42 protein-coding genes and 3 pseudogenes (1 of these 45 running past the window's edge) are annotated in these 57,671 nt (G+C 72.9%); 20 read left to right on the forward strand and 25 right to left on the reverse strand.

Annotated features, from left to right (window positions below; all coding sequences use genetic code 11):
* Positions 1–92: 92 nt before the first annotated feature.
* Together ACIQM4_RS29870 and ACIQM4_RS29875 are read right to left on the reverse strand one after the other, a co-directional pair.
* Positions 93–1,829: a SpoIIE family protein phosphatase gene (locus ACIQM4_RS29870; protein ID WP_401598003.1), complete on the reverse strand. Its 1,737-nt coding sequence runs from the start codon at positions 1,827–1,829 to the stop codon at positions 93–95.
* 323 nt (positions 1,830–2,152) lie between these two features.
* Entirely contained in the window at positions 2,153–2,632 is a 480-nt protein-coding gene (locus tag ACIQM4_RS29875; RefSeq protein ID WP_401598270.1) for an ATP-binding protein, read from the reverse strand.
* Between the two features lie 440 nt (positions 2,633–3,072).
* Here ACIQM4_RS29875 and ACIQM4_RS29880 point away from each other — a divergent pair, with 440 nt between their 5' ends.
* Positions 3,073–4,323 carry a PP2C family protein-serine/threonine phosphatase gene (locus ACIQM4_RS29880; protein WP_401598272.1) on the forward strand — a complete coding sequence of 417 codons (1,251 nt, stop codon included), beginning with the start codon at positions 3,073–3,075 and terminating at the stop codon, positions 4,321–4,323.
* A gap of 357 nt (positions 4,324–4,680) precedes the next feature.
* On the forward strand, positions 4,681–4,986 hold the full coding sequence (locus ACIQM4_RS29885) for a hypothetical protein (protein ID WP_401598006.1): 306 nt from the start codon (positions 4,681–4,683) through the stop codon (positions 4,984–4,986).
* 137 nt (positions 4,987–5,123) lie between these two features.
* On the opposite strand, the gene ACIQM4_RS29890 is transcribed toward ACIQM4_RS29885, so the two are convergent.
* The gene (locus ACIQM4_RS29890) at positions 5,124–6,185 is read right to left on the reverse strand and encodes an NAD(P)-dependent alcohol dehydrogenase (RefSeq protein ID WP_401598009.1); all 1,062 of its coding nucleotides are present in this window, start codon (positions 6,183–6,185) and stop codon (positions 5,124–5,126) included.
* A gap of 118 nt (positions 6,186–6,303) precedes the next feature.
* Between ACIQM4_RS29890 and ACIQM4_RS29895 the strand changes: the two genes are divergently transcribed.
* On the forward strand, positions 6,304–7,212 hold the full coding sequence (locus ACIQM4_RS29895) for a helix-turn-helix domain-containing protein (protein ID WP_401598012.1): 909 nt from the start codon (positions 6,304–6,306) through the stop codon (positions 7,210–7,212).
* Between the two features lie 7 nt (positions 7,213–7,219).
* On the opposite strand, the gene ACIQM4_RS29900 is transcribed toward ACIQM4_RS29895, so the two are convergent.
* The gene (locus ACIQM4_RS29900) at positions 7,220–7,945 is read right to left on the reverse strand and encodes a class I SAM-dependent methyltransferase (RefSeq protein ID WP_401598015.1); all 726 of its coding nucleotides are present in this window, start codon (positions 7,943–7,945) and stop codon (positions 7,220–7,222) included.
* 626 nt (positions 7,946–8,571) lie between these two features.
* Here ACIQM4_RS29900 and rho point away from each other — a divergent pair.
* Positions 8,572–9,738, forward strand: a complete 1,167-nt coding sequence (gene rho / locus ACIQM4_RS29905; protein WP_401598273.1) for a transcription termination factor Rho — start codon at positions 8,572–8,574, stop codon at positions 9,736–9,738.
* Positions 9,739–9,754: 16 nt separating this feature from the next.
* Here rho and ACIQM4_RS29910 read toward each other — a convergent pair whose 3' ends face one another.
* Both ACIQM4_RS29910 and ACIQM4_RS29915 read right to left on the reverse strand, forming a co-directional pair.
* Positions 9,755–10,642, reverse strand: a complete 888-nt coding sequence (locus ACIQM4_RS29910) for an aldo/keto reductase (RefSeq protein ID WP_401598018.1) — start codon at positions 10,640–10,642, stop codon at positions 9,755–9,757.
* 14 nt (positions 10,643–10,656) lie between these two features.
* Positions 10,657–11,595, reverse strand: coding sequence for an NAD-dependent epimerase/dehydratase family protein (locus tag ACIQM4_RS29915; protein WP_401598021.1), 939 nt, complete (start codon positions 11,593–11,595; stop codon positions 10,657–10,659).
* Between the two features lie 79 nt (positions 11,596–11,674).
* On the opposite strand from ACIQM4_RS29915, the gene ACIQM4_RS29920 reads away from it, so the two are divergent.
* Positions 11,675–12,580, forward strand: a complete 906-nt coding sequence (locus ACIQM4_RS29920; RefSeq protein ID WP_401598274.1) for a LysR family transcriptional regulator — start codon at positions 11,675–11,677, stop codon at positions 12,578–12,580.
* A gap of 873 nt (positions 12,581–13,453) precedes the next feature.
* Positions 13,454–14,881, forward strand: coding sequence for a sugar porter family MFS transporter (locus ACIQM4_RS29925; protein WP_401598023.1), 1,428 nt, complete (start codon positions 13,454–13,456; stop codon positions 14,879–14,881).
* A 61-nt stretch (positions 14,882–14,942) separates the two neighbouring features.
* On the opposite strand, the gene ACIQM4_RS29930 is transcribed toward ACIQM4_RS29925, so the two are convergent.
* Complete coding sequence (locus tag ACIQM4_RS29930; RefSeq protein WP_401598026.1) at positions 14,943–15,899, reverse strand: NAD(P)-dependent alcohol dehydrogenase; 957 nt, start codon at positions 15,897–15,899, stop codon at positions 14,943–14,945.
* A 115-nt stretch (positions 15,900–16,014) separates the two neighbouring features.
* Between ACIQM4_RS29930 and ACIQM4_RS29935 the strand changes: the two genes are divergently transcribed.
* The gene (locus ACIQM4_RS29935; RefSeq protein WP_401598028.1) at positions 16,015–16,695 is read left to right on the forward strand and encodes a TetR/AcrR family transcriptional regulator; all 681 of its coding nucleotides are present in this window, start codon (positions 16,015–16,017) and stop codon (positions 16,693–16,695) included.
* Between the two features lie 131 nt (positions 16,696–16,826).
* Here the strand turns inward: ACIQM4_RS29935 and ACIQM4_RS29940 are convergent, their stop codons facing one another.
* Positions 16,827–17,954, reverse strand: a complete 1,128-nt coding sequence (locus ACIQM4_RS29940; RefSeq protein ID WP_401598031.1) for an NADH:flavin oxidoreductase — start codon at positions 17,952–17,954, stop codon at positions 16,827–16,829.
* A gap of 308 nt (positions 17,955–18,262) precedes the next feature.
* Here ACIQM4_RS29940 and ACIQM4_RS29945 point away from each other — a divergent pair, with 308 nt between their 5' ends.
* Positions 18,263–18,955 carry an esterase/lipase family protein gene (locus tag ACIQM4_RS29945; RefSeq protein WP_401598033.1) on the forward strand — a complete coding sequence of 231 codons (693 nt, stop codon included), beginning with the start codon at positions 18,263–18,265 and terminating at the stop codon, positions 18,953–18,955.
* A 75-nt stretch (positions 18,956–19,030) separates the two neighbouring features.
* Here ACIQM4_RS29945 and ACIQM4_RS29950 read toward each other — a convergent pair whose 3' ends face one another.
* The 3 genes and pseudogenes from ACIQM4_RS29950 to ACIQM4_RS29960 all read right to left on the reverse strand — a co-directional run.
* Positions 19,031–19,312 (reverse strand): DUF3253 domain-containing protein, encoded by a 282-nt coding sequence (locus ACIQM4_RS29950; RefSeq protein WP_401598036.1) that lies wholly within the window; start codon positions 19,310–19,312, stop codon positions 19,031–19,033.
* Between the two features lie 27 nt (positions 19,313–19,339).
* A complete protein-coding gene (locus tag ACIQM4_RS29955; protein ID WP_401598038.1) occupies positions 19,340–19,963 on the reverse strand; it encodes a class F sortase in 624 nt (207 codons plus the stop codon).
* A gap of 972 nt (positions 19,964–20,935) precedes the next feature.
* A pseudogene (locus tag ACIQM4_RS29960) lies at positions 20,936–21,616 on the reverse strand (adenosylcobinamide amidohydrolase); the annotation flags it as partial.
* A 110-nt stretch (positions 21,617–21,726) separates the two neighbouring features.
* On the opposite strand from ACIQM4_RS29960, the gene ACIQM4_RS29965 reads away from it, so the two are divergent.
* Positions 21,727–22,209, forward strand: coding sequence for an MSMEG_6728 family protein (locus ACIQM4_RS29965; RefSeq protein ID WP_401598040.1), 483 nt, complete (start codon positions 21,727–21,729; stop codon positions 22,207–22,209).
* A 31-nt stretch (positions 22,210–22,240) separates the two neighbouring features.
* On the opposite strand, the gene ACIQM4_RS29970 is transcribed toward ACIQM4_RS29965, so the two are convergent.
* A complete protein-coding gene (locus ACIQM4_RS29970; protein WP_401598043.1) occupies positions 22,241–23,509 on the reverse strand; it encodes a CynX/NimT family MFS transporter in 1,269 nt (422 codons plus the stop codon).
* The gene (locus tag ACIQM4_RS29975) at positions 23,502–24,374 is read right to left on the reverse strand and encodes a FadR/GntR family transcriptional regulator (protein ID WP_401598046.1); all 873 of its coding nucleotides are present in this window, start codon (positions 24,372–24,374) and stop codon (positions 23,502–23,504) included. The genes ACIQM4_RS29970 and ACIQM4_RS29975 overlap by 8 nt, the downstream gene beginning before the upstream one ends.
* Positions 24,375–24,596: 222 nt before the next feature.
* Here ACIQM4_RS29975 and ACIQM4_RS29980 point away from each other — a divergent pair, with 222 nt between their 5' ends.
* The 4 genes and pseudogenes from ACIQM4_RS29980 (at position 24,597) to ACIQM4_RS29995 (ending at position 29,287) form a co-directional block, all read left to right on the forward strand.
* Positions 24,597–25,994, forward strand: coding sequence for an NADP-dependent succinic semialdehyde dehydrogenase (locus ACIQM4_RS29980; RefSeq protein WP_401598048.1), 1,398 nt, complete (start codon positions 24,597–24,599; stop codon positions 25,992–25,994).
* A 42-nt stretch (positions 25,995–26,036) separates the two neighbouring features.
* A pseudogene (locus ACIQM4_RS29985) lies at positions 26,037–26,778 on the forward strand (phosphopentomutase); the annotation flags it as partial.
* 213 nt (positions 26,779–26,991) lie between these two features.
* A complete protein-coding gene (locus ACIQM4_RS29990) occupies positions 26,992–27,786 on the forward strand; it encodes a GntR family transcriptional regulator (protein ID WP_401598051.1) in 795 nt (264 codons plus the stop codon).
* A complete protein-coding gene (locus tag ACIQM4_RS29995) occupies positions 27,779–29,287 on the forward strand; it encodes an MFS transporter (RefSeq protein WP_401598053.1) in 1,509 nt (502 codons plus the stop codon). The genes ACIQM4_RS29990 and ACIQM4_RS29995 overlap by 8 nt, the downstream gene beginning before the upstream one ends.
* A gap of 292 nt (positions 29,288–29,579) precedes the next feature.
* Here ACIQM4_RS29995 and ACIQM4_RS30000 read toward each other — a convergent pair whose 3' ends face one another.
* The gene (locus ACIQM4_RS30000; protein WP_401598276.1) at positions 29,580–30,869 is read right to left on the reverse strand and encodes an amidohydrolase family protein; all 1,290 of its coding nucleotides are present in this window, start codon (positions 30,867–30,869) and stop codon (positions 29,580–29,582) included.
* 632 nt (positions 30,870–31,501) lie between these two features.
* On the opposite strand from ACIQM4_RS30000, the gene ACIQM4_RS30005 reads away from it, so the two are divergent.
* From ACIQM4_RS30005 to ACIQM4_RS30015, 3 genes are all read left to right on the forward strand, one after another.
* Positions 31,502–32,431: an alpha/beta hydrolase gene (locus ACIQM4_RS30005; protein ID WP_401598056.1), complete on the forward strand. Its 930-nt coding sequence runs from the start codon at positions 31,502–31,504 to the stop codon at positions 32,429–32,431.
* A gap of 182 nt (positions 32,432–32,613) precedes the next feature.
* On the forward strand, positions 32,614–35,364 hold the full coding sequence (locus ACIQM4_RS30010; RefSeq protein WP_401598059.1) for a LuxR C-terminal-related transcriptional regulator: 2,751 nt from the start codon (positions 32,614–32,616) through the stop codon (positions 35,362–35,364).
* Positions 35,365–35,510: 146 nt separating this feature from the next.
* Entirely contained in the window at positions 35,511–36,959 is a 1,449-nt protein-coding gene (locus ACIQM4_RS30015; protein WP_401598062.1) for a hypothetical protein, read from the forward strand.
* A 69-nt stretch (positions 36,960–37,028) separates the two neighbouring features.
* Here ACIQM4_RS30015 and ACIQM4_RS30020 read toward each other — a convergent pair.
* A pseudogene (locus ACIQM4_RS30020) lies at positions 37,029–37,721 on the reverse strand (TetR/AcrR family transcriptional regulator); the annotation flags it as partial.
* A 53-nt stretch (positions 37,722–37,774) separates the two neighbouring features.
* On the opposite strand from ACIQM4_RS30020, the gene ACIQM4_RS30025 reads away from it, so the two are divergent.
* The 3 genes from ACIQM4_RS30025 to ACIQM4_RS30035 all read left to right on the forward strand — a co-directional run bounded on the left by ACIQM4_RS30025 (position 37,775) and on the right by ACIQM4_RS30035 (position 41,860).
* A complete protein-coding gene (locus tag ACIQM4_RS30025; RefSeq protein WP_401598065.1) occupies positions 37,775–38,893 on the forward strand; it encodes an FAD-dependent oxidoreductase in 1,119 nt (372 codons plus the stop codon).
* A 134-nt stretch (positions 38,894–39,027) separates the two neighbouring features.
* Complete coding sequence (locus tag ACIQM4_RS30030) at positions 39,028–40,749, forward strand: PP2C family protein-serine/threonine phosphatase (RefSeq protein ID WP_401598068.1); 1,722 nt, start codon at positions 39,028–39,030, stop codon at positions 40,747–40,749.
* Between the two features lie 220 nt (positions 40,750–40,969).
* On the forward strand, positions 40,970–41,860 hold the full coding sequence (locus tag ACIQM4_RS30035) for a glycoside hydrolase family 19 protein (protein ID WP_401598071.1): 891 nt from the start codon (positions 40,970–40,972) through the stop codon (positions 41,858–41,860).
* A gap of 113 nt (positions 41,861–41,973) precedes the next feature.
* Here ACIQM4_RS30035 and ACIQM4_RS30040 read toward each other — a convergent pair whose 3' ends face one another.
* Positions 41,974–42,546, reverse strand: coding sequence for a dihydrofolate reductase family protein (locus ACIQM4_RS30040; protein WP_401598074.1), 573 nt, complete (start codon positions 42,544–42,546; stop codon positions 41,974–41,976).
* A gap of 246 nt (positions 42,547–42,792) precedes the next feature.
* Between ACIQM4_RS30040 and ACIQM4_RS30045 the strand changes: the two genes are divergently transcribed.
* Positions 42,793–44,394, forward strand: a complete 1,602-nt coding sequence (locus tag ACIQM4_RS30045) for a hypothetical protein (protein WP_401598077.1) — start codon at positions 42,793–42,795, stop codon at positions 44,392–44,394.
* Positions 44,395–44,537: 143 nt separating this feature from the next.
* Here the strand turns inward: ACIQM4_RS30045 and ACIQM4_RS30050 are convergent, their stop codons facing one another.
* The 9 genes from ACIQM4_RS30050 to ACIQM4_RS30090 form a co-directional block, all read right to left on the reverse strand.
* Entirely contained in the window at positions 44,538–45,197 is a 660-nt protein-coding gene (locus tag ACIQM4_RS30050; protein WP_401598080.1) for a lactate utilization protein C, read from the reverse strand.
* Complete coding sequence (locus tag ACIQM4_RS30055) at positions 45,194–46,669, reverse strand: LutB/LldF family L-lactate oxidation iron-sulfur protein (RefSeq protein ID WP_401598081.1); 1,476 nt, start codon at positions 46,667–46,669, stop codon at positions 45,194–45,196. The genes ACIQM4_RS30050 and ACIQM4_RS30055 overlap by 4 nt, the downstream gene beginning before the upstream one ends.
* Positions 46,666–47,511, reverse strand: coding sequence for a (Fe-S)-binding protein (locus ACIQM4_RS30060; RefSeq protein WP_401598083.1), 846 nt, complete (start codon positions 47,509–47,511; stop codon positions 46,666–46,668). The genes ACIQM4_RS30055 and ACIQM4_RS30060 overlap by 4 nt, the downstream gene beginning before the upstream one ends.
* A gap of 89 nt (positions 47,512–47,600) precedes the next feature.
* Positions 47,601–48,992 (reverse strand): rhamnulokinase family protein, encoded by a 1,392-nt coding sequence (locus tag ACIQM4_RS30065; RefSeq protein WP_401598277.1) that lies wholly within the window; start codon positions 48,990–48,992, stop codon positions 47,601–47,603.
* Positions 48,993–49,299: 307 nt separating this feature from the next.
* Complete coding sequence (locus ACIQM4_RS30070) at positions 49,300–51,342, reverse strand: bifunctional aldolase/short-chain dehydrogenase (protein ID WP_401598084.1); 2,043 nt, start codon at positions 51,340–51,342, stop codon at positions 49,300–49,302.
* A gap of 244 nt (positions 51,343–51,586) precedes the next feature.
* Positions 51,587–52,783, reverse strand: a complete 1,197-nt coding sequence (gene rhaI / locus ACIQM4_RS30075) for an L-rhamnose isomerase (protein WP_401598086.1) — start codon at positions 52,781–52,783, stop codon at positions 51,587–51,589.
* A 102-nt stretch (positions 52,784–52,885) separates the two neighbouring features.
* On the reverse strand, positions 52,886–54,223 hold the full coding sequence (locus ACIQM4_RS30080) for an MFS transporter (protein ID WP_401598088.1): 1,338 nt from the start codon (positions 54,221–54,223) through the stop codon (positions 52,886–52,888).
* Positions 54,224–54,306: 83 nt separating this feature from the next.
* Complete coding sequence (locus ACIQM4_RS30085) at positions 54,307–56,949, reverse strand: alpha-L-rhamnosidase C-terminal domain-containing protein (protein WP_401598090.1); 2,643 nt, start codon at positions 56,947–56,949, stop codon at positions 54,307–54,309.
* Positions 56,946–57,671 carry the final stretch of an alpha-L-rhamnosidase gene (locus ACIQM4_RS30090; protein WP_401598092.1) on the reverse strand. 2,505 nt of this gene lie beyond the right edge of the window, so only the last 726 of its 3,231 coding nucleotides appear in the window; its start codon lies beyond the right edge, outside the window; it ends in the stop codon at positions 56,946–56,948. The genes ACIQM4_RS30085 and ACIQM4_RS30090 overlap by 4 nt, the downstream gene beginning before the upstream one ends.

Here is a 57,671-nt window from a genome sequence, read left to right on the forward strand (position 1 = left end):
CCGGACGAACTCCCACTCGGCATCGGACAGTTCATGACGACGCATCATTCGACCATGATCCACTATCCAAGATCGTCATTTGACGACAGGCCCTAGGGCCCTTCGTTCTCTCCGCGACGTGCGGGCAGGCGGGCGGCGATGAGGGTGATGTCGTCCCGCGGGTCGCCCAGGTCGCCCGCCAGCCGGGCGCACAGCTGGTGCGGCGGCAGGTCCCGATGGGTGGCCGCGTGCCGGCGCAGCCGTGTCATGCCGGTGTCGACGTCCTGGGAGCGGGACTCGATGAGGCCGTCGGTGTAGAGCAGCAGGGTGGCGCCGGCGGGCAGCAGGGCGCGGGCGGTCGGGCGCGGGGTGGTCGGACTCGCGCCGAGCAGCAGGGCGTGACCGCCGGTCAGGTACGAGGCGGCGCCGTCGGCCGTGATCAGGAGCGGCGGCGGGTGCCCGGCCACCGACCAGGTCAGCTCCCGGGCTCCCGCGTCGTCCGGCCCCAGACGCGCGAAGATCGCGGTCGCGGACTCTCCCGGCGTGAGGTGGGCCTGCGCGACGTCCAGCCGGCGCAGGATCGGGCCGGGGGACTCCTCGGGGCGGTCCACGGCCAGGGCCCGCAGCATGTTGCGCAGCTCGCTCATCCGGGAGGCGGCCTGGATGTCGTGGCCGGTGACGTCGCCGACGACCAGGGCCGTGTCGCCGCCGCCGAGCCCGAAGGCGTCGTACCAGTCACCGCCGATCTCCGCGGTCTGCTGGGCCGCTTGGTAGTGCGCGGCCAGCTCCAGGCCCGGAACGTCCGGCAGTTCGGTGAGCAGGGCCCGCTGGAGGGTGGCCGCGATGTCGGCCTGGGCGGCGTGCAGGCGGGTGTTGTCCAGGCCCAGCGCGGCACGTCGGGCCACTTCCTCGGCCGTCGCCTGGTCGGCCTCGTTGAACGGCGGACTGGCCGCTGCCCGTACGAGCGTCAGCGCGCCGAACGTCACGGCGCGCAGCCGCAGCGGCACCACGAGGACGTCGACTGCGTCCACCACGCTCAGCAGGTCCGCGCCCGGTTCGGCGGGAGCGTCGACGATCTGGGGCCCGGCGCCCGCCATCACCCGCCGCAGCGCGTCGGCGTGGGCGGGGGTCTCCGGGAGGCCGGCGCCGTCTCCGGGGGCGTGCGGCAGGATCCCCGGGCTGTGGTGGGCCCAGGCGGTACGTTCCAGGGCGCTGCCCCTGGCGGTGTGGATGACGGCGGTGTCGGCGAGGCGCGGCACCAGCAGCCGCACCAGCCGGCGCAGGGCTTCGTCCGCGTCCAGGGTGCTGACCATGGCCAGGGTCAGCTCACCGAGCCAGGTGGTCTCCGAGAGGTCGTACTCGGCCTGCTCACGCATGGTCTCGCTGTGCGCGTACCGGTCGGCCCGCCGCCCGTCCCGCGCCCGCTGGGCCGAGGCGTCGTGGAAGACGACCACCGCTCCCTCGCCGTGGCCCGCGTGCTCGGGCAGGGGGGCCGCGGCCCACCAGACCTCCAGCGGCCGGCCGTCCGCACGCAGCAGGACCGCCCGGTCGCCGCTGGCCCGTTTGCCCAGTGCGACGTCTTCGAGGACGGACCTCTGTGCGGGCAGGCTTCCGGCATCGCCGATGGTGGGGTGCCCGGTGTGCGGGTGCAGGGCCTGGTGCGCGTCGACTCCCAGCAGGGTGCCCGGTTCGTAACCGAGCAGCCGTTCCGCCCACGGGTTGCAGGCGATCACAAGACCTCGGGCGTCCACGGCGTACACCCCGGCGCCCGCCGCCGCGAACAGCTCAGGCATCAGGGCCTCGCCCCGCAGCGGGGCGTCTGCGGAACCGGTGCTGGATGAGATCTCCATCCGCCCCGTTTCTCCAGCCGCACGCAAACGAAACAGCGCGAGGGGGGTGGGTGGCGGGGTGTCAGGTTTCCCGCGGAATCACCGCAGGGCGACGACGCGACGCCGGGTCACCCTGCGGGGTGCGTGAGGCACGCCCGGGTCGCATCATCACCGCGCGGGGCTGCGTGAGGCACGCCCGGGTCACCGTGCGAGGGTGCGCGAGTCACGCCCAGGTCGCCCAGTCGCCGTGCGAGGGTGCGTGGCCCCCAGGGACACGGCGCCGTGTCAGTCGCGAATTGTGCGTACGTGCGTAGGGGACGAGTGAGGTGAGCCGCAGTGTTCGATCACATCGCCCGGTGGCCCGCCGCGTCCCCGTCGGGGTCGTCGGCCAGGACCACGGCCGCCCTGATGCGCTTGCCCACCGGCTCCCGGTGCACCTCGAAGCTCCGGGACACCTTCACGACGATCTCTAGGCCGTGCTGACCGACCCGCGCGGGGTCCGGCGCCAGGACGGCAGGCACGGTGGTGCTGCTGTCCCACACGGTGACCGCGACCGTCCCGTCGCTGACCTCAAGCGTCAGCAGGCACGGCCCCGGGGCGTACTTGCTCGCGTTGGTCACCAGTTCGGTGACCACCAGCTGCACCATTCCCAGCGCGCGCTCGGACACCGGCAGCCCGTGCTGCGACTGCAACGACTCCATGAAGTCGCGAGCGGTCCCCCGGGCACCGGCGATACCGGCAGAGCTCTCCACCAACACGGAGAGTGCCGTCGAACGGCCGCCCGTGAGGGGTTGCCGCCCACCAATCGGTCCTGCCTGATCCATCTCGTCCTGCCCAGCCTGGTCCACTACGTCCGCCTCACTGCCGAAGCGCCGCCGTCGCATCCCCGCCTACCCCAGAAACGCACCTTCATCGCACGCGTGTCAGAGAAAGCTTCGCAGCGGTACACCTGCTACCCACCAGCTTTCCATGCCCCACGCACCGCAAGAAGGCCGGGAGAGGTCCGGGAAGGTTCTCAAGACCGATACTTGGCGCGTGCCAGGGCCCCGCACCGGCAGGGTCCGGCCGGATTCTCACCGCGATCCGCCGGGTAGACGGATGTACTGCACTTCCTCAGCCTCTCCGGGACGGAGCTCTGATCGACAGCGAACAGCTAGGAGTTCTCATGACCGCAAGCGGGTCCGACGCGAGCGGTGACCGCCCCACTCGCACACCGGTCACCGGGGGCGGCACCGACGCCGACGGCACTGACTGCGACAGGGCGATGACCTTGGCGGGGGCACTGTCCGCCGCCGAGAGCGCGGCGCCGGTGGAGTCACTCGACGTGGTCGCGCGCCTGCTCAAGGACCATCTCGGGGCAGCAGCGGTGTCGTTCCTGATCACCGACTTCACCGGTAGCTCGGTGGTACGACTGGGGGCTGCGGGCAGTGTCGAGACCGGCGAGCCGGCTCGGCGCATTCCGCTGGCGGGCACCGTGTACGACGACGTGATCCGCACCCAGCGACCGAACGTGGGCGGCAAGGAGGAGGACGGCCTGGTGCGGGTCGTCGCCCCGGTGACCAACCGCGGGGACGCCATCGGGCTCCTGGAGCTGTCCCTGCCCGAGGCCCCTTCCGAGAACGTGATGCGGGAGATCGGCGAGGCCGCGCACGCCCTCGCCTACATCGTCATCGCGAACCGGTCCTTCACCGACGTCTACCAGTGGGGGCGCAGGACCGTGCCACTGAGCCTGGCGGCGGAGATCCAGCACCGGCTGCTCCCGGCGTCACTGGCGTGCGAGGCGGCGCAGTTCGCCGTCGCCGGGTCGCTGGAGCCGGCCGACCACGTCGGGGGTGACACCTTCGACTACGTCATCGACCGGGACACCGTGCAGCTCTCCGTCACCGATGCCATGGGGCACGACGTCGACGCAGCGCTGCTGGCCACGCTTCTGGTCGGGGCGCTGCGCCGGGCCCGGCGGGCCGGTGCCGACCTCGCCGAACAGGCCCGCCAGGCCGACGAGGCCGTGCGCAAGCACGGCCGTCAGAGCTACGTGACCGGTCAGCTCCTGCGCATCAGCCTGATCGACGGCACGAGCGAGTTCATCAACGCCGGACACCCCTGGCCCCTGCTGATGCGCGACGGCGAGGTCCGGGAGCTCACCCCGCTGATCGACATGCCGTTCGGCTTCGACGTCCCGCACACGTACCGGGTCCAGGCGCTGGACCTGCGGCCGGGCGACCGGCTGATCATGTTGACCGACGGCATCCTGGAACACAACGCGAACAATCTCGACCTGTCGAAACTGATCGCCGACACGCGCGGGCTGCACCCCCGTGAGGCCGCCCGCGCCCTCGTGGCAACGGTCCTCGACGCCAACAGCAGCCAGTTGCAGGACGACGCGACCGTGATGTGCCTCGACTGGCACGGCGTCGATCGGTCCCGGCGGGACGCCGACACGGGCGCCGACCTCACCGACGCCTCGGCGGCCACGGCGGCCACGGCGACGCCACGTACCGCACCAGGGATTCACTGAGGAGTACCGCGCGGCACCGACGAGTACTCGGCTGCTCGGCCACCCGGCGCGCGGGTGCCGGGCGAGACCATTCGTCCCTGTCGGGTGCCGGTCGAGACCGTTCGTCCCTGTCGGGTGCCGGGTGAGACCGTTCGTCCATGTCCTGCGGCCGTCCGGCCGTGACCTCCGCGTGCGGATGTCGTTGAAGAGGTCGGTGCCCCCAGAGCACTACCTCCATCAGAAGGCCCCCGGTGTACGTACACCCCGGGGGCCTTTTGGCCGGGAGCACGGCCGCGGGCAGAAGGGCACGCGCGGCCCGGGTCGCGGCGGTCGCAAGGACGCGCCTCGCCCGAGGTACGGCCTTCGGAAGGACACCCCGTGACCCGTTCCCGGCTCGGGCGTTGGGAGGTCGTGATCAAGACCATGATGCGAACGTCGGTGGCCCTCGGCCTCGCCACCGCCGCGCTCCTCTCCGCCGCGCCCGCACACGCCGTCTCGGCGGACGCGCCCAACAGCCCGTCGCTGACCGACAGGGGCAGCGCCGACGAGACGCTGGACATGGCGGCCGACCTCGCGCTCGACACCCTCGTCGGCAAGCCCAACAACGACGAGGACGGTCTGACCGGTGCCGTGCTGCCCCGCAAGAAGGACGGTCTGACGCTGGGCGGACTGGGCGCGAAGTAGGAACCCCGACGTAGGAACTGGGCCCTACCGGCCCGCCCGTCCGACGGCGCGAGACCGCTCCGCCCGACGGACGGAGCACCGACATCGGTCCCGCGGCCCGCGCCTCTCCGTGGATGGCGCCGGCCGCGGGCCTCGCCTCAGATCGTCGAGGCGTCGATCACGAAGCGGTAGCGCACGTCGCTGGCCAGGACCCGCTCGTACGCCTCGTTGATCCCGTCGGCGTCGATCAGCTCGATCTCCGCACCCAGGCCGTGCTCGGCGCAGAAGTCCAGCATCTCCTGGGTCTCCTGGATGCCGCCGATCATCGAGCCGGCGAGGGTCTTGCCGCCGCCGATCACGGAGAAGAGGTTGAGGGAGACGGGCTCCTCGGGGGCTCCGACGTTCACGAAGGCGCCCTCCGAACGCAGCAGGCCCAGGTACTTGTCCAGGGGCAGCGGCGCGGAGACCGTCGAGAGGATCACGTCGAAGGAACCGGCCAGCTGCGCGAAGGTGGCGTCGTCGCTGGTCGCGTAGTAGTGCTCGGCGCCCAGGCGCAGGCCGTCGTCCTTCTTGCGCAGGCTCTGCGACAGCACGGTCACCTCGGCGCCCATCGCGTGCGCGATCTTGACGGCCATGTGACCGAGACCGCCGAGGCCCACGACGGCGACCTTCTTGCCGGGGCCGACCTGCCAGCGGTGCAGCGGGGAGTACGTGGTGATGCCCGCGCACAGCAGCGGCGCGGCGACGTCCAGGGCGAGCCCGTCGGGGATACGGAGGGTGAACGCCTCGTCCACGACGACGTGCGTGGAGTAACCACCATAGGTCGGCTCGCCGTCCTTGCCGACGGAGTTGTACGTACCGACGTTGCCCTTGACGCAGTACTGCTCAAGGCCGGCCTTGCAGTTCTCGCACTCGCGGCAGGAGTCGACCATGCAGCCGACCCCGACGCGGTCGCCGACCGCGAACTTGGTGACGGCCGGACCGACCTCGGTGACGACACCGGCGATCTCGTGGCCCGGGACCATCGGGAAGATGCCCTCGCCCCAGCCGTCGCGCGCCTGGTGGATGTCCGAGTGACAGATTCCGGCGTACTTGATGTCGATCAGTACGTCCGACGGGCCCACCGCGCGGCGCGGAACGGTGGTCCGCTCCAGGGGAGCCTTGGCGGACGGTGCTGCGTAGGCGGAAACGGTCGTGGGTGTGCTGGTCTGTGCGGTCATGTCCTCCAGCGTGCCATCCGCACGGACATCCACCCAGGTCACCGTTCTGCCTACGTCCAGTGGTCCTACTACTGGTGGGGACAGGTTCGGGTGCGTACGACCCTGGATACTGGAAACCATGGATGACCAGCCGACCCCGCACCACGCCCCCGAGCCACTCGACGGCCGCGCCGAGCTCAGCGAGTTCCTGCGCACCCGCCGGGCCCGGTTGCAGCCGGAGGACGTCGGCCTGCCGAACTTCGGACGCCACCGGCGGGTACCGGGGCTGCGCAGGGAGGAACTGGCTCAGCTCGCGGGCGTCTCCGTCGCGTACTACACGCGCCTTGAGCAGGGCAACGGCCGCAACGTCTCGGGCGAGGTCCTGGACGCCATCGCCCGCGCGCTGCGCCTCACGGACGCGGAGCACTCCCATCTGACGCACCTGGCCAAGCCGAAGCAGCACAAGAAGAAGCGCCCGGCCCGCCCGCAGCACATGCGGCCCGCGCTGCACCACCTCCTGGACGCGATGGACGGCATCCCCGCCTACGTGGTCGGCCGCCGCTCGGACATCCTCGGCTGGAACCGCATGGCGGCCGCGCTGTTCGGCGACTGGGCCGCGCTGCCGCCCGAGGAGCGGAACTGGGCGCGCATCTGCTTCCTGCACCCGGGGGCCCGCGAGCTGTTCGTGGACTGGGACCAGAAGGCGTCGGACATGGTGAGCTTCCTGCGGATGGAGGCCGGCTGCTTTCCGAACGATCCGCTGCTCTCCTCGCTGGTCGGCGAACTCTCCGTCAAGAGCGAGGAGTTCCGCGGCCTGTGGGCCACTCACGACGTCCGCGAGAAGGGGCACGGCGTCAAGCGCATGCGCCACGCCCTGGTCGGTGATCTGACCCTGTCGTACGAGACCCTGCGGCTGCCCGACGACCACGACCAGTCGCTGGTGACCTACTACGCGGAGCCCGACTCGGCGTCGGCCCAGGGGCTACGACTGCTCGCCAGCTGGGGAGTTGACGCGACGCGCGCGGGGGCGGCGGGCGCGGGGCACTAGCGGGGCACTAGTCGCGGTGCCGGGTCGCCACCAGCATCCGGCAGCGTGGTGAGCCGTCCGGCCGCCGACCGAGTTCCTCCAGCGCATACAGCTCGACCCCGAAGCCCGTGGCGGTGAGTTCGGCGGTGATGTCGCCCAGCCTGAAGCCCCGGTAGTACATGACGAATTGGGGCCGCCAGAGCGCGTTGCGCACCCGCATCACACTGTCGAAGCCGAGCATCGCGAGGTGCCCGCGTGAGCCCGGGACGGCCGGTGCGGGCAACGGGAAGGCGAACCGGCCACCGGGCCGCAGGACCTCGTGGACCTGCGCGAACAGCGCGGGCCTCGCGGCGGGCAGGAAGTGCCCGAACGCACCGAAGCTCACCACCAGGTCGAAGACCGGGCCGAAGGGCAGGGCGAGCGCGTCACCGCGTACCCAGTCGGCGGGCACGGAAGCGGGCGGCCGGCGGCGGGCCACGTCGAGCATTCCGGCACTGATGTCCACCCCGGTCACCCGCTCACGGCACACCTCCTGAAGCACCCCGGCCCCCGCCCCGGTGCCGCAGCACAGGTCGAGGCCCCGGTCGAAGGGGCCGAGCTCGCGCAGGACGCGTGTCACGGGCGCGAGAATCGCCTCGGTGGTGCGGAACGGGGTGTGGTCGAACTTGGGCGCGAGCAGGTCGTAACCGCGCTCGACGGAGGAGAGCGCCTGGACGGCGAGTTCTCGGAGGGTGGGGCCCTGGGGTGCGAACATCGTGCCCAGCATAGGCCGCGAAACGTTCCGGCACGCCTGGCCGCACCGCCCCGGCACGGGACCTCACCGTCCCGGCACGCCAGGCCTCACCGCCCCGGCACGGGACCTCACCGTCCCGGCACGCCTGGCCTCACCGTTCCGGCACGGGACCTCACCGTCCCGGCACGGGACCTCACCGTCCCGGCACGGGACCTCACCGCCCCGGCACGGGACCTCACCGCCCTCGACCTCACTCCCCCCACCCTTTCCTGTGCTACATTGCCATCAGCACTTGTGTACGCCCCTTCTGCGGCGTGTCTACGCCCTCACTACGGCGCCGGTGCTCATCTCTTCGTCTCGTCGCCGAGATCCTTCGTTTCCACGATCGACAACCCATCTCGGCGACCGCGTGGCTTCTCTTCGAAGCGTCGCTTCCCCGTTCTGCCGCCGAGGCTTTCACCTCCGCGTCTTTCCCACCCGTGCCGCCGCGCCGTCCTCGTCGGACCGCCGCGCCGGGTTCCTGCCGGCTGCGGGCTTCACCGCCCCCTCGCGAGGCCTTTCGTGCCGCGCCTTCCTCGCCGGGTTCCCTCCCTCCCCCCATGTCTTCGCACACACGTCCTCGAAAGGACCGATCCTTCATGACCACCATGACCAGCACACTCGAAACCTCCCGCGACATGCCTCGCACAACGGCCGCGCCGGCCACAGCGGCCCCTGCGGCCCACGCCGCAGGCGTCCTTGACCTCGCCGGAGGGGGCCACGGCTTCCTGCGTGCGACGAACCTGGAGCCCACACCGCACGACGTGCAGGTTCCCGCCACCCTCATCCGCCGACTCGGCCTGCGCAAGGGCGACTTGGTGAGCGGGCTCTGCGGCAGGCCGCGCACCCTCGCCCAGGTCGACCTCGTGAACGGCGACCCCGCCTTCGCGGGGCGCCGACGGCCCCACTTCCGCGATCTCACCCCGCTGCACCCGCGCGAGCGGCTGCACCTGGAGAGCGAGGCGGGTGGGCTCGGCCCGCGCGTCGTCGATCTGGTCGCCCCGGTCGGCAAGGGCCAGCGCGGCCTGATCGTCGCGCCGCCGAAGACAGGCAAGACCGTACTGCTCCAGCAGCTCGCCGCCTCGGTCGCCGCCAACCACCCCGAGGCCCACCTCATGGTCCTGCTCCTGGACGAACGGCCCGAGGAGGTCACCGACATGCGCCGCAGCGTGCGGGGCGAGGTGTACGCCTCGACGTTCGACCGGCCCGCGAAGGCGCACATCGCCCTCGCCGAACTGGTCGTGGAGCGCGCCAAGCGCCTGGTCGAGGAGGGTCGCGACGTGGTGATCCTGCTCGACTCGCTGACCCGGCTCTGCCGCGCGCACAACAACGCCGCCTCGTCCGGGGGCCGTACGCTCAGCGGCGGCGTGGACGCGTCCGCACTGCACGAGCCGAAGCGACTGTTCGGCGCGGCCCGGCTCACCGAGGAGGCGGGTTCACTGACCATCCTGGCCACCGCCCTGGTCGACACGGGCTCGCGCGCCGACGACTTCTACTTCGAGGAGCTGAAGGGCACCGGCAACATGGAGCTGCGGCTGGACCGTGCGCTCGCCGACCGTCGCGTCTTCCCCGCCGTCGACATCACCCCCTCCGGTACCCGCCGCGAGGAACTCCTCGTACCCGCGGCGGAGTTGGCAGCCGTACGGGGTCTGCGCCGGGCCCTTCAGCCGCGCGAGGGGAAGGCCACGCTGGAAGCCGTCCTGACCAAACTGCGGCACACCCCCGACAACGCGACCTTCCTGCGCCAGGTGCACGCGACGGTGCCCGCCTCCTGAACGCCTTCTCGACCTCTCAGAGCGACGGAGAGGCGTCCTCCAAATGTGCCAACTCCCCCTCGCTCAGCGTGAGTTCGGCAGCACCGGCCGAGTCGGTCACGGATGCGGGGCGGCTGGCCCCCGGGACCGGGACCACTGCCGGGGAGCGGGTGAGCAGCCAGGCGAGGGCGACCTGCTGCGGGCTGATACCGCGCCCCTGCGCGACGCGATGGACGGCGGTGCCCGCGGAAGTGGGGCCTGCCGGGCCGTCCAGGGAGCTTCGGGTGATGCCGCCGAGAGGGCTCCAGGGCAGGAAGGCAAGACCCAGCTCGGTGCACAGCCGCAGCTGCGGCTCGCTGTCGCGCACGGCGAACGAGTACTGGTTCTGCACGGAGACGAGTCCATCGCCGAGGATCTGGTGCGCCTGACGGATCTGGGCGGTGCTGACGTTGGAGATTCCCGCGGCACGGATCGTGCCCGCGTCCAGCAGCTCGCGCAACGCACCGACGGACTCCGCCCACGGCACCGCCGGGTCCGGCTTGTGGAGTTGGTAGAGGCCGATGGCGTCGACGCCCAGGCGGGTGGCGGACGCCTCGGCTGCCCGCTTGAGGTGCGCGGGGCTGGCGTCGACGGTCCAACTGCCGTCGCCGGGGCGGCCACGACCGCCCTTGGTCGCCACCAGGACACCGGAGGTGTCGCCGCCGTGACGTGCGAGGGCGCGGGCGATCAACACCTCGTTGTGGCCCCTCTCGTTCGCGTGCCAGTGATAGCTGTCGGCGGTGTCGATGAGCGTGACGCCCGCGTCGAGGGCCGCGTGGACGACTGCGAGGGCCCGCGCCTCGTCCGGGCGGCGCTCGATGGACAACGGCATGGCCCCGAGACCTATGGCACTGACGGCGGTGTGGCCGATGGTGCGGTACCGCATGGTGGCTCCGTTTCTCAGCGGGTGGACGCGGGCGCGGCGGCAAGCGCCTCGGCGACGGCGGCGGGCAGCCAGTCGGTGGTACGGGAGAAGGAGAAGCCCAGTTCCTTCGCGCGTGCGTTGCTCATCGCGTAGTGCCGGTCGAAGGAGAACGGGGAGGCCTCCTCGCCCGCAGCGACCACCCGGGGGACGGGCTCCCCGCCGCTCTGCGCGGCGACGGCCGAGGCGAGTTCGTGCACATCCAGCGGGCCGTCGGAGCAGGCGTTGACCGGGCCGGTGAAGTCGGCCTCGGCCGCCCACCGCAGCAGGTCCGCCAGTTCCTCGTGGTGGATGAAGACAGTGGGCAGCAGATTCGCGTGCACGGCAAACTCCTCGCCCGCGGCGATCCGGTCGGTGTAGTACGAGAGCCTGCCGGTGAACTCCTGCGCGCCGCCGCCCAGTACGTGGGCGCTGCGGACCGCGGCGAATTCGAAGCCGTCGGCGCGGGTGAGGACGGCCTCCGCCTGGCGCTTGCCCTCGGCGTAGTGCGCCTCCAGGTGGGCCTCGTCGTGCCAGGGCAGGTCCGTCACCACCGGCCAGGTGGCCGGGTCCACGTTCTCCTCGGGCACCGGCGTGCCCGGGGGCAGGGCGGGCAGCGCGGCGGTCGCCGGGTCGTACACCTCGATCGTGGAGGTCATGACGTAGCGGCGGGTGCGGCGGGCGAAGACACGTGCGGCGACGGCGGCCTGTACCGGGGTGTAACAGATCTGGTCGACCACCACGTCGAAGGTGTGCGAGCCGAGCGCGGCGGTGAGGGCCGCCTCGTCGTTCCGGTCGGCGACGAGGTGCTCGGCGCCGGCGGGCGGCGCGGCGGAGCCACGGTTGATCACGGTGACCCGGTGGCCTGCCGCCAACAGCCGCCGCACCAGGAGCTTTCCGAAGTACCGGCTTCCGCCGATGACGCAGATGTTTTTCATGCCCTCATCGTGGGGTGCCGCCGCCAACAGCAGAAGTACTGTTCCGCTGGCTACGTATTAAGGAGAACTGTTGATCGACATGCAGCGGTTGCGGGTCCTGCGGGCAGTGGCGGAGCACGGCAGTTTCAACCGCGCGGCCGCGGCTCTCCGCCTCACCCCCTCGGCCGTCTCCCAGCACGTGGCATCCCTGGAACGCGGCCTGGGCGCCCAGGTCGTCACGCGCAGCACCCGCGGGGTCACCCTCACCCAGGCCGGCCGGATCATGGTGGGCGCCGCCGAGTCCGTCGCCGCGGAACTCGCCCACGCGCAGCAGCGGGTGGACCAGCTCAGCACGGGGCGCGTGCAGCTGACCGTCGCCGCCTTCACCAGCGGGGGCAGGCTCCTGCTGCCCGGCGCGCTCGCCCGGCTCATGGCGGCCCACCCGCGCACCGTGGTCCACGTACGGGAGGGCGAGCCCGAGAGCACCCTGCCGCTCGTCCGCCAGGGCTCGGTCGACCTCGCTCTCGGCTACCACTTCGACGGCCCGCTGCCCGTCGGACCTGGCCTCGTGTCCGGCCTGGACTGGACCCCGCTCCTGGAGGACCCCCTGCGCGTCGTCCTGCCCGAGGGGCACCGGCTCGCCGGGAGCGAGGCGCTCGACCTCTCCGAGCTGACGGGCGAGCCGTGGGTGCTCGGCTGCCTGAAGACCGAGGCGTACCTGCGCCGGTACGCCGAGCGCGCCGGCTTCGTCCCCGAGGTGCGCGGCACCACCACGGACTACTTCTTCGCCCGCTCCCTCGTCGCCGCGGGCGTGGGAATCTCCCTGATCCCCTCGATCGCCCTCACCCCGCACATCCCCGGCCTACGCACCGTCCCGCTCAAACCGCCGGCGCCGGTACGCCACATCGGCGCGGCAACGACCGGCCACAGCGCCCGCCCCCACATCACCACCCTGCTCACGGCCTTGCGGGAGCAGGCGGATCGGCGGGGTCCTGATCGGGGGTAGGGAGGGGAACGGGGGCGTACGCGCAAGGGCGTACACGTTGGGGCGTACGGGTCCAAGCCGGGGGCGTACGGGCCGGGCCCCCATCGGGGCTTCCGCCGTACGCCCGTCAGGGCTCGCAAGCCGTGCCGGTCGACGTCCGCGACCGCGAGATCAGCAGCCCTCGACCCGCTGTCCCGCCGCCGGAAGGGTCTCGCGTCGGGCGGGAACGCCCGCGAGTCCCGCAGTGAACACCACAGCGGCGCTGACCACCACGCCGGCCGGGCCGACCGCACGCACCGCGTCGGTCCCAGCCACCGCACGTGCCACGTCGGACGAACCGACCGACCGCGCCACCTCGGCCCCCCCCGACCGCACGCCTCCCGTCGGACCGACCAACCCCCCGCACCCGCACCTCGTCGGACCGGCCGCACAAGCCGGCGCCCCCAACCTCGCTGGAGCCCCGGTCCGCCCGATCCCGGTCCGCCCGATCCCTCCCGGCCGCTTCCGTGGGGGCGAACAGGGCGAGGACGAGCAAGGCGCCAAGAGCCGGTGTGGTCCTGGTTCGAGTGAGCACGCGGAAGTCCTTCCGGGCGAGGCCGCCCAGAGCCTGGGCGGTGTACCTGACACGGCTCCCCACTCTCTCCGTCCCGGCGCAAGACGGGCGCATGATCAGCGACCGGGCCCGACATCCCCCTCCCGACCGCTCCCGCGCCCCCGCCTCGACCCCGTGGCGAGTCTCACACCTTGCCGACGATCATTGAATACCGCGTCGAACGCCCCCTAGCGTGGCGCGTGCTCCGTCGGACCGGCCTGCGCCGCATGCGCACCCGAACCGCGGCAGACGAACCGCAGTAGAGCGAAACAGGTGTGCACGCAGTGACCGGTACCACTCAAATGACAACGTTGTCTCCCGCTCAGGGAACACGCGGCAAAGCAATCGGCGTGGCCATCGCAGCAGCCGTCGGAGGGTTTCTCTTCGGCTTCGACTCCTCCGTGATCAACGGGGCCGTCGACTCCCTCACCGACCAGTTCACGCTGGGCTCCTTCATGTCCGGGTTCGTCGTCTCGATCGCGCTGCTCGGCTGCGCGGCCGGGGCGTGGTTCGCGGGCCGCCTCGCGGACCGTTTCGGCCGCCGGATGGTGATGGTGGTCGGCGCGGTCCTCTTCGTCCTCAGCTCCGTCGGCACGGCGACCGCGTTCAACGTGCCGTCGCTGCTGATCTGGCGCGTCGTCGGCGGCCTGGGCATCGGCGTCGCGTCGGTGATCGCCCCTGCCTACATCTCCGAGATCGCCCCCGCCAAGGGCCGTGGCGCGCTGGGCTCGCTGCAACAACTCGCGATCACCATCGGCCAGCTCACGGTCCTCAGCTCCAACGCCCTGCTCTCGCACTGGGCCGGCGGCCCCTCCCGCGAACTGTGGTGGGGCATCGAGGCGTGGCGGTGGATGTTCCTCGTGGGTGTCTTCCCGGCCCTCGTGTACGGCGTACTCGCGCTGATGATCCCCGAGTCGCCGCGTTACCTGGTCTCGCGCGGCCGGCTCGACAAGGCCGCCGAGGTACTGGGCCGCATCAGCGGTGAGAGCGACCCGCAGGCCAAGGTCGCCGAGATCCAGCGGACCATCTCCGCCGAGCACCGCCCCTCGTTCGCCGACATCCGGGGCCACCGGTTCGGCCTGCACCCGCTGGTGTGGGTGGGCATCATCATGGCCGCGCTGCAGCAGCTCATCGGCATCAACGCGATCTTCTACTACTCCACCACGCTCTGGCACTCGGTGGGCTTCAGCACCGGCGACTCGTTCGTCACCTCCGTGATCACCGCGGGGATCAACGTGGTGATGACGGTCGTGGCGATGCTCTTCGTCGACCGCGTGGGACGTCGCCGGCTGCTGTCGATCGGCTCGGTCGGCATGTTCGTGGGCCTGTTGATGGCCGCGATCGCCTTCTCCCAGCAGCAGGGCAGCGGCGACGACATCACGCTCCCCGGCGCCTGGGGCCCGGTGGCCCTGGTCGGCGCGAACGTCTTCGTCGTCTTCTTCGCCCTCTCCTGGGGCCCGATCCTGTGGATCATGCTGGCCGAGATGTACCCGAACCGGATGCGCGGTTACGCCCTCGCCATCGGCACCGCGGCGAACTGGATCTTCAACTTCGTCGTGACGTTCTCGTTCGAGCCGATGACCGAGCACGTCGGGCTGGCCTGGCTGTACGGGTCGTTCGCGTTCTTCGCCGTCATGGCGTTCATCTTCACCCGCACCAAGATTCCTGAGACCAAGGGCCAGGAACTGGAGGAGATGACCGGCGAGGTGCACCAGCGCGCCCGTGCGTGATGACGCGCGTGGCCACTGAGCGTCGCCGCCGCACGCCCGGTGCCGGTACGGGGATCGCGGTTCACATGAGCTGGATGATGTGCTTTCCCCGTACCCCGCCACCTTCGAGGGCCCGATGGGCGTCGGCGATGCCTTCGAGGGGATGGACGGTGTCGACGACGGGCACGATGTCGCCGTTCTCGGCGTAGCGGGTGATTTCGGCGAGCAGCTCGCTCTCCGGGGCTCCGCTGAAGAAGCGGGTGCGGGCCGAGCCGTGGACGGTCGACGCGAGGACCCCCGCGAAGCCCGCCAGGAGCCTGTCGGTGTCGACGGCGACGGCGACCATGCGTCCCCCCGGCGCCAGCAGTCGGCGGAAGGCGCTCTGGTCCGTCCCGACGGTGTCGACGATCGCGTCGAAGCGGCCCAGACCCGAAGGGCGGGCGGTCCGGTAGTCCAGTACCTCGTCGGCGCCCAGGCCGGCCACGAAATCGAGGTTCTTCCCGTTCGCGAGCGCAGTCACGTGGGCGCCGAACAGCTTGCCGATCTGTACGGTGAGGCTGCCCACGCCCCCGCTCGCCCCGCGTACCAGCAGCTTCGCCGCGGGCTTGAGGGCGGCGTGGTCACGGAGGGCGGTCACCGAGGTCGTACCGCCGGCCAGCAGGGAGATCGCCTGTACGGGGCTGAGGTTCCGCGGGGCGCGGGCGACCTTGCGGGCGCTGACGGCGACGTGGTCGGCCATGGTGCCCGTGCTGCGTCCCAGCGCGCCCCACACCTGGTCCCCCTGGCGGACCCGGGCGACGGACGCGCCGACCGCGACGACCTCTCCCGCGAAGTCCACGCCGGTTGTCTGCGGGAAGGTCCGGCCCGTGAGGAGACGCAGTTTCCCGCTGCGTGCGGCCAGTTCGCCGCCGTTGACACTGGCGGCGTGCACGCGTACCAGCACCTGGTCGGGCGCGATCGCCGGCACCGGAGCGCTCGCGACGTACAGCACCTCCGGCGGGCCGTACCGGTCGTAGTGGACTGCGCGCATCTCGGTCATCGTCTCGTCCTGTTCTCGCGTTGTCGGAGGCGGTCGAGGAGGGACCGGTTCCGCCGTAGAATCAACGTAACCCGACAAACGGACGACCCCCTCCGTTTCCGCTGAAGTGAGAGAAATGCCTGATCAGCCATCTCACAACCCGCAGCTCCCGACGCCCCCGCCCGCGGCTGACACGTCCGCGTCCGTCCTGCGCAGCGACGCGCAGCACAACCGTGCCCGCATTCTGGAGGCGGCTCGCGAGGCGTTCTCCCAGCACGGCATCGACGTCCCGATGAGCGCCGTCGCCCGCCGGGCGGGAGTCGGCGTGGCCACCCTCTACCGGCGCTTTCCCACCCGGGCCGCGCTCGTCGGCGCCGCCTTCACGGAACAGCTCGCCGTGTGTGCGGCAGCCCTCGACGACGCGTTGGAGGACCCGGACCCGTGGCACGGCCTGTGTCTGCTCCTGGAGAAGGTGTGCGCGATGCAGGCCACCGACCGGGGCTTCGCCGGCGCGTTCATCGCACAGTTCCCCGACGCCCTGGACTACGACCGCGAACGCTCCCGCGCGGAGGACGGCCTGGCCCTGCTCGTCCAACGGGCCAAGGACGCGGGGCAGTTGCGTGCGGACTTCGACCCGAGTGACATCACCCTGGTGCTCCTCGCCAACGGCAGCCTCGCCGGCCGGCCGCCCGAGGTCGCCGAAGCGGCGTCCCGCCGCCTGCTCGCCTACCTGCTCCAGGCCTTCCGCCCCGCCGACCGCGCCGACCCGCTGCCCGCGCCCGCTCCCCTGGGCCTGCGGAACATGCTCCAGCCTTGAGGGACTTGACCCGGGCGGGGCGCAACTTCAGTGCGCACGCCGCCTGTTCACCGCGTCCGGCACGCACGGGAGCGCAAGCTGTACGGGCGGGACGCAGGAACAGACGGCGTGCGGGGTAAGGCAGTTACCGACTAGCTGAGGGTCTTCAGCGCCGCCACGTCGTAGGGCGCGAGTTCGTCGTAGCGGCCCGCGAGGACCTTCTGGGCCCACAGCGGGTCCTGGAGCAGGGCGCGGCCGACGGCAACCATGTCGAACTCGTCGCGCTCCATGCGGTCCAGCAGGTCGTCGATGCCCTTGGTCTGCGAACCCTCGCCCGCGAAGGCGCGAATGAAGTCGCCGTCGAGACCGACCGAACCGACGGTGATCGTGGGCCTGCCGGTGAGCTTCTTGGTCCAGCCCGCCAGGTTCAGGTCCGAGCCGTCGAACTCCGGGGTCCAGTAGCGCCGGGTGGAGGCGTGGAAGGCGTCGACGCCCGCCGCGGCGAGCGGTTCGAGGATCGCTGCCAGCTCCTGCGGGGTCTCGGCGAGACGGGCCTGGTAGGCCTCCTGCTTCCACTGCGAGTAACGGAAGATCACCGGGAAGTCGGCGGAGACGTTCCCGCGGATCGCGGCGACGATCTCGGCGGCGAACTTCGTCCGGGCGACGGGGTCACCGCCGTACGCGTCGGTGCGGCGGTTCGTGCCCTCCCAGAGGAACTGGTCGAGCAGGTAGCCGTGGGCGCCGTGCACCTCGATGCCGTCGAAGCCGATCCGCTCGGCGTCCTTGGCGGCCTGGGCGTACGCACCGATGACGTCGTCCAGGTCGGCCTGCGTCATCGCCCGGCCGGCGTTCTCGGTGCCGTCGACCGCGATGCCGGAGGGGCCGACCGAGGGGGCGTCGGGGAAGGGCTGGCTGCCCGCCTTGCGCACCATGCCGATGTGCCACAGCTGGGGCACGATCGTGCCGCCGGCCGCGTGCACGTCCGCGGCGACCTGCGCCCAGCCGGCCAGCTGCTCCTCACCGTGGAAGCGCGGGATCCGGTCGCTGTCGCCCGCCGACTCGTGGCCGACGTACGTGCCCTCGGTGATGATCAGGCCCACGCCTGCGGCGGCCCGGCGGGAGTAGTACGACCGGACGTCCTCCCCGGGGACACCGCCGGGCGAGAACATGCGGGTCATCGGGGCCATCGCGATGCGGTTCGGAACGGTCAGGCCGTTCAGCGCGACGGGGCGGGAGAGGATGTCGGCTGCGCGGGATGCGGGCGACGCGGCGTCGGTCACGGAGGGTTCCTCCTCAAGTACCAAAAGGTACACACGGAATGCAATCGAATTCCCGTGTGCCAACCGTGCCGACGGCCATGTCATTCCACGCGCGGGGAGGGAGCGTCCTGTGATCCGGACCACGGCGGGTCGAGCCGGCGTGCCGAGCCGGATGTCGCGGGCTCGCTCCGGAACGGACGCCTTCGTGTGCGGCCGGTGCGTGGTGCTCCTGTGGAGGTCGCCCCGTCGGGGTTTGCGCGTAGCGCGCGGGGACCAGGATTCATCCGTCCCGTACGTCACGCGAATCACGGCTCCAGAAGGGTGCCCCCATGCGCCGCGGCCCTCTCGCAGCACTCACGGCCCTGTCCTCCCTGGCCCTGGCCCTCGCCGGAGGTCCGGCCTCCGCCGCTTCGCCGCCCGCCGCGGAGCCGTCGAACCCGGTGGTCTTCGTGCACGGGCGCAACGCCGGGCCCGGCGTGTGGGGCGCCATGACGGACTACTTCGCCGGTCACGGCTACGCCAGGGACCGGTTGTTCGCGTGGGAGTACGACTCCTCGCAGTCCACCAACGAGGTCCTGCACGGCCAACTGGCCGCCTACGTCGACGAGGTGCTGCGCAGCACCGGCGCGCAGCAGGTGGACCTGGTCGCGCACAGCCTCGGCAGTCTCCCCACCCGGTGGTACGCCAAGTTCGGCGAGGGCCGGCAGAAGGTGGGGAACTGGGTGTCCCTCGCGGGCCCGAACCACGGCACCTCCCTCGGCTGGTTCTGCGCGGCGTGGGACCAGGGCTGCAAGGACATGACCCCGGGGTCCTACGTCGTCTCGCACCTCAACGACGGGAGCGAGGCACCGGGGCCGGTGCGCTACACGACGTTCTGGTCGGCGTGCGACGAGCAGATCCTCCCGGCGAAGAGCACCCCGCTGTCCGGGGCGACGAACAACCAGACTTCCTGCCTACGCCACAACGACCTGCTCACCGACCCGACGGTCGCCGCGGGAGTGCACGCGGCCCTGGCGGGCTGAGCCGGGCGGGCGGGCGTGCGGTCGGCGGTTGCGGCGTAACCCCGCACTCAGCATTCAGCAGTCCGCAGTCATCATTCAGCGCACGCGTCGGATGCGGATCGGGCCGCGGATGCGATCCGGGTCCACCCGGCGGCCGGACTGGGTGATCTCCACCGCGCCCGCCGACACCAGTCGGCGGGCCGCGTCCCTGGCCGGTTCCATGAGCGCGCGCCAGCCGTCACCCTCGCCCTCGAAGGCCGCTCGTGCGGCGTCGGACGGGCAGATGGTCGACGAGGGGTCCCTGCTGTCCAGCAGTTCGATGATGACCCGCTCCAGGCGCTTGACCTGCGGTGTTCGCTCGGGCTTCCCGGCACTCATGCCGCCAGTCTCACACCGGCGCGTCCCTCACGCCTCTCCGGTGAGGTGGGCGAAGACGACGACGTTGCCCAGGTAGCGCCGGGCCTTCTCGTCGAAGCCGCCGCCGCAGGTGATCAGGCGCAGCTGCGGGGTCGCCGAGGGGCCGTAAACCTTGGTGTCCGGAAAGGCGTCCGCGGGGAAGACCTCGACGGCGTCGACGGTGAAGACCGCTGTCCTGCCGTCGGAGCGCTGGACCTGGACGGTGTTGCCCTTGGTCAGCGAGCCGAGGCCGTAGAAGACGGCTGGGCCGAGAGCGGTGTCGACGTGTCCCGCCAGCACGGAGGTGCCGGCGGCCCCGGGGGACGTGCCGTCCTGGTACCAGCCGGCCAGATTCTGGTCCGTGTCCGGGGGCGACTCGATTCTCCCGTCCTCGTCGAGGGTCAGACCGGTGACGGGGGCGTCGACGGCCAGCTGTGGGATCAGCACGCGCACGGGCGTGGCCGGCGGGAGCGGGGGCGGCGCGCCGCGCGGCTCACCGGGCCCGGCGCCGGTCCCGAAGGCCTGCGCGACGCCCGGTTGCGGCGGCGGGGGCGCCGCGTGGTCGTCACTGATCATGGTCAGGCCCCAGAAGAGCAGGACGCACGTCAACGCGGTGCGGGCCGTGCTGTTCACGCGCTCCCGGAATCCGGGCGGAGCTTGTTCCACGGAGACCCTGCTCTCGCTCTGCCGACGGGCCGGCTGTCTCCCGGCCGCACCGGAGGGGGTCAGGTCGGCTGGGTCAGATCAGCTGCCGCCCCGACCGCATCGGGGAGTGACAGGTCAGCTGCTCCCCTGGTCGCGGCGGCGGGTCAGCTGCTGCCCTGGTCGCGGCGACGGGTCAGCTGCTCCCCTGGTCGCGGCGGCGGGTCAGCTGCTGCCCTGGTCGCGGCGGCGGGTCAGGAAGAGCGCGCCCGCGCCGAGCGCCGCTGCGACTCCGGCACCGCCCGCGACCTCGACCGCGCTGGTGTCACTGGTGCCGCTGGTGCCGCCGACGCCGGTGTGCATGGCGCCCCTGGGGTGGGTCTCCTTGTGGTGCGGGGGGTTCATGACCGTGTCACCGCACGCGCGCTGGGCCTCGGAGGCCAGCATGTTCGCGTTCTGCTCGGCCTCGTCGACCTGTTGCTTCAGGGACTTGTCGCCGTCCTCGTACTGCTTCTTCGCCGCCTCGTAGTCGTCCTCGGCCTCCAGCGCCTGCGACTGGGCCTCCTCGCAGGCGGAGGTTCCCGTCTGCGCGGCGTGGGCGGTGAGCGGGGCCGAGAAGATCACGGCCGTGCCGGCCAGGACGGTGCCGGCGGCTATCTTCAGCGAACGCAAGGAACTGACCTCCAAGGAACCCGGGGCGGCACCTGTGCACCGCCACGGCTGAACGGGCTCACACCCCGAGCAGAAGGCCCCCGGCCCCACTCCGCATCCCGGGCCGCGCCCCGTCCCGGAACTGCGGACGGCACCGCGCCCCGGGCGTCCGGTGAATCCGCTGGTGGCCGGGGTGCCCCCGAGTCGCACACAGTGCGTGACCCCGCGAGCCGAACGGGTGACGTACGGGACCCGGACCCGGCACCGGGAGCTACGCGAACCGCGGGAGGGCCCCCGCGAGACGCGGGGCGCCGGTGACGCGGCAGCGGCGGCCCGTACGGAGGAGTGCACCGCGCGGGCGAGGCGGGCGCCCCAGAGGGACCGGGGCCCCGCGAACGCGTGCACCTCGCCGCCCGGCCGCGGAGTGTGCGCCGCCACACAGACCGCGTCGGTGGGAGTGCCCGAGCAGTCGTACCCCTCGTCCAGGAGCGCCTGCACCTTGGCCTCGGTGGCGGTGGCCACCGCGTTCACCAGAGCCGCGTCGGTGAGCGCGGCGGGCACCACGACCACGACGTTCACGGTGCCGGGAGCGGGTGGCCCGGTCGTCTCCTGCACGGGGGACGCGGCCCACCCCCGTACCCCGAGCCCAGCGGTCGCCGTCGCGTCGACGCCGCCGTCGTGCGCACGGCCCCGCGCCCGGACGTCGGCTGCCGTCATCAGACCGGCTCCCGGTCCCGTCGCGCCGGCGGCAGCCGCCAGGGCGGCCAGGTGCCGGTCCGGGTCGGTGCGCCGGTAGCCGTGCGAGACCTGGGCGTTGAGGATCCAGGAGCGTTCACCGATGCCGCCGCCGAGCACCGCGCTGCTGACCATCCGCCACCCGGGACCCGCCCGCCACAACAGGGCGTGCAACCGCTCCCCGTCCTCGAACCGGTCCAGGAGGTCCGCCGGCGCCATCGCGGCGGCGGGGCGGGGCGGCGGCACTCGGGCGGTCACCGGGGAGACTCCTCGTCGATGCACGGGTCGGCGGACCGGGTGATCGTACGTGGCCTCCCGACGGCCGAAGCGGGCGGGCGGACCGCACACGCAGCGGGTAGGCCTGGGGCATGCAGACATTCCTCCCGTACTCCGACTTCGCACGCTCCGCCGCCGTGCTCGACGCCCGGCGGCTGGGCAAGCAGCGGGTCGAGGCACTCCAGGTGTTCCGCGGACTGACCGTTCCCGGGTACGGGTGGCGCCGGCATCCCGCGGTCCGGATGTGGGCGGGGTACGAGGAGGCCCTGGTCCGCTACGGGCTGGACATCTGTGCCGCGTGGACCGCGCAGGGCCGCGCCGACACCTGCGCCGGCACCCTGACCCGGGACTATCTGGCCTGGCGGCCGGGGGCCGCCGTGCGCGACCGGCGCGGACTGGCCGCCGACGGGGAGCTGCCGCCCTGGCTCGGCGATCCCGCCTTCCACCGCAGCCATCGGTCCGCGCTGCTGCGCAAGGCGCCGGAGCTGTACCGGGCCCTCTTTCCCGACGACCCCGACGACCTGCCCTACCTCTGGCCGGCCTCCGACCGGGAGACGGCGGCCGGACCTGCCTGACCGCCCCGCTCCCGGGCCGCCGCCGGTTGCGTCAGCCCGTGCCCGCCACGTGCCGGTGCCGCGCGGCACCGAACCCGAAGGCGACCTGCGGCACGAGCAGCACGAGCAGCAGGACGAGCGGCACGGTCCAGCTGTGCGAGACGTCGTGGACGGCGCCCAGGAGGGTCGGGCCGGTGGCCGCGAGGATGTAGCCGAAGCACTGGGCCATGCTGGAGAGCTGCGCGGCATGGCGGGCGTCGGGGGCCCGCTGCACGATGAACAGCAACGCCAGGCTGATGGCGGCGCCCTGACCGAGTCCGAGCAGTGCCATCCACAGGTAGGCGCCCGCCACCGGTGCGGTGAGCAGACCGGCGTAACCGAGCGCGCAGAGCGCGGCCCCGAGCGCGGCGAGGGCGCCCGCGCGCGGCTTACGGCCGACGACGACCGGGGCGAGGAAGGAGCCCACGATGCCCAGCAGGGACGAGAAGGAGAGCATCCAGCCGGCGTCCCCCGGCGCCAGTCCGGCGTCCTGGAGGACGGTCGGCAACCACGCCGTCGCCGCGTAGTAGTTGAGAGCCTGCAGGCCCATGTACGCGGTGACCTGCCAGGCCAGCGGGGACCGCCAGAGTCCGCGCACGGGGTGCGCGGCCTGCCGTGCCACCGCCGCGCCCACCCGGGTGCGCGACCGGGCCTGCGGCAGCCACACGAGCAGCGCGACGACCGCGAGTGCTCCCCAACAGGCCAGCGTGGTACGCCAGTTCATACCGCCGGCCTGCTGTACGGGCAGGCTGACACCGGCCGCGAGAGCCGCACCGCCGAACAGCGACATCGAGTAGAGCCCGGTCATCAGGCCCGTCTTCGCGGGGAAGTCGCGCTTGATCAGGCCCGGCAGCAGGACGTTGGCGACGGCTATGCCCGCGCCGATGACGACGGTGCCCGCGAAGAGCGCGGCCACCGGGTCGAGCAGGCGCAGTGCCGTACCCGCGCAGATCAGCACCATGGTGCCCAGCAGCGTCCGCTCCATGCCGAAGCGGCGGCCGAGCCGGGGTGCGACGGGCGCGAGCAGACCGAAGCAGAGCAGCGGCAGGGCGGTGAGCAAACTTGCCGCCGCGGCGGACATGCCGCTGTCGGCGCGGATGGTGTCGGCGAGGGGGGAGACGGCGACGAGGGCGGGACGGAGGTTGAGGGCGAGGAGCACGACCCCGCACGCGAGGTAGAGCGCGCGGCGCCCGGACGGTGGGGAGGAGGCGGCCGACGCGATGGGGCCGGGCGCGGGCCCGGGGACGACCGGTGCGGGTGCGGGTATCGCTGTCTCACTCATCCGTGCCACCTCGTGCTCCGCCGTCCGTCCGGCTTGTCGTCGTCGGGACCGTCCGGCTTCGCGTCGTCGGGCCGTCCGGCTTTGCGTCGTCGGGGCCGCCCGCCTCTTCGCTGTCGGGGCCGTCCGGCCTTCCGTCGTCGGCGCCGTCCGGCTGGTCCCGTAGCGCTGCCATGCCCTCGGCGAGGTGGGAGAGCACCGCGGCCTCCGCGGCCGCCGGGTCGCGGGCCTCGATGGCGTCGACGATCGCCTGGTGTGCCGCGCCCTGATGGCGTACCGAGTCCGGGACGGGCGCTCCGATGACGGACTGCACCGTGGAGCGCAGCGCATCGCTGAAGTGCCCGTACAGCTCGGCGAGCACGCTGTTGTGCGTGGCCTCGGCGACCGCCAGGTGGAAAGCCAGGTCCGCGTCGACGAACGCGGTCGCGTCGCCTCCTGCCCAGGCCAGTTCCCGCTCGGCGAGCGCGGCCCGCAGGGTGGCGAGGTCCGACTCGGTGCGGCGCTCCGCCGCGTAGCGGGCGGCGTCCCTCTCCAGGGATGCCCGTACCTCGTACGCCTCAAGGACTCCCGCTCGCCGCAGCCGGCGCTGCAGGGCCGCACCGAAGTCGCTGCGCGCCCGCACATAGGTGCCGTCGCCCTGGCGGGGTTCCAGCATTCCGGTGTGTACGAGCGCCCGGACCGCCTCCCGCACGGTGTTGCGCCCCACGGCCAACTGCTCGACGAGGAGCGGTTCGGCCGGGATCTTCTCCCCGACCTGCCACTCGCCGTCGGCGATCAGGCTCTCCATCTGGGCGATGACGAGGTCGACGAGATTGGTCCTCGCGGTGTTGCGCAACGGCATCGCCGACGCCCTCTCTGCTGCCTTCACTCCGGAGACCGACGGCTGCTCCGAATTCGGACATGGGAACATCCCATGTCTGTGAGATAGGGGAACATCCCATGTTTGCGACTGTCAAACGAGGCAACTGGCCCAGAAGACCGGAAGGGTCCGTTCCCGTTCCCCGCGCCCGCCGACGCCGGCCGTCCTACGCTGGACAGGCCCCGGGCCACCCACGCCACGTCACCCCCGAGGACTCCCAGGAGCAAGCAGATGCCCATCGCCACAGTCGACCCCAGCACCGGTGAGACCCTCGAAACCTTCGAGCCGCTGTCCCCCGAGCAGATCGAGGAGCGCCTGGCCAAGGCCGAGGACGCATTCGGCCGCCACCGCACCAGCGGCTTCGCCGAGCGCGCCCGGCTCCTCAACCGCGCCGCCGACCTGCTGGAACAGGACACGCCGGACATCGCCAGGACCATGACGACCGAGATGGGCAAGCCGGTGGCGGCGGCCAGGGCCGAGGCGGCGAAGTGCGTCAAGGCCATGCGCTGGTACGCGGAGCGCGCCGAGTCCCTGCTCGCGGACGAGCACCCCGCAGCGGCGGACGTGACCGACTCAGGCGCCTCGCGCGCCCTGGTCCGCTACCGCCCGCTCGGGGTCGTACTGGCCGTGATGCCGTGGAACTTCCCGCTATGGCAGGTCGTACGCTTCGCCGCCCCCGCCCTGATGGCGGGCAACGTAGCCCTGCTGAAGCACGCGTCGAACGTGCCCAGGACCGCCAACTATCTCCAGGACCTGTTCGTCCGGGCGGGCTACCCGGAGGGCTGCTTCCAGACGCTGCTGATCGGCTCGGGCGCCGTCGAGGACGTTCTGCGCGACCCCAGGGTGGCTGCCGCGACCCTGACAGGCAGCGAGCCGGCGGGCCGCTCGGTGGCGTCCGTCGCGGGTGACGAGATCAAGAAGACGGTCCTGGAACTGGGTGGCAGCGACCCGTACCTGGTGCTGCCGAGCGCCGACGTCGAGCGCGCCGCCGCGACCGCGGTGACCGCCCGGGTGCAGAACAACGGCCAGTCCTGCATCGCGGCCAAGCGCTTCATCGTGCACACCGACGTCTACGACGCCTTCCGGGACCGGTTCGTCGCCGGCATGCGGGAGCTGACCGTCGGCGACCCGATGGACGAGGGGACCGACGTCGGCCCGCTCGCCACCGAGCAGGGGCGCAGCGATCTGGAGGAACTCGTCGAGGACGCGCTGGCGCGGGGCGCCACCGCACTGTGCGGCGGGCAGCGGCCCAAGGAGCAGGACCGGGGCTGGTTCTACGCCCCGACCGTGCTGGCGGACGTCACCCCGCAGATGCGGATCCACCACGAGGAGGCGTTCGGCCCGGTGGCGACGCTCTACCGGGTCGCCGATCTGGACGAGGCCGTCGAACTGGCCAACGACACGCCCTTCGGCCTGAGTTCGAACGTGTGGACCCACGACGACGCCGAGGTCGAGAGGTGCGTCCGCGACCTCCAGGCAGGCGGCGTGTTCTTCAACGGCATGACCGCGTCCCACCCCGGACTGCCCTTCGGCGGCGTCAAGCGCTCCGGTTACGGTCGGGAGCTCTCCGACCACGGCATCCGCGAATTCTGCAACGCCACCACGGTCTGGTTCGGCGCCGAGAAGTGACCCCGATGCCGGGCCGGTCCGGCATCGGGGAGTCAACCCAGCCACGAGGTCGAACTCCTCGACGGCAGACCCTTGTTGGTCGTCGACGGTGCCGCGCTCGTGCACGACAACCTGGAGGCCGACCCGGGCATCAACTGGAACGCGTCGGCCCGCCTGGAGGACACCGGCTTCGACGGCGTGCTGTCCGTCGCCCGTACGGTCCGCTCCGTGGCGCCCGTCGCGCGGGTCATCGCGGTGGGCGGGCACGCGGAGCAGCCGCTGTCGCGGTTCGTTCGCCGCCCGGAGCGGGATCCCGGTGACCCTGGTCGGCAAGGCGGCGGACATCCTGGCCTGCGACTCGGCGGTACGCAGGCCCGCGGTGCCCACCGCGGAGGTCTTCGCGCACACCCTGGAGGCGGTCCGCGTCGACGGTGACGCCCTGGTGGTGGCCAACGTCCAGGAGAGCGACCTGGCGGGCCACCAGCAGGACGCCGAGCGCTACGGCCGCATCCTGGAACAGGTCGACGCGGGCCTCGCGGCGCTTCTCACCCTCCTCGACTCCCCCGGTGACCGGCTCGTCGTCACCGCCGACCACGGCAACGACCCGACCGCAGGGCACGCGTACCACACGCGCGAGTTCGTCCCCGTGCTCACCCACCGCCCCGGCGCCCTTGGCGTGGAGTTGCTGCCGGACGCGGGAAGCCTGGCCGACGTGGGCGCGACGGCGGCGGTGTCGCTTGGCCTCGACCCGGCCGGCCTGGCGAACGGCAAGGAGATCGGCCGGGGTGCGCCACTCCCGGCGTGACACGACCGGTCGGGCACACGCGGTGGCGGCGCACTCGGCGTGACACGGCCTGGCCGGCACACCACCGTGGCGGCGCACCCTGGTGGCGTTGCCCCGTGCGCGACCCCCGAAACCCCAGGCCACACCATCGCCGCAGGTCACAGGCGGTGGCGTAACATCGCCGCAACATCTCTCGCCTAACCTCCGGGGCAGTTCGACGAGCGGGGGAACACCATGGACCAGCAGACGCCCGGGTGCGGCAGCGGTACGCCGCCGAACCGGGCCGACCGGGCCCGCACGGTGGCGAACGTGCTGCGCACGCAGATCCTGCGGGGCGCCTTCCGCACCGGGGTCCTGCCCGACGAACGGGCCCTGGTCGCGGAGTTCACCACCTCCCGCAACTCCGTACGGGAGGCCCTCGCCCTGCTGCGCGACGAGGGGCTCGTCGAGCGCCGGCGCGGTGTGGGGACCGTCGTGGTCGGCCGCGCCTACGCACATCCGCTCGGCGGCCTTGAGGGGCTCGCCGAGGTGCTGCGCGAGCAGGGCGCCGTCGTCAACGAGGTCCGCGAGGTCCGTACCGTACGGCCGCCGTCCTCGGTGGCCCGCCGGCTGGACCTGCCCGAGGGGAGCCACGCGGTCTACCTGGAGCGGCTTCGCCGGGTGAACGACGCGGCGCTCTCGCTGGACTGCACCTATCTCGTGCCCGAGGTCGGTGATCCGCTCCTCGCGCTGCTGCACGAGGAGCCGCACTCGCTGCGGGACCGCGACGTGTTCGCCCTCATCGAGGCGGTGTCCGGTTTCCCGCTGGGCTCCGCCGAGATCTCCGTCCAGGCCGTGGTGGCGGATCCGGCCACGTGCGCGGTGCTCGAAATGCCCGTGGGCGGGGCGGTCCTGGCCATGGAGCGGCTGACCCGGCTCGCCGACGGCCGCCCCGCCGACCTGGAGTTCATCCACCTGCGCGGGGACAGCCTCACGCTGCACGCCACCCTCGACCGCGCGTCGGGCGCCGCACGCGAGAGCCGTGGGTAGCGCCCCGGCGGGCCCGCGCCCGCTGACCACCGTGGCGATGTGCTGGTGCGTCACGCTGGTGGTCGGCATGGTCTCCGCCGTGAACCTGGCCGTCCCCGCCGTGTCCGCGGGCGAACTGCACCCCTCCGCGTCGGACGTGGTGTGGTTCGTGGACGGTTACGTCGTCCTCTTCGCCTGTCTCCTGGTCCCGGCGGGCGCACTCGCCGACCGCCGGGGCCGCAAGGGCGTCCTGCTGTGCGGCATGGGCGTCTTCGCGCTGGGCGCCCTCGTCTGCGCCGCCGCCCCGGACGTCCTGGTACTGATCGCCGGACGCATGATCAGCGGGGTCGGCGCCGCCGCGGTCCTGCCCACCACGCTGGCACTGCTCGTCGAAGGGCTGGACGGCCGGCAGCGACGGCGGGCCGTCGCCGTCTGGGCGTCGATGACCGGTCTGGCCGCCGTACTCGGAAACGTCGGAGGCGGCGCCGCCGTCCAGTTCGGCACCTGGCGCACCCTGTTCGTCTGCCTGGTCCCGTTGGCGCTGGCCGCCCTGGCGCTGGCCGCGCTCGCCGCGCCCATTGCCCCCCGCCGGCCACGGCGGATCGCCCCGCTGGGCAGCGTGCTGCTGACCGGCGGGTTCCTGGCACTGCTGTACGGGATCGTCTCGGGGCCGCAGTGGGGCTGGGCGCACCCGGCCGTGCTGGGGCCACTGGCGGCGGCCGTACTCCTGCTCACCGGCTGGGCAGGGGCCGAACTGCGGGCCGAAGAACCGCTGTTGGACCCGCGCCTGTTCACCAGGCCTGCCGTCGCCGCGGGCGCGCTGGGGATGGCGGCCCTGTTCACCGGCATGTTCGGACTCTTCTACCTCAACGGCCAGTACCTCCAGTACGCCAAGGGGCACGGGCCGTTCGGGGCCGGGGTACGGCTGCTGCCGATGGCCGCTGCCCTGCTTGCCGGGCCGCGCTGCGGGCTGCTCCTGGAGCGGGTGTGGGGAGGGCGTTGCACGGTGGTCGTCGGGATGCTCGCGCTCGCCGGCGGGCTCGGTACCGTCTCCGCCGCCGACAGCCGCACCCCGTACGCCCTGTACGCGGCGGGCGCGACGCTCACCGCCCTCGGCTGCGGCATCGCCACCCCGCTGCTCTCGCACACCATGATGGCCGCCCTGCCCCGGGACAGGGCCGGCGCCGGGTCCGGACTCCAGAGCCTGGCACGGGAGTTGGGGAGCGCCCTGGGCATCGCGGTGACAGGAACCCTCACCACCGCGGTCTTCACCGCCAGGCTGCCGAGCCCGCTGGCGGGGCCCGGCCACCCGACGACGGTGGCCGAGGCCCAGGCCCGCACCCCGGACCCGCACCTGCGCGCGGCGATCGTCGACGCGTTCACCGCCGGCCTGCACACCGCGACCCTGACCCTGGCGTGCGCCATCGCTCTCGTCGCGGTCGTCGTCGCGCGGTGGATGCCGGGGGCGAAGGAAACGGGGGCACCGCGGGAGCAGGAGGAACGGGTGCTGCAGGAGCGGTAGTTGGGGGGGGGAACGTTCGGCTGTGCTCAGCGCGTAGGCGGGGGCGGCCACGCTCAGCGCGCAGGCGGGGGCGGCTGTGCTCAGCGCGCAGGCAGGGGCGGCCACGCTCAACGCGTAGGCAGGGGCTGCCGTACTTGACGCGTAGGCAGGGGCTGCCGTACTTGACGCGTAGGCGGGGGCGGCCGTCGGCAGCGCTCGGCGCCGCGTGCACCCGCACCCACCGCCCGCACGTCACCACCCCGGCCGACGGCACCCTCCCCCCCCCTCCGCCATCCGCGTCCTCGCGCGCGTCTCAGCTGTCCGGTGTCGGGTCCACCCGTTGCAGGCCCGCGCGTCGCACCACCTCCGGGCCGACCCTGGCCGCCTGCGCCACCAGTGCGCGGCCGTCCCAGTCCGGCGGCCAGCCCTGCCACAGCCGGAGCCTGCCGGCGACCACCACCGCGGTGATCTGGTCCCGGTTGGCCAGTCGTACCAGCTCCCACTCCAGGTCCCAGGAGGGCGTCATCTCCGGCACGTCGGTACGTACGACGAGGTAGTCAGCGGCCAGCCCGACGGCGATGCGGCCGGTGACCTTGCCGAGCCCCAGCGCGTCCGCGCCGAGCGACGTCGCGTGGTCCAGCCACATCTTCCCCGCGCCGCACGTCGAGTCGCCCGACGCCATCCCGTACGCCAGCCGCTGCGCGGTCTCCGCGGCGTCGACCAGCCGGAAGCCGTCGCCCCTGGTGCCGTCGGTACCGGTGCCGAAGCGCACCCCCATCGCCGCGAGCATGATCGCGTGGGCGACCGCGTTGCCCTTCCAGGCGCTGGCCACCGGGTTGTAGCTGATCGCCGTACCCGTGTCGGCGAGCATCCTCATCTCGCCGGGGGTGAGCAGCGTGGCGTGGGAGCCCAGGACGTGCGGGCCGAGCGCGCCGATGTGATGCAGATGCTCCACCGGGCGCCGCCCCACGCTCTTCAACGACCGTTCCACGGAAGCAAGATGCTCGTTGACGTGGATCTGGAGCACCGCGCCGGCCTCGGCGCACAGCTTCGACGTCCTCGTGAGCACTTCGCGGGTGGCGTCCTCGGGTACGGCGATGGCGAGCGAGGGGTGGATCAACGGGTGGGAGTCCCACCGGTCCAGGTGCTCCTCGCCGCCCTTCCCGCTGGAGACGATCTTTGAGAGTACGCAGCGCAGCCCGGCCTCCTCGGCGCCCCGGGCCACCGCCGCCACGTCCACCGGAGCACGTGTACCGGCGTCCGCGACCGTGGTGAAGCCGCCGCGCAGCGCTTCCAACGCGGCCAGCTTCGCCGAGAGGTACGCGGTCCGCTCGTCGAGGGCGTGCTCCAGGGGCTCCCAGATCGTCTTGAAGATCTCGGACGGCTGCCCGAACGACTGGGCCTTGCCGAAGGCCTGCGTGAGGTGGTGGTGCGCGTCGACGAACCCGGGCATGAGCAAGTGGCCGTCCAGCCGCACCGGTTGGAGGTCGCGGTGGGCGGCCAGCAGCTTGGCCGCTGGTCCGACCTCGGCGAACTTCCCGCCGTCGATCAGGACGGCCTGCCCCCGCGCCACCCCCGTCGGCAGCATCACCCGTTCCGGCACGAGCAGCTTCCTGCCGCCGCCACCGAACTGTTCGGCCCGTACACCGTCCCGGTCCGCCCCGGCGCCCGCACCACCGCCCGTACCGGTACCGGCGTATGCGCCCTTCCCGGTGGCGGCCTGCGCCGGCGCGGCCGTCCCCAGCCAGGAGGCCGTGCCCACCGCCCCGGCGCCGGCCAGGAAGCCCCGCCGCCCGACCCCGCCGGGTTCCGTCGCCCCGCTGCTCGCGTGCGGTCCGTGCTGTTCCACGTGTCGTCCGTCCCCTTCGGGTCACTGCTGCGCGTCCACCACCGCCTGCCGGCCGTGGCGAGTGGCCCGACCCTAGATCCGCCCACGAAGCGGAACAAGACCTCCGGCATACGGAATTGCCCAGGTGGCCGCCCAGGTGGCGGAGCTTCTGGCAGCCGGGACGAAACCCCAGGTCAGCGCGGTCGCGGAGGCAGCGACGGGCGGCGTAACTCCCCGGAAACCTGAGAGGACCGGTGATATCGCCGATGTGCGACCCGGGGGCGGGCCCCGAGAGTGGCCATCGCCAACGAACAGCGGCGGCATCCACGCGGTGCACCGGAGCCCCTGGCGACGACGGGCTCCGGACCCCGGCACCCGTGCTGCGGCCACAACGAGAGGACCCCCTCGTGCAACACCTTCTCCTCGACGGCACCTCCCCGCGCCGCCCGCGAACCCCCCGGAGCCGCACCCGTACGGCCAAGGGCGTGTTCGCCGCCGCTCTCGCCACCGCGAGCCTGGTGGCGGCCTCGGTCACCGGCGCGCACGCGGCGGACAACCCCTACGAGCGGGGCCCGGCCCCGACCCAGTCGAGCATCGAGGCGAGCCGCGGCTCGTACGCCACCTCGCAGACGTCCGTGTCCTCGCTGAGCGTCACCGGGTTCGGCGGCGGCACCATCTACTACCCGACGTCCACCGCGGACGGCACCTTCGGCGCGGTCGCCATCTCGCCCGGCTTCACCGCCACCCAGTCCAGCATCGCCTGGCTCGGCCCGCGGCTCGCCTCGCAGGGGTTCGTCGTCTTCACCATCGACACCAACACGACCGCGGACCAGCCCGCCAGCCGCGGTCGTCAACTGCTCGCCGCACTGGACTACTTGACGACACGCAGCACGGTACGCGGCCGGATCGACAGCACCCGGCTCGGCGTGATGGGGCACTCCATGGGCGGCGGCGGCTCGCTGGAGGCCGCCAAGAGCCGCACCTCGCTCAAGGCGGCGATCCCGCTGACCGGCTGGAACACCGACAAGACCTGGCCGGAACTGCGTACCCCCACCCTGGTCGTCGGCGCGGACGGCGACACGGTCGCACCCGTGGCGACGCACTCCGAGCCGTTCTACAACACGCTGCCCGGCTCGCTGGACAAGGCGTACCTGGAGCTGCGCGGTGCCTCGCACTTCACTCCGAACACCTCCAACACCACCATCGCCAAGTACAGCGTTTCCTGGCTGAAGCGGTTCATCGACGACGACACACGCTACGAGCAGTTCCTCTGCCCGCTTCCGCAGGCGAGCCTGACCATCGCCGAGTACCGGGGCAACTGCCCGCACACCTCCTGACGCCACCTGCCGAACGGCGGGGCGGGACCGGGCCCCGGTCCCGCTTCCGCCCCGCCCGCACGCGGCCGGGACTGTGCCCGCGCACAGCCCGGCCCGGCCCTCCTTGGGACGGCGCCCCATACCCTGCCGGGGAGGCGGACGGAGGACTTCCGCCGTTGTTTACGCAGAAGTAACGTGACGGCGTGACCCCCTCGACAATCGTGCACAGTCCGCCCGTGCTGTTCGGCCGGAGCAGTGAACTCGTCGCCCTGGACGCTCTGTTGGGGCGGCTTCGAAGCGGGCACGGCGGAGCGCTCGCGGTGTCCGCACCACCCGGTCTCGGCCGTACGGCGCTGTTGCGGCACGCCGCCGCCGCGCACACCGACCGCGGCGGCGGTCCCGTCCTGCACGCCACCGCCGCACCCGCCGAGCGCGACGTTCCGCACAGCGGTCTGCACGCCCTGCTCTGCTCCGCGCCGACACCGCTGCCCCACCACCCCGACGAGGTGCTGCGGCGCGGCATCACAGCCGGCGGCCTCCTCGCCCTGCTGCGCGAACCGGGCGCCGAAGGACCCCTGTTGGTCTGTGTCGACGACGTCCATCTGTGGGACCCCGCGTCCCGCGCCGAACTCGGCTTCGCGGCCAGGCGGCTCGGGGCGGGCGGCCGTGCAGCGGTGCTGGTCACCACCGCCGACGAGGCGGGCCTCGCCGGGCTTCCCGTACTGCGCCCCGGCCCTCTCGACGACACGGCGGCCGGCGCGCTCCTGGACCGGCTCACCCGGCGGACGGACGGCGTCGATCCCCGGGTGCGCGACGAGTTACGGAGAGCGGCGGCGGGCAATCCCCGGCTGCTCACCGAGTTCACCGCACACCTCACCCCGGACCAGCTGGCGGGCCGCACCCCGTTGCCGCATCCGCTGCCCGGCCGCGAAGGCGTCCTGGAGGCCCACGCCACGCTGCTGGACGGGCTGGCGCCCCAGACCTGGACCCTGCTCCTGCTGGCCGCGGCGGCGGCGGAGCACGAGCCCGACGGCGCCGGGTCGGACGTCGGGCTGCTGCTGCGCGCGGGGGCCCGCGCCGGGCTGCCTCCCGCCCTGCTGGAACGCGTCCTGCTCGACCCGGCAGAGAGCGCGGGCGCGCTGCGGCGCACCGGGGACCGGGTGCACTTCCGTCACCCGCTGCTGCGGTGCGCGGTGCTGCACCGCGTCTCCCCTGCCCGCCGCCGTTCGGCCCACGAACTGCTCGCCGTCCTGCTGGCCGGGCCGGGCGCACCGCCCCTGCCGCCGCTCGTCCAGCGGGCCTGCGCGGCGCCGGGTCCCGACGCCGTACTCGCCGGGCGGCTGGCGGCCCAGGCCGTCGCCCCGCGCCCGCACGCCGAACGCTCGGCCGCGCTCGCCCGCGCCGCCGGGCTCTCCCCGGACGGTGGGCTGCGCGGCGCACGGTTCGCGGAGGCCGCCGAACAGGCCAGGCTCGCCGGTGACACCGGCCGCGCCCGCGCCCTGCTGGCCCGGGTGGGCCCGCTCCCGGGGAACGGCGCCGCGCAGTGCGTGCGCGGCCGGCTCGTCCTGCGTGACGGGCCGGCCGCCGACGCCCGCGAAGCGCTGCTCGGCGCCGCGGCGCTGCTCGCCCCGGGCGATCCGCGCGCCGCCTGGGAAGCGGTACTGGGCGCGGCGGAGGCGGCCTGGGCGATGGGGGACGCCGCCGCCTACCTCGACGCCATGCACCGCGTTCCGCTGCCCGCGCCCGACCGGGCGCTCGCCAGGTACCGGGCGGGCATGTGCGCGGTCCTGGGCGGACGCATCGCACAGGGGCACGCACTGCTGCGCCGGTGCCTCGCCGGGGCGCAGAGCTGTTCGGACCCCGAGGGTCTGCTGCGCGCGGTGGTGGCGGCGCTGGTGCTCGGTGAGGTCGACGCGGCCTGCGGGACCGGCGCCCGCGCCCTGGCCGCCGTACGGACGACGGGTCAGGACGCTTCGCTGCCGAAGGCGCTGGAGCACCTGGCCTACGCCGAGCTGCGCGCCGGACGGCACGCCCGTGCCAGGGCGCACGCGCAGGAGGGGGTCCAGGCCGCCCGTCGCACCGGGCAGCCCAATGCCGGCGCGCACCTGCACGCCGTGCTCGCGCTCGTCGCATCGGCCGAGGGCGATCCGGCCGCCTGCGCCGCCCACAGTGACGCCGCCCTCCTCGGCGCGGGCCCGCACGGTCTCGTGCAGGCGGCCACCCTCGCCACCTGGGCACTCGCCCGCTGCGAGCTGGCCCGCGGCCGGCCGGGCGAGGCAGCGGCCAGGCTCGCCCCGCTGGTCCGGCCGGGCCCGCGGCGCGGCCACTTCGCCGCCCGGATGCTCGCCGTGCCCTGCTACGTCGAGGCCACCGTGCTCCGCGGACGCGCGGACCCGGCGTCCGACGGCGCTTCGAGGGCGGTCGCGGAGTTCGCCCGGTGGGCCGAGCTCACCGCCGACCCGCAGGCTCCGGCGCAACTGGCGCGCTGCCGCGCCCTGTTGGCGGGCCCGGAGGAGGCGGCGGAACGGTACGAGGAGGCCCTGGCCCACCACGACCGCGCGGGCGGCGACTTCGAACGCGCCCGCACCCAGCTGCTGTACGGCCAGTGGCTGCGCCGACGCCGCCGCACCGTTGCGGCCCGCGGCCCGCTGCGGGACGCCCTGGTCACCTTCGAGCGCTGCTCCGCCAGAACCTGGGCGGAGCGTGCCGGTGGTGAACTGCGCGCCGCCGGAGAGGCGTTCGGCGCCCGTGCGGCCGACCGGGAGGACCCGTTCGCGGCACTTACGCCTCAGCAGCAGAGGATCGTCCGGTACGTGGCGGAGGGCGCCACCAATCGCGAGGTGGCACTTCGTCTGTCGGTGAGCCCGCGGACGGTCGACCACCATCTGCGCAACGTGTTCGCCGTGCTGGGCGTGCGCTCCAGGACCGAACTCGCCGGGCTGCGGGCCCGCTGACCACCCGCCGCCCCCGCGTACGGGTAGGGACTTCCGTCCCGCTGGTCGGGACCTCTGGCGGGGGCTGCGGCCGGGCGGGCGGGAGATGCTGGGCGGAGACGAACCTACGGAAGCGTAGGTTCGCTGCGGCGGGATGAGGGTGGCACATGACGGAAACCGCTGAACGTCCGGCCGGGCGGCCGTGGCTGATCCAGGGCGGCATGGGGGTGGGCGTCTCCGGCTGGCGGCTGGCCCGCGCCGTCTCGCGTACGGGGCAGCTCGGGGTGGTCTCCGGCACCGCCCTGGACGTCCTGCTCGCCCGTACCCTGCAACTCGGCGACCCCGGCGGGCACCTGCGCCGCGCGCTCGCCGCCTTCCCGTACCCGGAGCTCGCCGCCGCCGTCCTGGAGCGGTACCACGTGCCCGGCGGGGTGGGCGGGCACCGGCCGTTCCGGTCCGTCCCGCGGCTGCGGGCCGGCCACGACGGCCCGGCCGAACTCCTCACCGTGCTCGGGAACTTCGCCGAGGTCTATCTGGCCAAGGAGGGGCACGACGGTCTCGTGGGCGTCAACTACCTGGAGAAGGTACAGATGGCGACGGCGCCCGCGATGTTCGGCGCGATCCTCGCGGGGGTCGATCACGTCCTGGTCGGCGCGGGAGTGCCGGGGCAGATCCCCCGCCTCGCCACCCGGCTCGCCCAAGGCTCACCGGTGACCGTCAACGTCCATGTGGAGGGCGACGAGGCCCCGTTCCCGCACCGGTTCGACCCCCGGCTGGGCTGCGGGGAGCGTACCGCGCAGCTCGTGCCCCACCTGCGCAGACCGTCCGTACTGGCGATCGTCTCGCTGCCGGCGCTGGCCACCTACCTCGCCCGCGAGGAGGCCACCCGGCCGGACGGATTCGTCATCGAGACGTCCGTGGCGGGCGGCCACAGCGCGCCGCCCCGCCGGCCGGCCCTCGACCCCGACGGGGAGCCGCTCTACGGCCCGCGCGACGAACCGGACCTGACGAAGATGCGGGCGCTCGGGCTCCCCTTCTGGCTGGCCGGTGGCCGCGCGCATCCGGAACTCCTCGCCAGGGCAAGGGAGTCCGGGGCCGCCGGGGTTCAGCTGGGCAGCGTGTTCGCGCTCTGCGAGGAGTCCGGCCTCGCCGCGCCCCTGCGCGGGGAGCTGATCGCGCGTGCGCGCGCCGGGACGCTCCGCGTGCGCAACGACCCGGGCGCGTCACCCACGTCCTTCCCGTTCAAGCTCGCCGAACTGCCGAACACGCTGGCCGACCCGGCTCTGGCAGCCGCCCGCCGACGGGTGTGCGACATCGGCCTGCTGCGGACACCGTGGCGGACCCCGGACGGCGGCCTGGGGTACCGGTGCGCCGCGGAGCCGGTGGCCTCGTACGTCGCCAAGGGGGGCGACCCGGCCGCCGCCGAGGGCAAGCAGTGTCTGTGCAACGGCCTGCTCGCTACCGTAGGGCTCGGCCAGCGCCGCCCCGGCGGCCGCGTCGAACCACCCTTGGTGACCATCGGCAAGGATCTGCGGTTCCTCGCGGAACTGTCACCCGCGGGACTGCCGTACACCGCCGCCGATGTCGTGGGATGGCTGGCCGGCGGCCTCAGGTAGCGGACCGCGGCCGATGTCGTGGGATGGCTGGCCGGCGGCCTCAGGTAGCGGGCCGCGGCCGGTGTCGTGGGGTGGGCGGCCGGCGGTGAGTTTGCCTGCCACGGCGTCCAGGACCCAGTCCAGGCCGTTCGCGAAGGAGGTCTCGGCGTCCACGTCGGTGCCTTCGTGCACGGCCCTGGCCAGGGCCGGGAAGCGGCCCGTGGCCAGCATCCTCGTCAGATGCGGGCCGGCGGCCCGCTGCCACTCGTGCTTGGAGAGACCGTCGGCACGCTCGGCACGCAGGTTGGTGATCTCGCGGCGGATCGCGCCGTTGAAGTAGGCACTGACGGTCTCGACGGCGCGCATGACGGTGTCGATGTCGGCGAGGCCGTCGAGGGCGGACAGCGTGGTCTCGGCCACGGCGAGGCCGTTCGGGCCGAAGGCCGGGCGCCCGCCGAGCAGGTCGGCCAGCCACTCGTGCCGCAGCGCGGCCCGCCTGGTGCGGTGGGCGAGGGTGGCCAGTGCCTCCCGCCAGTCGCCGGGCGGCTCCTCGGGGAGGATCTCGGCCTGGACCGCGTCCACCATGAGGTCGAACAGCTCCTCCTTGGTGGCGATGTACCTGTACAGCCGCATCGGGCCGGCGTCCAGGCGCGCGGCGACCTTGCGCAGGGACACCTCCGCCAGCCCGCCCTCGTCGGCCAGCGCGACAGCCGCGGCGACGATCCGCTCCCGGTCGAGCGGTACGGGTTGAGTCGGCGGCTCCGGCCGGTCCCACACAGTCATGGTCACACCGTACCCTTGCGATCCGCCGTAACGAGTCAATACAGTGTATTGACATGAGACATCGCATCGCAGTGGTCGGAGGCGGTCCCGGCGGCCTCGCCCTCGCCCGGGTCCTGCACCGGCACGGCCGTCCCGTCACCGTCCTCGAACGCGACCCCGCCCCCGACTTCCGCCCCCCGGGCGGCACCCTTGACCTGCACGAAGGGCTGGGCCAGCTCGCACTGGCCAAGGCCGGACTGCTGGCGGAGTTCCGGGCCCTGTCGCGGCCCGAGGGGCAGGCCATGCGCATCCTGGACCCGGACGGCACCGTCCTGCGTGACTGGCAACCCCGGCCCGACGACCGGGCAAACCCCGAGATCGACCGCGGGCGGCTGCGTGACCTCCTGCTCGGCCCGCTCGACGTCCGGTGGGGTCGGCACGTGACGCGGGTGACCGCGGCGACCAGGGAGGGCGTGCGGGTCCACTTCGCGGACGGGCGGCAGGAGACGTTCGACCTCGTGGTCGGCGCGGACGGCGCCTGGTCCCGGGTCCGCCCGGCGCTCTCGGCCGCGACACCGCACTACACCGGCGTCAGCTGTGTGGAGACCTCCCTGGACGACGTCGACCACCGTCACCCCGACCTCGCCCGGCTGATCGGCGACGGCTCCGTGGCCGCGTACGGCGTCAACCGCGCGCTCGTCGCCCAACGGGGCAGCGGTGGCCACGTCAAGGTGTACGCCCAGTTCCGCGCACCGCTGGACCGGTACGCGGACCTGGCCGTGGACGACGTCGAGGCCGTGCGCTCGGGCCTGCTGGCTCTGTTCGAGGGCTGGGACAGCCTGCTCCTCGACCTCGTCCGCCGCGGCGCGGCCTTCGCCCACCGCCCCCTGCACGCCCTGCCCGTCTCCCACACCTGGCCCCACGTCCCCGGGGTGACGCTGCTGGGCGACGCGGCCCATCTGATGCCTCCGTTGGGGGCGGGCGCGAACCTGGCGCTGCTGGAGGGCGCCGAGCTCGCCGAGGCCCTCGTGGCCGCCCCCACGGATCCGGACGGGGCCGTCCACGCCTTCGAGGAGCAGATGTGGGCACGGGCCGCCCGGTGGGCGGAGTTCACGACGGCCGGCCTGGAACGCCTCGTGAGCCCGGACCCCACCGAGGCCCTCGCTCTCTTCGACCAGGTGCAGCCGTCCTGACCACCGCGCGGCCCACCCTCGGCCGGGCGGGCGCACGGACGGACGGCCGGGCGCCCGCCGCCGGGTCGCCGCCGCTGCGGCGGCGGGCGAGGATGTCCGCGAGCCGTAGCTGACGACCCCGGGAAGGCGGCACCATGGAGCATCTCCCTCCCACGGGGGACGGACGCTCCCGCCTTGAGCTCCAGGCCGTGGAGGAGCTGCTGGCCGCACAGCGGCAGCGGATCGCCACCTACGCCCATACGCACCGGCCGCAGCAGCGGGCCCCCGGGGGCCCCGCCGGGCGGCCGACGGCCCCGGTCCCGGACGCCGTGAGCGATCTGCTGGACGCGCTGCCGCTGGCGGCCCTGCTGGTCAGGCCCGTGCTCGGCGACGACGGCGCGATCGAGGACTTCCTCTATCTGGCGCAGAACGGGCGGGCGCGCACCTACGCCGCCGCCCGCGTACCGCAGGACGCCGTGGCGCCCTGGAACGGCCCGGTCCCGCTGTTCGAACGCTTTCCCGTCATGGAGCGCACCGCACTCCCCCGGATGCTCGCCGACGCGCACCGCTCGCGCGAGTCCCAGGGCCCGGAAGCCGTGGAGTGGTTCCTCCCCCGGCCGGAGGGGCTTCCCGTACGGCTCAGCAACGAGGTCCGCGTCGGCCCGTGCGGTCAGGATCTGCTCGTCACCTGGGAACCGGGCCACCGGGTCCGGATGGCGAAGGCGGCCCAGAAACTGGTCAGGACCTGCTGGGCGGAGTGGAACCTCGCGAACAGCAGCGTCGACCCGTCCCTCGGATTCGGTTACGTGCTGGGACTTGGCCGGGAGGACCCCGTCCCCGACCTGCCGGGCATCGCCGCGCTGGTCGCCCCCGACAGCCTGCCCGAGTTCTACCGGCTGCTCTACGACGTGCTGCTGCGCAAGCGGCGCTCCGAGTGCGAGGTGCGCCTGCTCGGACCGGTGGAACGCTTCATCAGGATGGTCGCCGAGCCGGTCCGCCCCGAGGGCGGCCCCGTGTGGGCGGTGCGGGCGGTCCTCATCGACGTCAGCGACGAGCACCGCCGCCGTGCGGTGGCCCGGGCGTCGGACGAGGAGGCGCGCCGGCAGCGCTCGCGGGCCACGGCGCTCGCGGAGGTCGCCGACGTACTGCGCGACGCCGTACTGCCCCGCTTCCAGGGCGAACTGGCCTCCTACGGCCTCGACGCCGCGGCCGTGTACCGGCCCGACTCCAGGGGGTCGGGGGTCGGCGGCGACTGGTACAAGGCCCGCAGGCTGCCCGACGGGCGGCTCCTGGTCGCCCTCGGCGACGCCCGGGGGCACGGGCTCGACGCGGTCACCCTCATGGCCAAGCTCCGGTACGCGCTGGCCGGCCTCGCCTACACGGGGGCGCCGGTGGAGGAGCTGACCCGGTGGCTGAACGAGGTGGCGTGCGACGACGGCATCGAGTCGACCGCCACCGCCGTCATCGCCCGCTACCACCCGGAGCGCTCGATGCTCCGGTGGACCTGCGCAGGACACCCGCGCCCCGTCCTGCTGCGCGGAACGCGGGCCACCCAGCTGTCCGCGCCGCCCGGCGGGGCCGGCCTCACCCTCGGGGTGCTGTCCGGCGCCACCTACGCCGCGGCCGAGACCGTCCTCGCCGAGGGCGACATCATCCTGCTCTGCTCCGACGGGCTCATCGAGCGCCGTGACTCCGATCCGGACCGGGACACGGCGCGCTTCCTTGACGCGGCCGAGCAGTGCGCACGCGAAACGACTCCCGCGCGCGGGCACGACGGGCTGCAGGAGTACGCCGAACTCCTCCTCGACCGACTCGACGGGCCGCACTGCGCGGACGACGCGACGCTTCTCGCCCTGCGGCGGGTACCGGTGGTCTGAGCGCCCTGCCCGCTCCCTTGCGGTTCTCCTTCCGCACGTGCGCGCCCCCCAACAGGGGCCCAGGTCACGTGCGCGCCCCCCCCAACAGGGGCCCAGATTCAGATTTCTGCGCCTTTTCTTGGTCTAGACCTTGACAGGTCCAGACCATTTCGCTTGAGTTCGCGACACCCCCATGGTGGCGCGAACCCCACGAACCGCGCCGCCGATAAGGAGAGTTGGCATGTTCAAACGCCTCACCAGCCTCACCGCGGCACTCGCCGCGTTCGGCGCGATGATCGTCCTGGGCCCGGCCGCCGGAACGGCGTCCGCCGCCGACTGCGCAGCGCCGTGGAGCTCCTCGTCCGTCTACACCGGTGGCAACTCGGCCTCGCACAACGGGCACAACTGGACGGCCAAGTGGTGGACCCAGAACGAGACCCCGGGCGGCTCGGACGTCTGGACCGACAAGGGTTCCTGCGGCGGCGGTTCTGAGCCGGGCAACCCGGACCCTTCCGGCTTCGTCGTGACCGAGGCCCAGTTCAACCAGATGTTCCCGAGCCGCAACCCCTTCTACACGTACAGGGGCCTGACCGACGCGCTGGCCTCCTACCCGGCCTTCGCCAACACCGGCAGCGACACGGTCAAGCGCCAGGAGGCCGCTGCGTTCCTCGCCAACGTCAGCCACGAGACCGGCGGCCTGCAGTACGTGGTGGAGCAGAACCAGAGCAACTACCCGCACTACTGCGACGCCACCCAGCCCTACGGGTGCCCGGCGGGACAGGCCGCCTACTACGGCCGCGGGCCGATCCAGCTGAGCTGGAACTTCAACTACAAGGCCGCGGGCGACGCCCTCGGCATCGACCTCCTCAACAACCCGCGACTGGTGGAGCAGGACCCGGCCGTCGCCTGGAAGACCGGCCTCTGGTACTGGAACACCCAGAGCGGACCGGGCACCATGACGCCGCACAACGCCATCGTCAACGGCGCCGGCTTCGGTGAGACCATCCGCGCCATCAACGGCACCCTGGAGTGCAACGGCGGCAACCCCGCCCAGGTCCAGAGCCGTATCGACCGCTACAAGGCGTTCACCCAGATCCTGGGCACCACACCGGGCTCCAACCTGAGCTGCTGACCACGCGGCACGGCTGTCGAGGTGCCGGACGGGTCCGATTCACGGGCCCGACCGGCGCCTCTCGCGTTTCCGCGGCCCGGCGTTGTCCCCCAGGGGGGAGAAGGCGCGCCGGGTCAGCGGACGACGTCGAAGACGTTCTTCTGGAGGCCGTTGGCGTACGCCTCGTACTCGACCAGCCGCAGCTTCTGGGTGTCCTTGTCCGTGGCGCTGAACAGCCGCTTGCCCGCGCCCAGGAGGAGCGGGAAGACCAGGAGGTGGTACCGGTCGACGAGACCGGCGTCGGAGAGGGCCTGGTTGAGTGAGGCGCTGCCGTGGACGATGAGCGGGCCGCCCTCGGTCTCCTTGAGCGCGGCGACCTCGTCGAGGGTCCGCAGGATGGTGGTGTCGCCCCAGTCGGTGACGAGGTCGTCGTCGCTGAGGGTGGTGGAGACGACGTACTTGGGCATCTGCCGGTAGCCGGCGAAGTCCGCCATGTCCGGCCACACCGGGCTGAACGCCTGGTAGCTGACCCGGCCCAGCAGCATCGCGGCGGCCTCGCCCTGCTCGCGGCCCTTGATCTCGAACGCCTCGGGCAGGAACTCCATGTCCTTGAAGGTCCACCCGGAGTTCCGGTAGCCGCTCTCGCCGCCCGGCGCCTCGACGACGCCGTCGAGCGAGATGAACGCGGTGGTGACGATCTTGCGCACGGGACGACTCCTCTTGACCGGTGGGCACGGCTGCCCCGGGGCACGGCTGCGCGGGGACCTGCGCAGGTGCACGAACTCTGGCGCGGGGCCGGGCACATCGCCCCGCGGGTCCCCCAGTGTCCCAGGAACCCGCGCCCGCGCGCAGGCCACCCACCCGGTCGGGGACCTGACCGGGCCGGGGGAAACACCGCCGCGCCGGGCGGTGAGCCTCGGGGCGGGCGGGAACTTTGCGTATATCCATGGTGCATGAGTGAGCGTTTTACGCTGAATGGTTCCCGTTTCTCCGCTGCCTTCGCCCCGGCCGCCGAGACGCGGCAAGGGGATGCCGACGCCGTCCCGGTGGTCGAGCCGCTCGCGCCCGCCGCGGACAGCGGGGTCTGTCGCGCGGTGCTGCACGGGGCGGTGCTGCTGGTCGTCGTGCTGCTCCTGGGTGTGGCCGTACGCCTGCCGTGGGACGGCGACCTCGGGGTGCACGCGGCGACCGTCGAGCGGCTGCGGCACCGGCTGCTCGATCCGGGCAACCCGCTGGTGGACGCGGACACCACCAGTCCGTACTACTCGCCGTGGATACTGCTGCTCGGCGCCGTCGCCGAACTGACCGGACTCGCCACCTTCTCCGTGCTGCGGCTCTCCGCACTCGTGTCGCTGCCGCTGCTGATCACCGGCGTCTGGCGGTTCGCGGGTACTCTCAGCACGCGCCGGGCTGCCGGGCCGCTCGCGGTGCTGTGCGTGCTCTTCCTCTGGGGTCCGCAGCCCTTCGCGTGGAGCGGATTCCTGGAGCTCGGCTCGCTGGCGCTGAGCCTTTCGTACCCGAGTACGTTCGCCCTCGCGCTCTCCTTCCACCTCTGGGCCCTGCTCTGTGACGCGCTGCGCGGCCGGGGCCGGTGGCAGCTCTGTCTCGTGCTCGGGCCGCTGTGGGCCGTCATCGTGCTCAGCCACCAGTTCTCCGGCGCCGTCGCCACCTTCGGCGCGCTCGGCGTGCTGTGCGGGGCGCGGCCGTGGCCGGGTCGGGGGATCTGGCTGCCGCTGGCCGGCGGTTTCGCGGCCGGGCTCGTCCTGCTCGCCGCCTGGCCTTACTACTCGTTCTTCGCGCTGCTGGGTCACGGCGGGCTGGAGACCATCCACCGGTCCCTGTACCAGGACCTGTTGCCGCGGTACGCCTTCGTCTCGATCGGGGTGCTTGCGCTTGGCCTGCGGTTCCGGCGGGACCGGCGGGACCCGCTGGTGGTCTTCTTCGCCCTCGGCGCACTGATGGTCACCGCCGGCGCGGTCACCGGCCACTGGGCCTGGGGGCGGGCGCTTCCCGCGGCCGTCGTCCCCGCGCAGCTCGCGGCGGCGCTCGCCGCGGTGTCAACAGGCTCGCGGTTGGGCCGCAACGTCTTCGCGGGGCTGACCGGCGCGGCGCTCGTGGCGGGCGCGTGGGCACAGGCCGGGGCGCTCGGCTACGTCGTACGGGCGGACGCCCTGCCGCCCGCGGTGCGCGAGAAGGTCCGGGAGCCCTGGGCCGATTACCGGTGGGTCACCCCCTGGACGAGGTACGGGGACACCGTCATGACCAAGGGACTGGCGGCCCGTCAGGTCCCGGCGTACGGCCCCTACACGGTGGCGCCCGGGTACCCGGACTTCTTCCTGCCCGACGAGGCGGCCAGGCACGCGGCGGTCGACCGGTACTTCGCACCGGGCTCCTCCCGGGCGGAGCAGCTCCGGATCCTGCACCGGTACAAGGTGAGCTGGGTGCTGCGGTGGAGGAGCGACGGCGGGCTGCGGGCCGGCGACCCCGCGCTGCGCGAGGTGACGACCGGGCCGAACGGGCAGGTGTTGTTCAGAGTGGTACCGCCGCCCCGCTGACCCGGAGAGCACCCGACCGCCCCGCTGACCCGGAGAGCACTCGGCCGCCCCGCTGACCGGGGGAACACCCGGCCACCCCGGCGGCCAGGTGCTGACCCGGGGGAACACCCAGCCGCCCCCGCCACCCCGGCGGCCAGGCGTGCTCAGCCGGTCGGGTCCTGGCTCACCAGCACCACCTCCAGGCGCCGCGGGCCGTGCACCCCCTCGACCCGGTCGAGTTCGATGTCGCTGGTGGCGGACGGGCCGGAGATCCAGGTCAGCGGACGGGCCGGGTCGAGCCGTTCGAGGGCCTGCGGGACTCCGGCGACCACCTGGGCCGGTACCCGCACCACACAGACGTGGTGGTCGGGGACCAGTGTGATCCGGCGCCTGCCCTGGTCGGGGCCGCCGTCCAGGACGAGCGTGCCGGTCTCCGCGATCGCGACCGCGCAGCCGGTCAGCACACTGTCGACCTGGTCCAGGTCGTCCGGGGTGCTCTCCCCGAGGTCCTGGACCGGCAAGGCCTCCGTGGCCGCAAGCCAGCTCCGCGGCAGGCCCGGCGGGACCAGGACGCTGCGCGCGCCGCGCGCCGCGAGCAGGCGTGCCACTGTCGCGGGGAGTTCCGCCTCCGTGCAGCGGTGCACGGTGGCGCGGTAGTCGGCCAGGTTCTCCGCCAGCAGGTCCACCGTCCGTTCCCCGCTGCGGGAGCCGTGCTCACGCAGGTAGTTCCGGTCGACGGCCGTGGCGTACGACTCCGGTCCCTCGGTCCGCGTCGCGCCGACCGCGCGCCGCACCCGGCCGAGAATCACGTCCCTGCTGCTCACTTCGTGCCCTTTCCGCCGTGCGTACGCCGCCACCAGTCCCTGAAGGGTTCCGCCGGGACCTGCGGCAGGTCCCTGGTCCCGCTCCACGCCCGGCCGGGGCCCGGCAGCGTGCGGGGATGAAGGCGCCGGGTGCGCGAGGCCAGGCGCTGGCCGGTTCGCAGCGCCGCCGGGTGGGAGAACACCCACCGGGCGCCGCGCATGGCCGCCCGCTCCGCCGCGTGCCCCTTCGCGGGCTGCACCGTCACCTTCGTGCCGTGCCGGGTGGCCGCTCCGCCCTGGACGACGCGTTCACGCAGGTGCACCAGGACCTCGGGGATGTCGATGGCGACCGGGCACACCTCGTAGCAGGCGCCGCACAGCGAGGACGCGTACGGCAGTGAGGCGTCGATCTCGCTCGCGGTGCCCCGGAGTTGGGGGCTGAGGATCGCGCCGATGGGACCGGGGTAGACGGAGCCGTACGCGTGGCCGCCGGCGCGCTCGTACACCGGGCACACATTGAGGCAGGCCGAGCAGCGGATGCAGCGCAGAGCCTGGCGGCCGACCTCGTCGGCGAGGGTGTCGGTGCGTCCGTTGTCGAGCAGCACCAGGTGGAAGGTCCGCGGGCCGTCACCGTCGGTGGTGCCGGTCCAGGTGCTCGTGTACGGGTTCATGCGCTCGGCCGTCGAGGAGCGCGGCAGGGTCTGCAGGAAGACTTCGAGGTCGCGCCAGGCCGGTACGACCTTCTCGATGCCGACGACCGAGATCAGCGTCTCGGGCAGGGTCAGGCACATGCGGCCGTTGCCCTCCGACTCGACGACGACCATGGTGCCCGTCTCGGCGACCATGAAGTTCGCGCCGGAGATGCCGACCTTGGCGCGCAGGAACTTCTCGCGGAGGTGGCGGCGGGCGGCCTCGGCGAGGTCGGCGGGGGTGTCCGTCAGCCCTTCGGGTGCGGGCCTGCCCCACTTCCCCATCTCCGCGCGGAAGATGTCGCGGATCTCGCCGCGGTTGCGGTGGATCGCCGGGACGAGGATGTGCGAGGGGCGGTCGTGGCCGAGCTGCACGATGAGTTCGGCGAGGTCCGTCTCGTACGCACGGATGCCCTCGGCCTCCAGCGCCTCGTTGAGGCCGATCTCCTGGGTGGCCATCGACTTGACCTTGACCACCTCCGTCTCACCGGCCTCGCGCACCAGCTGGGTCACGATCCGGTTCGCCTCGGCCGCGTCGACGGCCCAGTGCACCGTGCCGCCTGCGGCGGTGACGGACTGCTCCAACTGCTCCAGGTAGTGGTCGAGATGGTGCAGCGTGTGGTCCTTGATCTGCTTTCCGGCCTCGCGCAGCTGCGCCCAGTCGTCGAGCTCCGCCACGGCCTTGGCCCGCTTGTCGCGGATGGTGTGCGTCGCGTGCCGGAGATTGGCGCGCAGCGTCGTGTCGCGCACCGCGTCGTGGGCGGCCTTGGGAAACGCGGGCATGCCGAGATACGTGCCGCTCATGTCAGGGGCTCCTCTGCTGTGCCGGCCGCCGGGCTCCCCGCGGCCCCCGGCGCGTGGTCTGCCGCCGTGCTGCTGATCCCCGCGGTCCCCGGCGAGTGGTCCGCCGCCGTGCTGCTGAGGATCTCAGCGATGTGGACCGGCCGCACCGCGGTGTGCAGGCGGGTCATGGTGCCGCCGATGTGCATCAGGCAGGAGTTGTCGGCGGCGCACAGCACTTCGGCGCCGGTCGCCTCCGCGCTGCGGACCTTGTCGGCGGCCATCGCCGCCGAGACGTCGGAGTTCTTCAGGGCGAAGGTGCCGCCGAATCCGCAGCACTCGCTCGCACCGGGCAGCTCCCGCAGCTCAAGTCCTTCGACCGCACCGAGGAGTTGCAGCGGCTTGTCCGCGAGTCCGAGGGAGCGCAGCCCGTGGCAGGTGGGGTGGTAGGTCACCGTGTGCGGGTAGTACGCACCGACGTCCGTCACGCCGAGCACGTCCACCAGGAACTCGGTGAGTTCGTACGTCTTCGGCACGACGGGGGCGAGCGCGGCCGCGAGCCCGCCGCCCCGGCCCTCGGCGCGGGCCCGCTCGCCCATCCGCGGATAGAGCTCGCGCACCATCGCGCCGCACGAACCGGACGGCGTCACGATCGTGTCGTAACCGGCGAAGTCCCGGGCGAACTTCCTGGCGAGCGGCTCCGCCTCGTGCCGGTAGCCGGTGTTGTAGTGCGCCTGTCCGCAGCAGGTCTGGGCCTGCGGGAAGTCGACCTCGACGCCCAGCCTGCCCAGGAGCTTCACCACTGCACGGCCCGTGTCCGGATAGAGCGTGTCGTTGACACACGTCAGGAACAGTGCGACGCGCATGGCGGCCCCTTCGTCTCGTACATCCGTCAAATCTCGCACGTCCGGTGCCCCGGTGGCGGGCGGGGCCGTCTGCTGCGCGCCCGTACGCCTCACCTCGGGTCGAAACGCTGCTCGGCGGCGCGCCACGCGGTGTGGTTGCCGCGTGGTTCGTGGCGCTGCAACGGCTGTGTTCCTACCAGGAGTTGTCGCATCGCCTGCCGGTCACCGACCAGGCCGTGGGCGCGCGCCTGGACGAGTACGTTGCCCAGCGCCGCCGCCTCGGCCGGCCCCGCGACGACGGGGAGCCCGCAGGCGTCTGCGGTCAGCTGGCAGAGCAGTGCGTTGCGCGCACCGCCGCCCACGATGTGCACCACGTCGACCGTGCGCCCGGCGAGACGGGCCGCGTCCTCGACGGCCCGCCGGTGCGCGAGGGCCAGTGAGTCGAGGATGCACCGGGTCGTCTCGGCCGGAGTACGCGGAACGGGCTGCCCGGAGGCCCGGCAGGCGTCCGCGATGCGCCGCGGCATCCTGCCCGGCGCCAGGAAGGTCTCGTCACCCGCGTCCACCACCGACCGCAGCGGCGCCACCTGCCCGGCGTCCCGCAGCAGCCCGCCGAGCTCGGGGCCGCCCCAGTCCCGCAGGCACTCCTGGAGCAGCCACAGCCCCATGATGTTGCGCAGGTAACGGACGGTGCCGTCCAGGCCCAGCTCGTTGGTGAAGTTGGCGGCGCGGCTCGCCTCGGTCAGCACGGGCGCGTCGAGTTCGAGCCCGGCCAGGGACCAGGTGCCGGTGCAGATGTACGCGAAGGCGCTGCCCTCGGTGGCCGGTACGGCGGCGACCGCCGACGCGGTGTCGTGGGAGCCGACAGCGGTCACTGGCACCGGCCCTTCGAGCCCGGTCTCCTCCAGCACGTGCGGCAGCAGCAGCCCGGCGGCGTCACCGGGTGCGCGCAGCGGGGCGAAGAGGCTCAGGTCGATGCCGAGGCGCTCGGCGACGCCGTGCGCCCAGCCGCCCGTGCGCGGGTCGACGAGCTGGGTGGTCGAGGCGTTGGTGAGCTCGGTGCCCGCCCGGCCGGTCAGCCAGTACGTGAGCAGGTCAGGGATGAGCAACAGCCGCTCGGCGGCGGCCAGTTGCGGCGAACCCTGCGCGGCGACGAGCTGGTACAGCGTGTTGAAAGGCGCGTACTGGAGGCCGGTCGCCGCGTACAGCTCGGCGGGCGGGACCTTCGCCCACACCTTCGCCGCGATGCCGTCCGTACGTCCGTCGCGGTAGTGCACCGGGTTGCCCAGCAGCGCTCCTTCGGCATCGAGCAGTCCGTAGTCCACGGCCCAGCTGTCGATGCCGACGGACGCCACCGGGCCCGCCGCGCGCAGCCCGTCGAGCACTCCCGCGTACAGGTTGAGGATGTCCCAGTGCAGGGTGGCGCCCGCCCGCACCGGCCGGTTGGCGAAGCGGTGCACCTCCGTCAGGTCCAGCACGTCGGGACCGACACGCGCGGTCATCACGCGCCCACTGGACGCACCGAGGTCCACGGCGGCAAAGGGCAGGGAGCAACTGGGCGGCACGGTGTCCTCACGGAGCAGGAGTACGGGCGGGGTGACTGGGGCGGGGTGACCGGGGCGGGGCGCGACGGGGGCGCGGGGCGGGGGCGGAGGTCGGGGCCGGAGGCCGAAGCCGGGGCCGGAGGCCGAAGCCGGGGCCGGAGGCCGAAGCCGGGGTCGGGCGCCGACCGCAGACGCCGGCCGCAGAGACGCATCCGCCCCGACACCGGCGGCAGCCGAACCGGGCGCCCGGCCCCCGCACGCCCGCTCAGCGCAGGAACGCCGCCGCGACGCCCGCGTCCACCGGGATGTGCAGCCCCGTGGTGTGGGACAGGTCGCCCCCGGTGAGTGCGAACACCGCGCCCGCCACGTGCTCGGGTAGCACCTCGCGCTTGAGGAGCGTCCGTTGGGCGTAGAACTCGCCGAGCTTCTCCTCCTCGATGCCGTACGTCGCCGCGCGCTGCGCACCCCAGCCACCTGCGAAGATTCCCGAGCCGCGCACGACACCGTCCGGGTTCACCCCGTTGACGCGGATGCCGTGCTCGCCCAACTCGGCTGCCAGCAAACGGACTTGGTGGGCCTGGTCGGCCTTGGTCGCCGAGTAGGCGATGTTGTTCGGGCCTGCGAACACGGCATTCTTCGAGGCGATGTAGACGATGTCGCCGCCCATGCCCTGGGCCTGCATCACCCGGGCCGCCTCGCGTGCGACCAGGAACGACCCGCGGGCCATGATGTCGTGCTGGAGGTCCCAGTCCCTCGCGGTGGTCTCCAGGAGCGGCTTCGAGATGGAGATGCCCGCGTTGTTCACCACCAGGTCGACCCCGCCGAAGGCCAGCACCGCGGCGTCGAAGGCCGCCGCGATCTGTTCCTCCGACGTCACGTCGACGGTGACCGCGACCGCCTTGTCGGGGCCGCCCAGCTCGTCCGCCACGGCCGTCGCACCGGCGGTGTCGAGGTCGGCGACCACCACGCACGCGCCCTCCGCGACGAGCCGGTGCGCGATCGCCTTGCCGATGCCGCTGCCTGCGCCCGTGACCAGCGCGACCCGGGTCGCCAGCGGTCGCGGCCTCGGCATCCTGCGGAGCTTGGCCTCCTCCAACTCCCAGTACTCGATGCGGAACTTCTCCGACTCCTCGATCGGGGCGTACGAGGAGACGGCCTCGGCACCGCGCATCACGTTGACGGCGTTGAGGTAGAACTCGCCCGCGACCCGCGCCGTCTGCTTGTCCTTGCCGAAGCTGAACATGCCGACGCCGGGCACCAGCACGATCGCCGGGTCGGCGCCGCGCATGGCGGGTGAACCGTCGACGGCGTGCCGTGCGTAGTAGGCGGCGTACTCCTCGCGGTAGGCGGCGTGCAGTTCCTTGAGGCGGGCGCCCGCCTCGTCGAGCGGCGCGGACGGCGGCAGGTCGAGGACCAGCGGCCTGACCTTCGTCCGCAGGAAGTGGTCGGGGCAGGAGGTGCCGAGTGCCGCGAGCCGCGGGTGCCCGGCGGAGGCGAGGAAGTCGAGAACGGTGCCCGAGTCGTCGAAGTGGCCGACCTGCGGGCGGTCCTGCGAGGCGAGGCCCCGGACCAGCGGGGCCAGGGCCGCGGCGCGCGCCCTGCGTTCGGCCGCGCCCAGCGCCGCGTAGCCCTCGATCACCGGGCCGAAGGGCTCCGCCCTGCCGTGCTCGGCGAGGAAGGTCTCGGCGGTACGGATGATGTGCAGCGAGCGCTCCTCGCACTCCTCTGCCGTGTCGCCCCAGGCGGTGATCCCGTGCCCGCCCAGCACACAGCCGATCGCCCGCGGGTTGGCCTCCTTGACCGCGGCGATGTCCAGGCCGAGCTGGAATCCCGGCCGCCGCCACGGCACCCACACCACGCTGTCGCCGAAGCACTCCGCGGTCAGCTTCTCGCCGTCGGCCGCGCAGGCGAGCGCGATGCCGGAGTCGGGGTGCAGATGGTCGACGTGCGCGGCGTCCACCAGGCCGTGCATCGCCGTGTCGATGGACGGCGCCGCACCGCCCTTGCCGTGCAGGCAGTAGTCGAAGGCGGCCACCATCTCGTCCTCGCGCTCCACCCCCGGGTACACGTCCTTGAGCGCGTGCAGCCGGTCGAGGCGCAGCACGGCCAGTCCGTCGGCGGTGAGCGTCCCCAGGTCGCCGCCGCTGCCCTTGACCCAGAGGAGCTCGACCTCGCCGCCGGTCACCGGGTCGGCCTCGGTTCCCTTCGCGGACGTGTTGCCGCCCGCGTAGTTGGTGTTGCGCGGATCGGCGCCGAGCCGGTGCGAGCGGGCGATGAGTGCGGCGGCGGCTTCGGAATGGGGAGTCATGGGGTTCTCAAGTCCTTCGTGAGATACGGGCGGCACGGGGACGCGCGTGGCGGCGCGGAAGCGTGCGTGGTGGTACGGAGGCGTGCGGGACGGCGGGACGGCGGGACGGCGTGCGGGGCGGCGTGCGGGGCGGCGTGCGGGGCGGCGGGACGGCGTACGGCACGGTGGGACGGCGTACGGGGCGGCGTACGGCGTGCGGGGCGGCGGGGAGGCGGGGAGGCGGCGCACCGCCCTGGTCGTGGTGTTACGCCCCCCAGCCCGCCTGCTGCCCGCCGGTGCGGCCGGTGACGATCCGCTCGGCCCAGCCCGACGCGTGGTACGCCGCGACCGGGTCGGGGCCGAGCCCCTGCTCCTCGCGCACCTCGGCCAGCAGCGGCCGTACGTCCGTGTTGTAGGCGTCCATCAGCGCGGCGTTCGCGGCCAGCACGTCGCCCGCGCGCTGAGCGTCCGCCAGGGCTTCGTCGTCGACCAGCAACGCCTTGGCCGTGGCCTCCTGCACGTTCATCACCGAGCGGATGACCGCCGGGATCTTGGCCTCGATGTTGTGGCACTGGTCGAGCATGAACGCGATGCCCGAGCCGGCCTCCAGACCGCCGCCGCGCCGCACCTCGTACAGGATGCGAAAGAGCTGGAAGGGGTCGGCGGCCCCCGCCATCAGGTCGTCGTCGGCGTAGAAGCGGGAGTTGAAGTCGAAGGCGCCGAGCTTCCCCTCCCGCAGCAGGAACGCCACGATGAACTCGATGTTGGTGCCGGGCGCGTGGTGCCCGGTGTCCACGCACACCTTCGCCCGGTCGCCCAGCTTCAGGCAGTGCGCGTACGAGGTGCCCCAGTCCGGCACGTCGGTGGCGTAGAAGGCGGGCTCGAAGAGTTTGTACTCCAGCACCAGCCGCTGGTCGTCGCCGAGCCGCTCGTACACGGTGTGCAGCGCCTCGGCCAGCCGGTCCTGACGGGCCCTGAGGTCGTCCTGGCCCGGGTAGTTGGTGCCGTCGGAGAACCACAGCTTCAGATCGCGCGACCCGGTGGCGTCCATGATGTCGACGCACTCCAGGAGGTGCGCGAGAGCCTTGCGGCGGACCGCGGGCTCCGGGTTGGTGACGCTGCCGAGCTTGTAGTCGTCGTCCTGGAACACGTTGGCGTTGATCGTGCCGAGCCGGACGCCGCGCTCCTGGGCGTACTTGCCGAGTGCGTCGTAACCGCCCGGCCCTTCGACCCGGTCCCACGGGATGTGCAGGGCGACGGTCGGCGCCGCACCGGTGAACTGGTGGACCTGCGCGGCGTCGTCGAGCTTCTCCCGCGGGGTGCGCGGGACGCCCGCCTGGGCGAACACCTTGAAGCGGGTACCGGAGTTGCCGTAACCCCAGGAAGGCGTCTCGATCGCCTGGCGCTTCAGGACGGCCTTGGCGGCCGCCGTCCGTGCCTCGTGTGCTGTGGACCCGGTCATGACTCTCCTGTTGGACGATCGTTGTGAAACGATTCAATAACTGACGCTAAGCGGCACCCGAGGCGCCTGTCAACGGAACGGACGCCGCCGTCGCGGTCCGTCTCAGCCGGTGGCGCGTTCGCGTTCCAGCTGTTCGAGGGACTTTCCTGCGGTGTTCGGCATGAACAGGCCGATGACGCCGCAAATGAGCAGACAGCCCGTCAGGAACGCGGCGACCGTGGTGATCCCGGTGCTCGCGAGGGAGGGAACGAAGAAGGACCAGATGCCCAGGAAGACCCGGGCGACCCCGAACGAGATGCCCTGGGCGGTGCCCCGCAGCATCGTCGGGAAGAGTTCCTGGCTGACGGTCTTGTAGAAGCCCTCGCCCGCCATGGTCTGGCCGATGCCGAAGAGGAAGACGTTGAAGACGATCGTCGACAGGGTGAAGGGGAGCACCAGGAAGAGCGCGTACGCAGTGATCTGCATGACCGAACCGGTGATCCACATCGCCCTGCGGTAGCGGTGCCCGCGGTCCGAGAGGCGCATGTAGATCGCGACCGTGCCCACGATCGCCAGCGCGAAGCCCGCGCAGGACAGCAGCACACTGGTCGCCTGGCTGCCCGCCCCGAGGGTCTTGACCATGTACGGGGTGAAGATGCCGTTGGTACCCGCCGCGAGGTTCCAGAACAGGTAGATGCCGCCGGTGTACAGCAGGGCGCGCAGGTTGGGGCCGCTGAGCAGGTCGCGGACCCGCGCCTTGGCCGCCTGCCCGGACTGCGCCGCCGACTTCCACACGGCCGATTCGGTCATCCCGCGCCGCAGCCCGTAGGTGACGAGCGCGACCAGGAACAGATGGAGGAAGACGAGCCGGATCCCCAGCAGACCGAGGTCCGACACCGCCCAGGCGAACAGCAGCACGACGACGGGACCGAGGTTCCAGGTGACCTGGGTCAGCCCCATCAGCCTGCCGCGCGCCTTCGCCGGCGAGAACTCACCGACCAGGGCGAGCGAGGTGGGCACGTCGGCGCCGACCGCGAGACCGACGAAGAAGGTGCCGGCGAACAGCATCGCCGGGTTGGCGGCGAACACGATGAGCAGGATGGCCGCCGCGTAGACGAGCAGGTCGTACTGGTATATCCGCTTGCGGCCCAGCTTGTCGCCCAGCCGGCCGCCGACGAAGGCGCCGATCGCCGCGCCCAGGGCGTTGGGCCCGATGGCGGTGAGGGTGCCGACCGCGTCGCCGGACAGCCCCATCTCGTCCTGGAACAGGGCCAGGCCGGAACCGAGGGCGACGATCGAACCGGCGTCGAGGTAGGAGGCCATCCCTGCCAGCGCCGTCCACTTCCACTGCTGCTTGGTCACCACACCGGTGTCGGTGGCGGCCGCGGTGCTCTCCGCGGTCTCGACAGACATCACACGGGACTCCTTGATCACGATCACGAACGGTTTGAAACGACTCATCAGATGGGGTGTGCGCCCGGGGCACCCGCCGGGGCCGGGCCGGGGAGGCCGGCATCGGCGGACGGCCCGCGGCCGGTCGGGGCTCAGTCCTCGCGCTGCACGGTGAACCGGTGGGTGCCGTGGGTGATCCCGGAGAGCGTGACGCGACCGGCGTCCGCGCGCACCCCTGGCGCTGCGGCCCTGCCGTTCTCCCAGAGGGCCCGGCCGTCGGCCCGTACGCTCACCCGGTGTCCTTCCGTGGGCAGCGCGACTGCGCCACGGGTGCCCCGGGGCGCCCGCACGGTCAGCGTGAACGCCGTACCGGAGCGGATCCACTCCACCCCCAGCACCCCGTGCGGGGTGGGCAGTTCACCCTGCGCCCAGGTGACGGGCCCCGGGTGCGGGCGCACCTCCCAGTCGGCGTACCCGGGCGACACCGGTTTCGCGCCGAGGAGTTGGTGGGTGAGCGCGGGCAGCACACCCGTCGACCAGCCGTGCGCCATGCTCGTGTAGGCGCCCTCGTACAGCGAGCCGCCGGGGCCGATGCCCTCCCAGTGGGTGGTGCCGGGGTCGTGGCCGTCCATCCACCCGTAGGTGCGCCTGATCTGGTCGACCGCGGAGTCGGCCAGACCGGTCTCGAAGCGGGCCACCAGCTCCGGGTAGGAGGTGAACGCGTACACGCGCTGGGACGCGCCGCCGAAGAGCGTGTCGTTGTCCATGAAGGCGTTGCCGTACCGGCACCTGGTCGTGCGGTCCAGGTGGGCGAGGGCCGAGGCCGCCTGCTCCGGGTCGGCGACGCCCGAGGTGACGGCGATGGCGTTGCCGTCCTGCGCGTGCCGGACCGGGCCGGTGGCGGAGTCCAGGTAGGCGCCCGCCGACTCGTCCCACAGATGGGTGTTGACGGCCCGGGCCACCTGGTCCGCGCGTTCCTGCCACCGGCGGGCGTCCGCGCCGCGGCTCAGGTGCTCCGCGATGCGGGCCGCGTCGCGCAGTGCCTGCACGTAGTTGACGTTGTAGTACGTGACCCGGCCGGTGCGGCCGAGGAACGCGTAGTCGCCGTAGTCGGCCGTGCCGTTGAGCCCCTTGCTGAGCAGGCCCGCCTCGTCGGTCACGCTCGGGTACCAGGTGTCGAGCACCTTGACCAGCTGCGGGAAGTAGCGCTCCGCGTAACCGCGGTCGCCGGTGTAGAGGAGGTAGTCCCAGCTGCACGTCACCCACCACAGCGGGTAGTCGAACAGCGGGAGGGTGTAGCGGTTGATGGAGGCCGGCGGTATCCAGCCGTCCGCGCGCTGGTGCTCGGCGAGGTCGGCCAGCACGTTGCGGGCGGCCCCGGCCACCTCGTCGTGGGTGAGGTAGAGGGTGCGGCCCGCCACCGCCACGTCACCGACGTAGGGGTCGCGGTCCCGCTTGGGCGCGTCGTGCAGCACCAGCTTGCCCTCCAGCGACTCGCTGAACGCGTCGCGGGGGTCCACGTCGTCCTTGCGGAAGGTGTCGACGACCAGTTCGTTGGTGTACGAGGCGCCGTACCAGTAGCGGTTGAGCTCCTCGTCGGAGCAGAGGAACCAGCCCCGGTAGGAGGCGGGGGTGCCGAGGTAGGCGGTGAAGTCCAGCGACACGGCGTCGACGGCGACGGCGCCCCACGGCTGCGCGGCCGGCGCGTCGGACGGCAGCGCGTCCAGGGTGATCTTGAGGTAGCGGAAGCCGTGCAGCCCGTCGGCGTAGAGCTTGTCCCCGTCCGCTCCGTAGCCCTTGGTGTCGGTCCAGCGGGCGCCGCGCGCCGGGACGGCGTACTGGTCGGTGCCCCGGCCAGCGCCGCCCGCCTGGTCGGCGCGGGTGAAGTCGGAGCGGTCGGTGAGGTGTTGCAGGGTCTCGGAGAACGCGAGCCGTACACCCGGGAGGTTGTCGGACGCCCAGGCGAAGGCGACCTCCGGGTACCCGACGACGACCTTGCCGAAGTCGAGGGTGACGCTCGGCGCGGCAACCGGTTCCAACGCCCGCGGCCAGACCTCGTTGATCCGGGTGAACACGCCCCGGCCGAGGTCCTGGACGGCGGTCACGGTGATGCGCACCCCGGTCGTCGTGACCGGCGCGGCGAAGCGGACGGCCCGCTGCACGGCGCTGTTGCCGGTGACCGTGGCGACCGTCCGCCAGTCGGTTCCGGCACGTACCGCCACCGTGAAGGCGGTGGGCACCCCGTCGGTGCTGGAGAGCACCGTCACTCCGGAGAGCTCCTGCTCCTGGGGGGTGGTGAGGGTCAGCGTGTCGGGGAAGTCGTGTTCCGTGTCGTCGTTCCAGAAGGTGCCGAGGTCACCGTCGACGGCGTTCGTCGCGTCGTAGCGGCGCGGCGCTCCGTCGCTCCCGTTGTTGCCCGGGTGCGTGGAGGACGCCTCGGCGGTGGTCCCCTGCGGCCAGCGTGGCGTCGCGGGCGGCTTGTCCCTGCGCAGCACGGTGACCTTGCCCCCGGGGGTGAGGAGGGCGTCGGGGGCGCTCACGTCCCCGGTCGTCCGTACGACGCGCACCGGGCGCACCGTCCGGCTGGACGGCGCCTTCACGTACCGGTGCCAGGCACCGGCGGCAGGGAGGGCGCCGGCCGTCCTCGGCGTCCCGGCCGCCGCGGGGGCCGCCGTCACGAGCGGCAGGCCCGCGGTCGCGGCGGCCAGCGCGCCGCCGACGCCCGCCCCCAGCACCGCGCGCCGGTCCGGCGCGGCCTGCGACTCCGCTTCGCCGCGCGTCTCTCGCCCCGTCATGCCCGGTTACCTCCTGCCGTGAAGCGGTGGGTGCCGGAGCCGACGGCGAACACCGCGCAGCCGTCCTCGGTGCGGAGCGGCCGCGCCGCGCCGTGGCCCACCTGCTGGGCCTTCGCCGCCGGGATCCACACCTCCGCCGTGGTGTTGGCGGGCACCGAGACGGTGAGCCGGAAGGCGCCGCCCTCCGTGCTCCAGCTGGTCGAGATCGGCCCGTGCACCGAGTCGTAACGCCCCTGGGCCCGGGTCACCCCGCCGCCGGGACGGGGCCGGACGAGGACCTTGCGGAAGCCGGGTTCGGCCGGGGCGATGCCCGCGATGTTCGCGTACATCCACTCCCCCACCGAGCCGTAGGCGTAGTGGTTGAAGGAGTTCATGCCGGCGTCCTGGAAGCTGCCGTCGGGCCTGATGGAGTCCCAGCGCTCCCACATCGTCGTCGCGCCCCGGTCGATCTGGTAGCCCCAGCTCGGGAAGGACCGCTGGGTGAGCAGCCGGTAGGCGACGTCGGTGTGCCCGGTGGCGGTGAGCACGGGCAGCAGCCGCGGCGTGCCGAGGAAGCCGGTCGACAGGTGCCATCCCTTGGCCCTGACGAGTTCGACCAGCCGGTCGGCCGCGGGGGTCAGGTCGGCGTCGGCGAGCAGGTCCATGGACAGCGCGAGGACGTACGCGGTCTGCGTGTCACCCTTCACCTTGCCGCCCGAGACGTAGGCTGCGCGGAAGGCGTC

Origin of the sequence: Streptomyces sp. NPDC091272 (assembly GCF_044757485.1) — a bacterium.
Classification (GTDB): Bacteria; Actinomycetota; Actinomycetes; order Streptomycetales; family Streptomycetaceae; genus Streptomyces.

Coding starts and splice junctions, on each gene's coding strand:
- ACIQM4_RS29870 (WP_401598003.1), bottom strand. CDS start 1,829: ATGGAGATCTCATCCAGCACCGGTTCCGCAGACGCCCCGCTGCGGGGC.
- ACIQM4_RS29875 (WP_401598270.1), bottom strand. CDS start 2,632: ATGGATCAGGCAGGACCGATTGGTGGGCGGCAACCCCTCACGGGCGGC.
- ACIQM4_RS29880 (WP_401598272.1), top strand. CDS start 3,073: ATGACCTTGGCGGGGGCACTGTCCGCCGCCGAGAGCGCGGCGCCGGTG.
- ACIQM4_RS29890 (WP_401598009.1), bottom strand. CDS start 6,185: ATGACCGCACAGACCAGCACACCCACGACCGTTTCCGCCTACGCAGCA.
- ACIQM4_RS29895 (WP_401598012.1), top strand. CDS start 6,304: ATGGATGACCAGCCGACCCCGCACCACGCCCCCGAGCCACTCGACGGC.
- ACIQM4_RS29900 (WP_401598015.1), bottom strand. CDS start 7,945: ATGTTCGCACCCCAGGGCCCCACCCTCCGAGAACTCGCCGTCCAGGCG.
- rho (WP_401598273.1), top strand. CDS start 8,572: ATGACCAGCACACTCGAAACCTCCCGCGACATGCCTCGCACAACGGCC.
- ACIQM4_RS29910 (WP_401598018.1), bottom strand. CDS start 10,642: ATGCGGTACCGCACCATCGGCCACACCGCCGTCAGTGCCATAGGTCTC.
- ACIQM4_RS29915 (WP_401598021.1), bottom strand. CDS start 11,595: ATGAAAAACATCTGCGTCATCGGCGGAAGCCGGTACTTCGGAAAGCTC.
- ACIQM4_RS29920 (WP_401598274.1), top strand. CDS start 11,675: ATGCAGCGGTTGCGGGTCCTGCGGGCAGTGGCGGAGCACGGCAGTTTC.
- ACIQM4_RS29925 (WP_401598023.1), top strand. CDS start 13,454: ATGACAACGTTGTCTCCCGCTCAGGGAACACGCGGCAAAGCAATCGGC.
- ACIQM4_RS29930 (WP_401598026.1), bottom strand. CDS start 15,899: ATGACCGAGATGCGCGCAGTCCACTACGACCGGTACGGCCCGCCGGAG.
- ACIQM4_RS29935 (WP_401598028.1), top strand. CDS start 16,015: ATGCCTGATCAGCCATCTCACAACCCGCAGCTCCCGACGCCCCCGCCC.
- ACIQM4_RS29945 (WP_401598033.1), top strand. CDS start 18,263: ATGCGCCGCGGCCCTCTCGCAGCACTCACGGCCCTGTCCTCCCTGGCC.
- ACIQM4_RS29950 (WP_401598036.1), bottom strand. CDS start 19,312: ATGAGTGCCGGGAAGCCCGAGCGAACACCGCAGGTCAAGCGCCTGGAG.
- ACIQM4_RS29965 (WP_401598040.1), top strand. CDS start 21,727: ATGCAGACATTCCTCCCGTACTCCGACTTCGCACGCTCCGCCGCCGTG.
- ACIQM4_RS29970 (WP_401598043.1), bottom strand. CDS start 23,509: ATGAGTGAGACAGCGATACCCGCACCCGCACCGGTCGTCCCCGGGCCC.
- ACIQM4_RS29980 (WP_401598048.1), top strand. CDS start 24,597: ATGCCCATCGCCACAGTCGACCCCAGCACCGGTGAGACCCTCGAAACC.
- ACIQM4_RS29990 (WP_401598051.1), top strand. CDS start 26,992: ATGGACCAGCAGACGCCCGGGTGCGGCAGCGGTACGCCGCCGAACCGG.
- ACIQM4_RS30015 (WP_401598062.1), top strand. CDS start 35,511: ATGACGGAAACCGCTGAACGTCCGGCCGGGCGGCCGTGGCTGATCCAG.
- ACIQM4_RS30025 (WP_401598065.1), top strand. CDS start 37,775: ATGAGACATCGCATCGCAGTGGTCGGAGGCGGTCCCGGCGGCCTCGCC.
- ACIQM4_RS30030 (WP_401598068.1), top strand. CDS start 39,028: ATGGAGCATCTCCCTCCCACGGGGGACGGACGCTCCCGCCTTGAGCTC.
- ACIQM4_RS30035 (WP_401598071.1), top strand. CDS start 40,970: ATGTTCAAACGCCTCACCAGCCTCACCGCGGCACTCGCCGCGTTCGGC.
- ACIQM4_RS30045 (WP_401598077.1), top strand. CDS start 42,793: ATGAGTGAGCGTTTTACGCTGAATGGTTCCCGTTTCTCCGCTGCCTTC.
- ACIQM4_RS30055 (WP_401598081.1), bottom strand. CDS start 46,669: ATGAGCGGCACGTATCTCGGCATGCCCGCGTTTCCCAAGGCCGCCCAC.
- ACIQM4_RS30060 (WP_401598083.1), bottom strand. CDS start 47,511: ATGCGCGTCGCACTGTTCCTGACGTGTGTCAACGACACGCTCTATCCG.
- ACIQM4_RS30065 (WP_401598277.1), bottom strand. CDS start 48,992: ATGACCGCGCGTGTCGGTCCCGACGTGCTGGACCTGACGGAGGTGCAC.
- ACIQM4_RS30070 (WP_401598084.1), bottom strand. CDS start 51,342: ATGACTCCCCATTCCGAAGCCGCCGCCGCACTCATCGCCCGCTCGCAC.
- rhaI (WP_401598086.1), bottom strand. CDS start 52,783: ATGACCGGGTCCACAGCACACGAGGCACGGACGGCGGCCGCCAAGGCC.
- ACIQM4_RS30080 (WP_401598088.1), bottom strand. CDS start 54,223: ATGAGTCGTTTCAAACCGTTCGTGATCGTGATCAAGGAGTCCCGTGTG.
- ACIQM4_RS30085 (WP_401598090.1), bottom strand. CDS start 56,949: ATGACGGGGCGAGAGACGCGCGGCGAAGCGGAGTCGCAGGCCGCGCCG.